This is a genomic window from Pseudoalteromonas sp. APC 3495 (assembly GCF_030407645.1).
Classification (GTDB): domain Bacteria; phylum Pseudomonadota; class Gammaproteobacteria; order Enterobacterales; family Alteromonadaceae; genus Pseudoalteromonas; species Pseudoalteromonas tetraodonis.
Map to the genome: position 1 here is coordinate 1 of NZ_JASDDA010000034.1, position 43,864 is coordinate 43,864.

Sequence of the window (43,864 nt, forward strand, 5' to 3'; positions counted from 1 at the left end):
CTTGCTAAATGTAAAATAAAGTAACTAGTTAACTTAAAAAATAAGCAATTCGTCTTTTTTAAACACTATAAATGTAAAACTATGTAATTATATTAAAAAATTATAATTATAAGAGCTTATTATTTATGTTGTTCTTGCACCATGTGATTAGGTGTTACTTGGTTGTTACATTGATATATATACTCAGTGCCTGCACCAGCAAACCTGCAAAATTAGATCCCCTCGTTGCTAATACTGGTCAACCATTATCTAGCGTGGCTCAATCAACCGATGTTATTTTCTATGATCTTAAGTTAGCCGTTTTTCCAGAAGAAAAGCAGATAGCCGGCACAGGGAAAACAGTATTTCGGGTCGTTAAAGAAACTCAGCAAATTGAACTAAAACTCGATAGTCGCTTTAGTATAAACACAGTAACAGTGGCTGATAAGAAAGCCGAATTTCTCCATTCTCATGGTGTGATCACGATTAACTTATATGAAAAAAAGTACCCTGGAGAAGTGGTTGAAGTTGCCATTAACTATTCAGGCAAGCCACATATTGCGCTTAACCCTCCATGGAGTGGTGGTTTTGTATTTAGTGAAACAAACGATGGTAAACCTTGGATAGCAACAGCGGTGCAAGGTGAGGGCTGTGATTTATTTTGGCCTTGTAAAGATCACTTTAGTGACAAAGCCGATAGTATGCGTATACGTGTAACGGTACCCACTGGATTGTATGTTGCCAGTAACGGGGTACTAAAAAATATAACTGTATTACAAAACAAGACTACCGAGTTTGATTGGTTTTTATCTGAGCCTGCGAGTGATTACAACATTGCGCTGAATATTGGCCCATTTGAGCGTGTTCAACAGCAATATACCAGTATAAATGGTACTGACATTCCTGTGGAATTTTGGGTGTTACCTGAAAATAGGCAAAAAGCCAGTAATTTGCTCACCAACGATGTTTATCAACAAATGGCATTTTTTGAATCTGTGTTAGGTCCATATCCATGGGGGCAACAAAAACTTGGCTTTGTAGAAACGCCTCATTTAGGCATGGAACATCAAACGATAAATGCTTATGGCAAAGGGTACACTCGCGACCCTAGTGGTTATGATTGGCTTATTCAGCATGAATTAGCGCATGAGTGGTTTGGTAATTTAATGACACACGAGCAATTGAATGATGCGTGGTTACATGAAGGTTTTGGCTTTTACATGCAACCGTCTTACAGTTTATATACCTTTGGTGAGGCCGCTTATAACCATGCAATGTATAAAGCCTATTTAGGGATAAAAAACTGCCAACCTATTGTTAAAGAGGGTGAGTTAAGCTCAAAAGAAGCTTTTAACTCAGATATTTATGGTAAAGGAGGCTGGACATTACACACTTTGCGTTGGTTAATTGGTGATGAGTTATTTTGGCAAGCAACACGCGAGTTAATCTACGGGAGTAGCGACACGCAAAGTCTCAGTTACCCAATTCAATCGCGATATCGCAACACGCAACAGTTTATTGATATTGTTAATCGCATTACAAAAAAAGACTATAACTGGCTATTTGATGTGTATTTAAAACAAGCTGCATTGCCAACACTAACCATGAAACGTCAAAATAACGTGGCCAATTTATATTGGAGCAAAAGTGAAAAAGATGCGACGCCTTTTAAAATGCCAGTACCCATTTCAATCAATGGCCAGCTTCAAGTCTATACACCAATTGAAGGAGTCATTACCATCAAAGCTAAACCTGTTGATCATATTATTGTTGATCCACAGATGAAGGTACTTCGGCAATTACCGATCACAAGCCAGTGCCAACAAGAAGAATAATTTAGATAAAGCGTTACTATGGGGATAAAATTTATCCCCATAGTGCTTTTAAACACTTATTTATCTAGCTCTGCTAGTCTAAAAATTAAACGCACTGTGGCAAAGTCATCCTTGAAAGAACTAGTTATTTATTATTATTTTTGTTCTTTAATTTCATTGAAATCATATTTGCTAAGACATTCAGTTAAAAATTTGTTAAAAAGACACTGATAATAATGATTAATACTTAAGGTACTTATGTTTAGCTCGCTTAAATTCACCTCCAAAATCACCATTGCTGCATCATTAGTGTTGGTTTTAGTGTTAGGTGTTTTCACCATAAATAATTATTTTTCAATGCGGCATCAAACTCAAGAGCAGTTATCGCTGGTACTAGAGCAAAACTCTGAGTCTGTCTCTAAAAATATTGCAAGCTGGCTAAATAATAAATTAGCGATTGTGATCTCTATCGCAAAAACATACCAAGATGACGATGCCAAGTCTTTAACGCTTTCGCAATTAAATACCGCTGAGCTTGCGGGGGATTTTAAAAATACCTACATAGGTAAATCATCGGGTACATTTATTTTAAATGATCAAAGTGTTGTACTCCCCAGCGATTTTGATGCGACAAGTCGCCCTTGGTATAAATTAGTAGAAAATAAAACAACAACGGCTTTTACAACGCCTTATATCGATGTAACGACCAACGAACTGACAATTTCAGCCGTTGCCCCTATTAATAGTAATGGTCAATTTAAAGGGGTAGCGGGGGCAGATATTGATATGCAAACCATCGCTGAAATTATTGGAGATATTGATTTTTTAGGACTCGGTTATGGTTTTTTGCTTGATAATAAAGGGCAAATATTGAGTCACCCTGATAGCAAATTAAATTCAAAAACAGTCGCTGACTTAATTGGTAAAAATGCACCGTTAGCAAGAGAATTCACCGAGTATCAAGTAGCAGGTGAAACCTCGCTGGTATCCTTTACTAAAATTCGTGGTATTGAAAACGTTGATTGGTATTTAGGTGTAGTAGTTAATAAAGATAAAGCGTATTCAAGTGTTTCTTCGTTTGGGCAAAAGGCAATTGTATTTTTAATTATTGGTATTTTAGTGATTGTTGCGTCACTGGAATTTTTACTGCGTTATTTGATGCGCCCTATGTATCGTCTCAATGATGCCATTAGAGATATAGCGCAGGGTGAGGGCGATTTAACCTGTCGGTTAAGCGTAGAAAACGATGACGAATTTGGTCAATTGAGCAATTCGTTTAATATTTTTATAGAAAAAATCCAAAATTCAATAATTCAGGTTAAATCTTCAACGCAGTTACTGGAAACGGCAGTTGCTAAATTGGTTACGCAGACAGACTCAACATTAACTATGTATGATGACCAAAGTGAGCGCACCAACAGTGTGGCGTCGGCAATTAATCAGTTTTCAGCTACCTCAACAGAAATTTCAACCAGCGCCAGTAATGCCTCGACGCTTGCCAAAGATGCAGATCAATACTGTGCTAAAAATCAACAGACCCTCACAAACAACGTTTCAAGTATTCATCAACTGTCACAAAATATAGAGCAAGCGCAAGAAACCATAAATAGTTTAGACTCGCATACCGCTAATATAGGAAATGTATTGGCAGTAATAAAAGGGGTGAGTGAGCAAACCAATTTGCTGGCTTTAAATGCGGCGATAGAAGCGGCTCGTGCTGGCGAAGCAGGAAGAGGATTTGCGGTTGTTGCCGATGAAGTAAGGCAACTAGCACAGCGTACTCAGCAATCAACCCAAGAAATAGAAAACACCGTCATTGAATTACAAAAAGGTTCAAGCTCTGCCGTTGAACTTATGAAAACCAGTTTAGAAGAAAGTGAAAAAAGTGTTCAGCAAGCGGATGCGGTTGGCGATGTAATGAAACAAATAATTAGTGCGATTAAGCAAATAACCGACGCCAATCATAGTGTCGCTAATGCTACGGATGAGCAAAACCAAGTGGTTAAGTCATTACATAGCGATATTCACGTTATCAGCGACTTATCGATTCAAGGCCAATCAAACCTAAATCTTACTTTGGAAGAGTGTACCAAACTTAAGCATCAATTTAGTGACTTAGAGCGCATGGTTAAAAAATTCAAAGTATGATCAGTAAAACAAAAATAAATAAGCCAAGCTGGCTCAATTTAATCAATATTGACAGCGTTTATAGCTTTGATAAACAACGCCAAGTATTTTCGTTATTTACCATGATAGCGATTGCCTTGGTGTTAATTACCTATTTAGTAATTGCCAATCATCACGTGTATGCACCAATCCTTACTATTGCGTTAATTGTGGTTAACGTAACGATTGTAGGGTGTATTATTTATTTTATGAAAACAAAGCAGATTGATGCAATCGCCCTCATCACTTTAGTGATTGTATTTGTGATGTGCTTAGCTTTGGTATACACCGGCGGTAAAGAAAACACTGCTTTATATTGGCTAATGTTTTATCCCGTTGCTGCATTTGCCATACTGGGTGTGAAGTTTGGCGCCTGGTTAAGCAGTGCCATGTTATTGAGCTGTATTGTTATGTTGTATGGCCCTGATATGGGGCAAGTTATTTATGGCGCGGTAGAAAAGACCCGTTTTGTTGCTGCATTTTCGCTGGTGTTAGTGTTTTCGTTTATAGGTGAATATTTTCGTCACCGCAGTCATTTAGCAATTGCTGATATCACCTTAGAGCAAAAACAGCATGCTCATACCGATCAGCTTACCGGGGCGCCTAATCGTCGCTTTATTACCTCACATTTTTTAAAGCTAGCAGCTTCAAGGCCAGAACATTATTTGCCGCTGTCTATTTTACTCATTGATTTAGATAAGTTTAAACAATTAAACGACAGCTACGGGCATGATTTTGGTGATACGGTTTTAATTGAATTTACTAAGTTATTAGAGTCTCAGTTTCCTGCAACAGCGCTTAAAGCACGTTATGGCGGCGAAGAGTTTGTGGTTATTTTACCGCAACAAACAACCCTTGAGGCCAGCATTTTGGCCAACCGTTTTAGAGAATGTGTGCAAAACCATGTGATGCTAACCGACAAACATCAGCGAGTATCATTAACGTGTAGTATGGGTATTGCTCAGGCTAACAGTGTAGATGATTATAATAATGCGTTAAAGCAAGCGGATCAGTATTTATACAGCGCTAAGGCGCAAGGTAGAAATAAGGTGGTATCTGTACATGATCAACACGCCTCAGAGTAAATTAATATATGTACACGACCCTATGTGTAGCTGGTGCTGGGGTTATGCACCGACTTGGCATGCGCTTGAGGCTGCCTTAGCAAACAAACTTCCCATTGAGTACAGAGTGGGTGGTTTAGCTGCAGATACTGACTTGCCAATGAGTCAGGATATGCAGTTGCAACTACAAGCCATATGGCAAAAAATTAGCAGCCAGTTAGGCACAGAGTTTAATTTTGATTTTTGGCGAGACTGCCAACCTCGCCGTTCTACCTATCCCTCTTGCAGGGCCGCTTTAATTGCTCGCAGCTTCAACAAAGAACCACAGATGATAGCGGCAATACAGCAGGCATATTATTTACAGGCACAAAACCCATCGGATGAAGCGGTTTTAATTAAACTAAGCGAAAAAATTGGTTTAGACGCCCGTTTATTTGCACAGTTACTTCACTCTAATGAGCTTAAGCGTCGCTTTGATGATGAGCTTAATTATGTTCGCAGTTTACCTATTCAAGGTTTTCCGTCGTTAGTATTAATACATAACAATCGCGCTTACCCTATTGCTATTAACTACACAGATTGGCGACAAACCCTGATTGAAATACAATCCTACCTGTAAACTTAATCCCACTATTTTCATCCCTGAATTGTAAAATAGGCCAATAAGGCTAATTTATTACCGTTGTCATAAAAGCGACTTTTTTACGCAACACGCTTGTCATTTTTAATCTATACACTTTCGCTCATTGAAACTATCTCGCTTTAAATTGTTTTTTATAAACGAGCTAAAGCGATTAATAAACACTAGCAAATCCGCTAATTAACGAGCAAAGGTGTATACGATGAAAGGCGTTAAACCATTAATTTTAGCTGGTATTGTAGCCGCAAGTGCAGCAGTCCACGCCAATGATTTAAACACGGTAATTGATAAAAGCAGCGAAATTAATAATTTAGCTGCGCAATCACAAACAAAAATAGACAAGATTGCAGATTCAATGCAAGGGCGTTTACAGCAATTTAAAACCCTAAATAAAGAAATAGATGGCCTAGCCGTTTATAACGCACAGCTTACCAAACAGTTAAATAATCAAATAGAAGAGATGGAGTCGATTAATTTATCGATGGATCAAGTATCGATAATTGAACGCCAAATAACCCCTTTAATGCTTCGTATGATCACCGGGCTTGAACAGTTTGTTGCCTTAGATGTGCCGTTTTTAAAGCAAGAGCGTAAGCAGCGCCTTGAATCATTAAATGCAATGATGGAACGCGCTGATATTTCATCAAGTGAAAAATTTCGTCGTGTTTTAGAGGCTTATCAAGTTGAGGTTGACTACGGACGCACTATTGAAGCGTATACCGCATTGCTTGATGTGGACAATAAAGAACGTGAAGTTGACTTTCTGCGCATTGGCCGTTTAGAACTCATTTACCTTACCCGCGATGGCAAACAAGCAGGTAGTTGGGATCAACAGTCACAGTCGTTTGTTGCACTGCCTGATTCAACCATTAGCCAAATTAATAAAGGGCTTCGCATTGCTCGCAAACAACTAGCCCCCGATATGTTAACACTGCCAATTCACGCTGCAGAATAAGAGGTTTACCATGAAATTATTAACGAAAATGACAAAAATGGCCGTGTTTGCAGCCAGTTTAAGCTTTGTGGGCACCAGCATTGCCGCTGAGCCGATGAATTTAGATGCCTTATTAAAAACCTTAGAGCAGGGTAAATCAGCGCAATCAGAGCAAAATAAACAACGTGAACAAGAATTTGCAGCACGCCAAAATGAACAAGTGCAAATGCTTAAAAACACCCAAGCTAAACGTAACCAAATGCTTAGCGAGTCAGAGCGTTTAGAGACGCAATTTGAAGAAAACGAAATTAAATTGGCTAATCTAACTGATACCTTATCAAAGCGTATGGGTTCATTAAAAGAGCTATTTGGTGTACTACAACAAGTTGCTGGCGATTCAAGTAACAAGTTTGCTACCTCTGTGGTATCGGCACAGTTACCTGGGCGTAGTACTTTTATGGACGAATTGGCGCAAAAAATGGGTTCAACTTCAAAGCTTGCGTCTATTGAAGATATAGAAAAGGTTTGGTTTGAGCTACAACGCGAAATGACCGAACAAGGAAAAGTAAGCCGCTTCAATACTGATGTAATTGTTGACGGTGGCAATAAAGTACAAAAAGAAGTGGTACGTGTGGGTGCATTTAACCTTATTAGTGACGGTCAGTACCTAGAGTATACACCGGCCACCAATACCATTAGCCAACTTACTCGCCAACCAAGCAGCCGCTTTACTGCGACCGCGGCTGATTTGCAGCAAGCAAACACGGGTGTTGTACCGTTTGCGCTTGACCCAACAGGCGGCTCAATTTTAGGTTTGTTAGTACAAGCCCCTGATACCAGCGAGCAAGTTCATCAAGGTGGTGCGGTCGGTTACGTTATTTTAGGCGTTGGTTTATTAGCGTTATTAATTGCGCTAGAGCGTTTTGTATCGCTCATGCTGATGGGTGGAAAAATCCGTCGTCAATTAAAAGACGATACAGCCCGTGATGACAACCCGTTAGGGCGCGTCATGAAAGTGAAAGATCAATACCCAAATGTGGCCTACGACACACTTGAACTTAAGTTAAGCGAAGCCATTTTACGCGAAATGCCAAAAATCACCCGTAATTTAACGCTTATTAAAATTATCTCTGTGGTAGCGCCATTACTTGGCTTGCTCGGTACGGTAACCGGGATGATTAATACCTTCCAAGCAATTACTTTATTTGGTACTGGCGACCCTAAACTAATGGCGGGCGGTATTTCGCAAGCCCTGGTTACTACGGTATTAGGCCTTGTGGTTGCCATTCCAACGGTGTTTTTATACACCTTATTGAATACTCGCTCAAAAGGTTTACTGCTTATTTTGCAAGAACAAAGTGCAGGTATTATTGCCGAGCGAAGCGAGAAAGGAGCCTAAACCATGGTGCTATTGATTGATTCAATCAATGCTATCCGTGATTTTCTCGACACGGGTGGCCAAGTGCTCTTGGTCATTGCCGTGTTAATTTTCGCGATGTGGTTATTGATACTCGAGCGATTTATGTACTTTTTTAATGGCTATCGGCACTACAAAAAAGACGTTAAAAACACCTGGAAAACGCGCAGTGAACGCAACAGCTGGAACGCAGAGCAAATACGTCAAGCCATGGTGTCACGCGCTAGTATGCGATTAAACGCAAACTTACCGCTGATTAATGTGATGGTAGCGCTGTGTCCACTATTAGGGTTGCTTGGCACAGTTACAGGGATGATAGAAGTCTTTGATGTAATGGCCATTACAGGTACAGGCAGTGCACGCTCTATGGCATCAGGTGTGTCAAAAGCAACCATACCGACAATGGCAGGAATGGTCGGTGCGTTATCTGGGGTGTTTGCCTCAACCTATTTACAACGAAAAGCAAAGCGTGAAGTTGAATTGTTGCAAGACACTATGGTGTTAGACCACTAAATAATTATTGAAAAGCGGTGAACATAATCACCGCTTATTCTAGGAGAAATAACATGAGAGCCCCATTAGGTAATTTATTCCAAGAAGACGAAGCAGAAGAAATAAACATGACCCCTATGCTGGATGTTGTATTTATTATGCTTATTTTCTTTATCGTGACAGCCTCGTTTGTTAAAGAAGCGGGTATTGATGTAAACCGTCCAGAAGCGGCAACCGCAGTAAAAAAAGAGCGGGCTAACATATTAGTGGCCATTTCAGATCAAGGCGAAATTTGGATCAATAAACGTCAAATTGATGTACGCGCTGTACAAGCCAACATTGAGCGCTTAAAAGCTGAAAATCCACAAGGCAGTGTAGTTATTCAAGCCGATAAAAAAGCCACCACAGAAACCTTGATAAAAGTCATGGATGCCTCGCGTGCAGCGGGTGTATTTGATGTTTCAATAGCGGCTCAAGAAGGGTAACGAGTGATGCGTTATGTACTTGCGTTAATTATAGCGGGTGTGGTGACCTTTATGCTGTTTTTAGGTATGCAGGCATTGATCACCGGTGGTGAAGGCGCCATGACGGAGCCTGCCAAAGGGAATGTGTTAGATTTTGTCCGTTTGAAAAAAGAAGAAACGGTACAAAAAAAGGAGCGAAAACCACAAAAGCCACCAACGCCTAAAGAGCCACCACCGCCAATGGAATCGCCACAAATGCAAAGTAGCGATAACAACGCAGCCAGCAACAACTTTGATTTTGCTGCCAATGTCGATGCGGATGTAAATCTAGCGGGTGGATTAGCGTTAGAAACCAGTGATGGTGAGTATTTACCCATAGTAAAAGTGGCACCAGTATACCCAAGGCGTGCGTTATCGCGTGGCATTGAAGGCTATGTCATTGTTGAATTTACAGTGACAAAGCAAGGCACGGTTAAAGAGCCGCAAGTTATTAAAGCCGAGCCAGAGTCATTGTTTGACAGAGCAGCGATGGATGCGGCCCTTAAATTTAAATATAAACCGCGCGTGGTTAATGGTGAAGCCGTTGAAGTAGCCGGTGTGCAAAATAAAATTTCTTTTCAAATTAATGGTTAATTCTGTTAAGTAAGCAAAGAGTGAACGTGAGGCAATTATGAAATTAAAACTAACAACCAAGCTATTAAAGCTGAGTATGTTGTGCACTGTTGCAATCAGTGCCAGCGTTGTTACACCAAGTGCATTAAGTGTACTTCCGGGTGTAAATTTGGCGACAGTACAGGCCGCTGAACAGCAAAAAACAACACGAGTGCCCGCACTGCGTGAAAAAGTATACAGCCAATTAGCTCGCGCCCAAAAACTTGCGGATGATGGCGACAGTAAAGCGGGCTTGGCTGCGCTTGACAGCATACAAGCGCGCTCATCAAGTATGAACTCTTATGAAATTGCGATGATGCATAACTTTTATGGGTTTATTTATTACAATGAAAACGACCTTGTAAAAGCGATTGCTTCATTTGAAAAAGTGATTGCCGAAGATGGCATTCCAGAAACACTACGCCTGAGCACAACATTCAGCCTTGCGCAGCTTGCTATGGCTAACAGTGACTATAAAAAGGTGATTGCATTTTTAGACAAATGGGATGCTATAAACACTAAGCCTAAAACCGACGCCTATTATTTATTAAGGGCGCAAACCTACTATCAATTAAAAGACTATGAGCAAGGCCTGAGTTACATTACGCAAGCCATTAACTTAAGTGATAGCGAAGGCAAAGTACCCAAAGAAAACTGGCTGGTACTGCAACGCGCTATGTATTACTCACTTAACCAAACCGATAAAGTAGTGAGCGTACTTGAGCGTATGGTAAAGCTTTACAATAAACCTGAGTATTGGGTCCAATTAGCCGGTATGTATGGTGAAACTGGGCAAGAAAAACAGCAGCTTAGTGTTTTAGAAGCGGCTTACCAGCAAGGATTTTTAACCTCTAAATCTGACTTAAGGCAGCTTGCGCAGGTATATTTATATAATCAGCTTGCTTATAAAGCAGCCAGTGTAATGAGTAAAGCGATTGAATCAGGCGTTGCTGAAAAGTCTGCGAAGAATTATGCATTTATCGCAGAAGCCATGGTGCAAGCTAAAGAAGATAATAAATCAGTTAGTTATTTTGCAAAAGCGGCAGAGCTTTCGGAACACGGTAAGTACGATCAACGTATGGCTGAAGTACTTGTTAACTTAGAGCAATTTGAAGATGCCGCTGATGCTGCTCGGTTAGCATTAGATAAAGGTTCACTTGATTTTGAATCCAACGCTTATGTTGCATTAGGTATGGCCCAATACAGCATGCAAAATTTTGATGCCTCTATTTTAGCGTTTGAGCAAGCCGAGAAACACAAAAAATCGCAGCGATTGGCTGAACAATGGATCAAATATGTCAAGCGTGAAAAGTTACACGCGGAAACATTACGCACCGCATTGTTATAATTTGCCAACGCTACTATTGTAATTTAAACGCTGCCAGTTTGATTACAAAACCTGTTTTATAATCGCAACACCAAAACCGCCTTAGGGCGGTTTTTTTCGTTTAAATTTATCATAACAGGTTGTTATTTAAATAAATTACATTGTCATTTTATGTTTATTAAAGTGTAACTGTATTGTCACATAGCTCCCGTAAGGTAGTGCTCGTTGAAAAACTCAAGTGATCTTAAAGCATGACTTTCGTGTTTTAACGTGACTTGGGTTTTTACTTAATGCGCTAATAAAATAATTAAATATCTTAACGGAGTGAACAATGAAATTATCTGGTTTATTTAAGATCAGCCTTTTGGCTTCTGCAATTACACTCGCTGGTTGTGGCGGTGGTGATATTAATATTAATGTTGAAGAAACAGTAGCACCACCTACACCACCTACACCACCAGTGCCAACTGATCTTCCAGGTGAATATAGTCAAAGTCTTTCTACTGAAGCTTCAGCTGCCTTGGGTCGTGAAGTAAAAGTGCAAGTGCTTTCAGGTGAAATCACTGAAGATACGACATTAACGACGGATGCATTTTGGGCATTAGATGGCGCTGTGTTTGTAGGTAAAGATAAAGCAGATAGCGCAACCCTTACCATTGAACCTGGAGCCGTTATTTTTGGTAACAATGGGTCTGATTACTTAGTCGTAAGCCGTGATTCTAAAATTGAAGCGACAGGGACCAAAAGCGACCCTATCATTTTCACATCAAAACAAGATGTAATGGGCGAAACAACAGCCTCTGGACAATGGGGCGGCATGGTTTTACTTGGGAATGGTATTTCAAATAAATGCCCTGCTGAAGGTGATTGTGCACTGCAAGTTGAAGGTGTGGAAGCAGGTGCGGTATTTGGCGGTACTGATAATGCGGATAGCTCTGGTACGTTAAAATATGTTGTTGTTAAAAACGCTGGTTACGAGCTTTCAACCGGTAATGAGCTAAACGGTATTACCTTTGGTGCCGTAGGTTCAGGTACTACCGTTGATTACTTGCAAGTACATAATAACTCTGATGACGGTGTTGAGTTTTTCGGTGGTGCAGTTAACTTAAAGCATGTTGTTTTAACGAGCATCGACGATGACAGTATTGATTGGGATAACGGTTATCAAGGTAAAATGCAGTTTGTGTATGTTGAGCAAGATAAAAATTCGACTGATGCTAACCGCGGTATTGAAGCCGATAACGATGGTAAAACGCCATCAAAAGAGCCTAAGTCTTTGCCTATTATTTCAAACTTAACCATTATTGGTAATAACTTTAAAGGTGAAGATGAAGCCGAAGGCATTTACCTGCGTGAAGGTACCGGCTTACATTTATATAATTCAGTGATCACAGGCTCTGATGAAATGGGCGAGTGCTTAGAATTAGAAGGTATTGCGCTGGATGATAACGGAGATGCATTATTCTCTGATAGTGAAACCGTTAATAATGCTAATGATGGCACTATTTTGATGCAAAACACCTTTATGTCATGTACCAATGGTGAGAATTTTAAAGATCCAAAAGGTGCTGACGGTTCTACGTTGCTTGCGCTTGAGTCTTGGTTTAGTCAACAAACAGGTAATGTGATCAACGACAAGCCTATGCTTGGTGTGAATGGTCAACCAATTGCTGGTTCGCCACTACTAGGTGCAGGACAAGATGTTGCTAATACGGTTGATGCCTTCTTTGATACGGTTGATTTTGTCGGTGCTCTAAATGATTCTGACGATTGGCGTGAAGGTTGGGCATTTGGTTATGGTGGTGGAGAAGTGACAGCACCTGCTGCAGTTGCTGGTTGTCCTGCAGGTACTACTTCAATTTCACCAGCGGATAACGTAACGACAACATGTGAAATATCTGGCCGTATAACGTCAGACTTAACATTAACAGCGGGTAACTTATACGCAGTTGATGGCGCTGTTTTTGTTGGTAATGATAATGCTGACTCTGCAACTCTAACTGTCGAGCCTGGCGTTACTGTTTATGGTCGTAACGGTAAAGATTATATTGTCATTAGCCGTGGCTCTAAAATTGAAGCCAACGGTACTAAAGATAAGCCTATTTCATTTACTTCAAGTCAAGATGTTGCTGGTCAAGCAACGGCAGCAGGTCAATGGGGCGGTTTAGTACTACTAGGTAATGCGCCATCTAATAAATGTCCAGAAACAGGCGAGTGTGCGCTACAAGTTGAAGGTGTTGAAGCCGGTGCTGTTTTTGGTGGTACTGACACTGCAGATAATTCTGGAACATTACGTTATGTTCGCGTTATGAATGGCGGCTACTTACTGTCACCTGGTAATGAAATTAACGGTATTACGTTTGGTGCTGTGGGTTCTGGTACTACTGTAGAGTATTTACAAGTTCATCAAAATGCTGATGACGGTGTTGAGTTCTTTGGTGGTAATGTGCAGGCTAAATACCTTGTGCTAACTAGTATTCAAGATGACAGCATCGATTGGGATAATGGTTTCCAAGGTAAGCTTCAGCACATCCTTGTTAAGCAAGCTGCAGATAACTCAGATGCTAACCGTGGTATAGAAGCCGATAATGACGGTAAAACACCATCTAAAATGCCTAAATCAAATCCAATGATTGCTAACTTAACCATTATTGGTAATACCTTTAAAGGTGAAGATGACGGTGAAGGCATGTACTTCCGTGAGGGAACGGGTGCGCAAATCTATAACACGATTGTAACAGGCCCAGTAGGCATGGGTGAGTGTCTAGAGGTTGAAGGTATTCCAGTAGATGAAAATGGTGCACCAATATTTACTGAAAGTGAAACAGTTAAAAATGCACAAGATGGCACCTTAACGATTAAGTCATCGGTTATCGCCTGTTCTGAGAACTTCAAAGACCCAAGTGGTGTTGATTTTAGCGTAGAAAACTGGTGGACAGCGACGTTAGGTAACTTAGTAGCATCAGGACAAACTGACGTAGTTAATGGTATCTATACTATTGATATAACAACTCCTACAGATGTAAACGCTGTAGATAGCTTCTTCGATACTACATCACATATTGGTGCTGTATCGAGTGATAATGACTGGACAGCTGGCTGGACAGTAGGTCTGGAATAACACAGTAAGAATGGGTGCTAGCACATAGTACTAGTACCTTTTTTAACACTTTCTGTAACTTATTTCAGATAGAGGTAAACATGAAACAGTTTTCTAAAAAGTTTTGCTTATCCACACTTTCCGCAGCAATTTTATGTAGTTTAAGCGTTTCAGCACATGCTGCTGAAGCCGAAGATGAGGCTGTACTTGAGGAGGTTGTGGTTAGCGCAAGTCGTTTAAAAGGCACTGCAACAGCCGTGCTTGAAGAGCGAAAACAACAAGCATTTGTTGCCGATATTATGGGTGCTGACCAAATATCCCGTAGTGGCGATAGTGATGCGGCATCTGCGTTACGCCGTGTAACGGGTTTAACTTTAGTCGATGGTAAATTTATTTATGTACGTGGTTTAGGTGAGCGCTATTCAAGTACTCAGTTAAATGGTGCAGCAGTGCCAAGTCCTGATCCGACCCGCTCAGTCATCCCGCTTGATTTATTTCCATCAGGAATTATTGAAAGTTTGTCTGTGCAAAAGTCTTATTCTCCTTCTATGCCAGCCTCTTTTGGTGGTGGTAATGTGGATATACGCTTAAAAAGCATTCCAGACCAATTTGTTTTTGATGTATCAGGTCAGCTTGGTTATAACACCAATAACTTTGATGATGGCATTGAGTACAATGGCGGCTCGAATGACTGGTATGGTGTTGATGATGGCACCCGTGAAATACCAGATTCAATCATGGATATTTATAACTCTGGGCAATCATTAGATGATCTCACACCAGAGCAAAGTCGTGCTTTAGCACTTGATTTAAACCGTGATTATGACCCGCAAGCAACAAGTGTAAACCCCAATACTAAGTTTACAGCAACACTGGGTAATAGTTTTGAGTCAGGTGATTGGCGTTACGGCTTTTTATCAGCGGTTAGCTATGATAACAAATATTTTGTTGGCGAAGAGTACCAAGGCGAAGACTTCCGTTTAGGTGAGAACAGTGCTGCTATGGTGCGTGGTTACGATAAAATCATTGCCACTGAGCATAATGTGAAAATGTCTGGAATGGTAAACTTTGGTATTGAGTATAATAATGCTCATCGCATTGACCTTAGTACGCTGATTTTACGCGACACCGAAGATAAAATTCGTGATCGTCTAGGTATTGATGAGAATAATAACCAGTCTGATAATAAGCGTATTCGTTCTTACGATGTAAGGTATGAAGAGAGAGAGTTAATAGTAAACCAAATCAAAGGCATGCATACATTCGATTTTCTTAACTATGCAGGTTTTGATTGGAAATACTCAAACGGCCGCTCAAACCGTTATGCACCAGGAAATATGCAGACGCGGTTCATTGTAAATGATGCAAACGAAGATGGTAATTATGATTTAGTTAATGAAATCGCATTAACCAATGCCACAACGGCTGCTCGTTATACATTCCAAGACCTTAATGATGAAGTAGAAAACTACGGGTTTAATTTTACTTTTCCAATCATGTTAGATGGTTTGGATATAGAATTAAAATCAGGTGCTGATTATGTCTCTAAAGAGCGCTCAGCTTCGAATCGTCGCTTTGACATAAACACTCGCGCATTTAAAGACCTTGATTTAAATGGCAATGAGCTGAATACGATTCTTTCTGATGATGCAATAGCTAACGCAGAACTAAATCTACCCATACTTAATGATACAACGTTTGCAGGTGATGATTACCGCTCAGCACAAAAAACAGATGCTTATTATTTTGAAGCTGATTTTTTCTTCAATAATAAATGGCGTTTGACAGGTGGCTTACGTTGGGAAGATTTCAGGCAAGTGTCAGTGCCACTTGACCCGTTTACTGGTGGCTTAGATCCTTCAATCGATTATGATGATTTAGGTAACTTAGCGTTTCAAGAAGATGATATTTATGGTGCGCTTGCATTCACTTATATTCAGGACGACCAAACACAATGGCGTTTAAGCTACGGTGAAACGGTTGTACGTCCTGATTTACGTGAGATATCTGAATCTACTTACATTGATCCGTTAACTGAATATCCTGTTGGCGGTACGCCTGGATTACGTACAACGCAAATCAAAAATTACGATTTCCGCTGGGAAAACTACTTTGATACTGGTGAAAACTTCTCTGTTGGTCTGTTTTATAAAGACATGATTGATCCAATTGAGTCGGTGCAATCTCCTTCTCAAGATGGACCGCCACTTGTACGTATTGCCAATGCTGAAGATGGCTATGTTGCCGGCGTTGAGTTTGATTATCTTAAAGATTTCACTTTCTTAGGTGGTTTTTGGCAAGATGTATTTATGAGTGGTAATGTTACACTCAGTGATTCTGAGATAAACCTAGACCGTCAAGCTATTGTTGATCAAACTGGTGTATCTGCGGCGATCACTAATACTAAACGTCGTTTAACGGGACATTCTAAATATGTTGTGAATATGCAGCTTGGCTATGATGCACCATCAGGTGAACATGCTGCAACATTGGTTTATAACGTATTTGGTGAGCGTATTATTATCCCTGGTATAGAAGGGCAAGATGATTGGATGGAACAGCCATTCCACTCAGTTGATTTGAATTATACTTACTACCCTGATTTTAACTCAAGTATTAAGTTTAAAGTGCTTAATATTTTGGGGCAAAAATCAGAAATTGAATCTGCTGGTACGCTAACTCGCTCAAAAGAAAAAGGGACTGAGTTCTCTGTTGAGTACAAATATCAGTTCTAATTCAAAATAGCCTAGGAAGGCGAATATAAAAACTTACAATAATTGCCCTACCTTGTGTAGGGCTTTTTTTGTGCCGTTATTAATTTCAGAATTAAAAAAAGCATATGAAATAATTTTAAGTTAGCTGTTATTGACTAGTTTTGCAGGGTATAGGGTGCTAGATTAACTGTTCTAAAAATTAAATCTCACGCAATGAATTTTAATTTTTAATGAATTAGGTATTTCTTATGACTCAAACAGTGGAACAAACAATGAAAAAAGTAGGATTAGTCGGATGGCGCGGCATGGTAGGCTCAGTGTTACTAGAGCGAATGGAACAACAACATGATTTTGCACATATCGACACCACCTTTTTCACCACCTCACAAGCAGGTCAGCTTGGCCCTGAGTTAGCGGGTGCAGCTAAACCGCTTTTAGATGCCAGCGATATTTCTGAGCTTGCAAAAATGGACATTATTGTTACCTGTCAGGGTGGCGATTATACCAATGCGGTGTATCCAAAATTACGTGAATCAGGTTGGGATGGCTATTGGATAGATGCAGCCTCTGCACTGCGTATGAGTGACGACAGTATTATCGTACTTGACCCTGTTAACAAAGATGTCATTGAACAAGGGCTAGAGCAAGGCGTTAAAACCTTTGTAGGTGGTAACTGCACGGTTTCACTTATGCTACTAGCGCTGGGTGGTTTATTTGAGCAAGACCTAATCGAATGGGTAAGCCCAATGACTTACCAAGCAGCATCGGGCGCGGGTGCACGCAATATGAAAGAACTCATAGCTCAAATGGGGGCTATTCATGCAAGTGTTGCACAGCAACTAGATAACCCAAGTTCAGCTATTTTAGAAATTGATAAAATAGTCAGCGAAAAAATGGCATCAAGGGATTTGCCACAAGACCAGTTTGGTGTGCCACTGGCGGGTAGCTTAATCCCATGGATTGATGTGCCTATGCCAAGCGGTCAATCAAAAGAAGAGTGGAAAGCGCAAGTTGAAGCCAACAAAATCTTAGGCTCATCTAAACAACCTGTGCCTATTGATGGTTTATGTGTACGCATTGGTGCAATGCGTTGTCATAGCCAAGCGATGACCATTAAATTACGTGAAGACATTAGCGTAGAAAAAATAGAAGAAATTTTAGCCTCGCACAATGAGTGGGTTAAAGTAATTCCTAATGAGCGTGACATTACCAGTACCGATTTAACCCCAGTTAAAGTAACCGGTACGTTAAGTATACCTGTTGGCCGTATTCGCAAACTCGCCATGGGGCCAAAATATATTAGCGCTTTTACCGTAGGCGATCAGCTTTTATGGGGCGCAGCAGAGCCACTGCGTCGTATGTTACGTATTATTGTTGATAATAAATAATATTTACTTTGAGGGTTAGCATTTGCTAGCCCTTTTTATTTAATAATTAAATCGCTAATATCTTCATGGCCTTTACCAACGTTTATATTATTGCTTCCGGTCATTTTTATTAATTCAAGTGATGAGTTCAGACTTATTGGAGAATATTATGCACAGTAAATTTCATGTTCACGCATTTCTTGATGACGATAGCGAAACCTTTAGTTATGTTGTTTCTGATAGTAACTCTCAGCAAGCAATCTTGATTGATCCCGTTTTAAATTTTGATTATAAATCAGGTCGCAGCTGTGAATCAGGCGCCAAAAAAATCGGCGAGTACCTTCAAAGCCATTCTCTTTCATTAGAGTGGGTTCTCGAAACACATGCACATGCCGATCATATCTCTGCAGCTCCTTATTTTAAAAAACACATTGGTGCTAAAATCGCCATAGGTGAACATATCAAAACGGTACAACAAAGCTTTAAGGCGCTATTTAATCTTGAAAAAGAATTTTTACCCAATGGGGCTGATTTTGACCGACTATTAAAAGATGGAGATAGTTTTAATGTTGGCCAGTTATCGATACGAGTAATGCACACACCGGGGCATACACCCGCCGACTTAGTTTACATTATAAATGAAGAGGCCATTTTTGTTGGTGATACGATTTTTATGCCTGACGTAGGCACTGCAAGGTGCGACTTTCCAGGTGGTAGCTCTGAAACATTATACGATTCAATCCAAAAACTACTCTCGATGCCCGATGAGGCAACAATCTATGTATGCCATGATTATCCGACTGAAAAACGAAATCACCGTTTTGCGGTCACAGTAAAAGAACAAAAAGAAACAAATATTCATGTAAAGACTAAAATAAGCAAAGAGCAGTTTGTTCAAATGCGCGATAGCCGTGACGAAGAATTACCTATGCCTCGCTTAATTTTACCTGCTATTCAAATGAATATTAGAGCTGGCAACCCACCTCCCGCTGAAGATAACGGCATAAGCTACCTTAAAATTCCCTTAAACCAATTATAGTTCAATATCATAATGATTATTCGGATAGAGTAATAAGCACAAATAAATTTATTGTAGCTAGATGATCGCTTTACCATCTCTCATACCTGAATATAGCAAGTTTTTTTTGTAAAATAGGCGTGATAATTTTACGTTGCAACATCGTATAACTACGGTTAAAGCGATTATTGATAACGGGCAATTAATTGGCGCCCAAGGAATGGATGTATCATTAGGCGGGCTTACCGATATTATTGCCGATATTAAATTAGGCGAAACCGGTTATTTAATGTTGATTGAAGATAGTGGCAGTGTGCTGGTGGATGTTAAACACCCAGATTACCGATTTAAAAACTTAGCAGATCTTGAGGGGGGGAAAATACGCCGACTTAGCTAAAAATACCCAAGGGCTGTTTGATGTAGAGATAGATGGTAAACAATATATGGCTAATATTCATACCTCTGCTACCTTAGGCTGGAAGTTTATTGGGGTAGTAGAGAAAGCCGAAGTGATGAGCACGGCGAATACCATGGCTTATACCATATTGGTTATTAGTGCGATATTAATTGCTGTATTTGTTGCTATAGCGAGTTATATTTCTAAATTAATATCAGCCCCTATTGTTGAAGTGAGTGATGGCTTAACTGAAATATCGCAAGGTGGCGGTGATTTAACCCAACGCTTAACAATAAAAACCAAAGATGAAACCGCTAAACTGGCTAATAGCTTTAATTTATTTTTAAACTTGATCAGCGAGCTGGTAACTCAAATTAATGAGTGCGCGCAAAATGTAAGTAAAACCTCATCACAAACCTCATCGCAAGCGGCACAATTAACAAGCTCCACCAGCCAACAGCAACAAGCTTTAGAGATGGCAGCTACGGCTATTAATGAAATGGCTGCCACCGCGAACGAAGTGTCTAGCAGTTGTGCAAATGCAGCGGATTTGGCTGTTCAAACACAGCAAGCATCAGACTTGGGGCAATCGGTTATTACACAAACTGTGGAAAGTGTGGTTCAGCTATGTGAGGTAATAAACAATGCCTCAGCAGATATTACTCAGCTAGATACTGAAAGCGAAAACATTATGTCGATACTCAGTGTTATTCGCGGTATTTCAGAACAAACTAACTTATTGGCCTTAAATGCTGCAATAGAAGCTGCACGTGCTGGTGAGCACGGACGCGGCTTTGCTGTGGTGGCCGACGAAGTACGCGCGTTATCGCAACGAACCGCTGAGTCAACCGAAGAAGTGGCTTCACAGCTTGATAAACTACGCACTATGTCATCTAAAGTTTCTAAAGGTATGCAACGCAGTATAGAAACCACTAATAAAACCGTAGAGCTTGCGCATTCGGCGCAGCAATAATTTAGTGAGATCACGGCATCTATCGTTCATATTAGCGATTTAAATACCCAAATAGCCACCGCTGCTGAAGAGCAACAACATGTAGCTGAAGATATAAACCGCAATGTTACTGAAATTAAAAATGCGGCTGATGAGGTGAGTGATATTGCCGTGACCACCAGTGAAAACGGCAACGAAATGAATCGTCTTTCGTCAATTTTAACGGGGTTGGTGGGTAAATTTAAAGTGTAAGGGCAAGCAAATGCATGCCCTTTTTATCCCTGCTACTTATTTTTAAGTAGTTCTTTTAATTCTGCTAGTTGTGCTTTTAATTCGTTTACTTGGCCTTGGGTGGCAGGGAGTGAGTCTATATCGGCTTGCTCTTCTCGTGCATTGCGATGCTCTTCACTCATCACTTCTAAAATAGCGCCAACCATCATATTTAAAAACACAAATGCAGTTAAAAAGATAAAGGTTAGGTAAAAAATCCAACTTAATTTGTATACCGCCATGGTTTCGTACATCACGTCGGTCCAATCTTCGAAGGTGGCGATTCTAAACAAAGTAAGCATAGAAATAGAGACATCGCCCCACAGTACTGGGTTTATTTCAGCAAACAACATGCTACCTGTGGCAGCATAAATATAAAAAATCACAAACATTAGCAGCGCGATATAGCCCATTTGCGGGATGGCTTTTATTAGTGAGTTCACTAATAAGCGCAGCTCTGGGATCATAGACACTAAACGTAGTACGCGGAAAATGCGTAGTAGTCGAGCAATAAAAATAGTAGAGCCTGCCGCGGGGTATAAACTTCCGATCACGATAATGAAGTCAAATATGTTCCAACCTTTGGAGAAAAAGTCCTTGATACCTTTGCTGGCAATATAGCGAATAATCAGTTCAATTAAGAAAAACACCGTTATGCCTATATCCATCCAATGTAGAACGAGTTCGGCGGTTGGGTGCAATGAATAAGTATGTGCGCCCACGGTCAATGCAGAAACAACAATAACTGCAATAACAAATGATTGAAATAGTTTACTTTTATCGATACGCTGGAACAGCTCTTGTAACTGCGACAACATCATAACGTGCCCTTAACGGTTATAAATACAAAACCAGTGCAATATACAGCAAAAATAACGAAAATCAGTAGTTTTCCCGTTAAAATAGTAGGAATTTTGAATGTTAAATAATAAGTTAAAATATCTATTTTCGTTATCCGCATTATTGGTGTTAGCGGGATGTAGCAGCGATAGCCGCTACCATGAAATTCAATCAGCGCGGTTGGGTGAATGCAGCTACATGGCAGATAAGGAATACCATGAGTGTGTTAAACAACAGCAAGACAGTTACAAAGAATTTAAAGAACAACAAGCTCGCGAGCAGCAATAAACGATGACCAAAACCCAAAAGCAGCTAGATAAACGTATTCGTCAGCAATTAACGCTCGCTTGTGAGCAAATAAAAGATACTGTGGAGGACTTTAGCTTTCTTACCCATTCAGCAGACTTAAACAATTTACCTTCTAAGTTTAAAGTAAGTTGTTATTTTATCGATGATATTGCACTAGAGCAGGCTAAACAAAAAAATCAGTTTTATTACATTGAGCAGCTTATTTGTAATGCGTTAGCCAGCTTGAACATACATATTAAAGCCAATGCCATTTCATTTTCTAAGCAGCCATAATGTGTACGATGGGTTTTGTTTATTCTTCACATTAGCTTGAATTATGCTTTATAGGGCCTTTAAAAGCTTTAATATGGAGTGATTTTATTAAGCAGGCTATAATCCCCAAAAATAGCAAAAGAGATTATATATGGCTGTTCCAACACGTTCACAAATAACACCCGGCACTGAGGTTAATATTGTGCTTAAACAAGATCAACGCAGTGGTACTTTAACCAATGGTATTGTGTCGCGTTTATTAACTAAGTCACCTAATCATCCGCACGGTATTAAAGTACAGTTAGAAGATGGTCAAGTAGGTCGGGTAAAAGAGATCATTGCATGAGCGATTTAACCTTAACTGATTTTTGGCGATTGGTAACTGTAAACGACAGAACCGCAGAGCCTGAGTCTGTATGCCAATCCCTTAAGGCTGCATTGAGTGATTTATCCGACGAGCAGCTTATTGAATTTGATAAACAGTTTAGTATTTGTATGCGCCAAAGTTATACTTGGGATTTATTTGGTGCGGCGTTTGTAATAGCTGGTTGTAATGATGAATATGGTTTTTCTGAATTTCGTTGTTGGCTAATTTCTCGGGGTGAAGCGGTATTTAAAGCAGCGTTAGAAAACCCCGATAGCCTTGCACAGTGCACACCACTTTATTTTTTAAACGAGCAACCTTACCCGTATTTAGATGAGTATGACCTAATTGCAGGTTTGTTATATGAAGAACGTAATGACGATGAGTTACCCTTTATCCCCTCAGGGCTTGAACAACCTAAAGGTAAGCGCTTTAAAGACAAACCTAAGTTTTTAAAACAAAATTACCCGCAATTATTTGCTAAGTATTGGCAGTAATCGCTCACTTTTGACTATTAATGCATTACTTAGGGTTTATGAGTAATGCATTTTATGTTGCTTAGGTTTTGATACAGCTTGCGCTATCCTTCACATCTTTTATAGTAAATCTCTGTTATAGTTAGAAATAGCTAAGCATAGTCACAGTGCTTGATCATATTTGATACACGAGGATAGAGCCTATAATGAAATTTTTCACACTGGTTTTACTTACCATAAGCCTTTTTAGCTGCTATGCAGTAGCAGGCCCAAGTAATAAAACTCGCTTTATTCCGCTGTTACAAACTAAGCTGGGTAATTACGAAGTGACCTCAAGTAACTCTGGGTTATGTACTAATAGCCGATTACAATTTAATAACCCTGAAGATCCTGAGCAAGGTTTTAGCTTAGGCAAAGAGATTTTGTTTAACTCCTTACACAATGGTACTCGTACCATTGAAAAACCAAATTATTGTTTTATTACCAGCTCGCTAAAATATAAAACAGATGGCCTAGAAAATAGCTTACGCATGAGCCGCTGTGATAATCCTATCCATGAAGGAACGATTAAACAAAGCATTACTTTTTTAACCAGCAATACGCTTAAATACACATTGGACAATCCGAGTGTAGAATGTGAATTTATTAAAGTTGCCGACTAACACTGTATTTTTGGAATATCACGCCAACGAGTCGTGTATTGCGGCGATAAAAAAGCCCTGTTCATATGCCAATGATCATTTAATTGGCTGCTCGCCACGCTAAGCATTCCTTTACCGTATCTATGATTAATAGCATCTAAACAGCTCATTAACTGCGGGTTATCGGTTTGCTTATCAAATAAATGATGTTGTTGAAACTGCTGCGGGCTGAGCTCTAATGCGCCCACACCACATTTATAAAATCGAATTCCCGGTTGATATATTTGCTCAAAACTCTTTGATACCGCATTGGCCATAACGCGAGTATCGTTAGTAGGCGGATCAAATTGATGCATAACTGACTTTTTATAAAAGGCGTGTTCATGTGATGAGCTGGCAGCAAAAATATAAATACGATGAGTGAGCGACTGTTGCGCTCTTAATTTTTGTGCAACTACACTAGCATGATTTATTAATGCGGTTCTCACTGCATCGGGGTCGCAAAGGCGCTGGCCAAAACTACGCGTTGAAAAAATAGCTTGTTTGTCTTGGCGCACATCATCCCAGTTTAAACAGGTAATGCCATTGAGCTCCTTAATTGTACGCTCAAGCACTACGCTAAATTGACGACGAATTGTTCTTGGACTTTGCTCAGCCAGCTGCCATGCGGTATTAATATTCATTAGCGCCAGCTTCTTAGCTATACGTTTGCCCACCCCCCAAACATCTTGGCAGTGCATTTGCTGTAAAATAGCTTGTCGGCTTGCTTCATCATCAATCACGGCAACCCCATTAAAGCCAGTTAGCTTTTTAGCAGCATGATTCGCGGCTTTGGCTAAGGTTGGTGTTGGCCCAAAACCAACCCCAACAGGGAGTTTGGTTTCGCGCCATACTGTACGTCTAATTAGCTGACCGTAGTGGTGCCAATCGGTGATTAATGGCTGATAGCCTTTAAAGTGCAAAAACGATTCGTCAATACTGTAAATATGCTGGGTATCACAAAAGCGAGCAATAACGTTCATCATTCTATCGCTTAAATTAGCGTATAGTTCGTAGTTAGATGAGCGCACTACGACCTGATGTTTTGCTAGTAATTGCTTTACTTTAAAGTAGGGGCCAAATTTAGGAATATTAAGCTTACGGGCAATAGGGCATACCGCACATACGCAGCCATCGTTATTGGTAAGCACCACTACTGGTTTTGAACGAATTGCGGGGTCAAATACCTTTTCAGCACTGGCATAAAAAGCAACCGCATCAACTAAGGCATACATGAAAGTATCTCAGGGCTTTGCCGATGTAATCTAATTGAGCGAGTTACCACGCCTTCAAGCTGAAATTCATCAGATTCGGTTAATTGCACGGGTTTATAAGCAGCAGAAGCCGAGAGCAGCCGCGCATTGGTTTTATCTAGCAACTTACATACAAATAAACCATTTAAGTTCGCCACAATAACATCGCCATCTTTAGGAATCTCTGCACGGTCAACTAACAGTAAGTCGCCCTCAAAAATACCAATTTCTTGCATAGAACACCCTGAGGCAACGCCAATAAATGTAGCATCTGGGTGTTTTATTAATAGCTCGTCAAGTGATATCCCTAACTCACTATACTGCGCTGCAGGCGATTCAAACCCGCAAACACCGGCCTCTATATAAATGGGAATAACAAACATAACACAACCTAAAATGCATATACTGTATAAGTGTACAGTATATGCGTTTTGTATCAGTTATGCCAAGTAATGAATGGTAGATCAATCCATGTTTTTGATCATTTGTTGGGCAGTATGTAAAAAGTCATTGATTTGCTGTGGGTTTAAGTTTTTACACATTTGCGCATTTACATGCTGCTCAGCGTTTAATAATTTGTCGTAAAGCGTGCACCCTTGTGCGGTAAACGACAGAATAAAACAACGCTTGTCATGCTCACTGGCATTTTTATGAATTAAGTTTAGCGCGAGCAGTTCTTTCACTAACCGTGCTATTTGGGCTTTGTCGCGTTGGGTTTGATTTACAATATCGTTAGCAGTGCACTGAGGTGTCGCTGCAATAATATGCAGGCAACGCACATGCATCGCGTTTAACCCAAGCTCACCTGCATTAATGGCTTCGCGTATGGTAACGCGATAATTTTGCATTAAAGCAAATAATGTATTAGCCACTGATGAGTTCATAATAACTCCATTATAGTTGACAAAGTCAATTAAATCGTTATAGTTGATTTTATCAACCAATGGGGCGTTGTGCAATTCATCTTTTTTAATGAGGTAAATTTATATGGGTAAAAAAGTACGCAAAGCAACCGTATTAAGCACAAAGCAAATAACCCCACATCTACAACGCATTATTGTTGGCTCAGATGAGTTTAACGACCTGAGTGCCCAATACATTGGTAACTACGTTAAGGTGCTTATTCCACAAAATGGCCTCGTTGACTTTAATATTAAAACTACGTGTATGCGTTCATACACTATAAGACATGTTGATGAGCACACTGGTGCACTTACCCTCGACTTTGTGATAAATATGCACCAAGGTCCAGCCACTAATTGGGCTAAAGAAACAAAAGTAGGCGATGAAGTGGGTATAGCAGGGCCAGGCCCTAAAAAGTTGGATAACTATGATCATTCATATTATCTATTACTTGGCGATTTAACTTCGGTTAATGCAATTAAAGGCTACGTGCAACAATTGCCTATAAACGCAAAAATTGACGCGATTATTCATGCACCAACAAAAGATGATGTGATTAGCTTAGACTCCTCGCGTGATGTAACTTGGTTAATAACAAATAACCCCGATACAGATATGATAAACGCATTAAAATCGCTACCACTTAGTGAGCAACAACCTATTGTATTTATGGCACTTGAAGCCGGATTAGTCCGTAAAGCAAAAACCATATTAACTGATGAATTAGCTATACCGCGCAGTCAAATTGTTGCATCGGGCTATTGGAAAAAAGGGCTTGATTCAGAAGCTTATAAACTAAAGCGCCAACACGCTGCTGCTAAAAATAGCTAACTTAATTTTTGTTCAATCACATCGCTATTTAGCTTTTAAAAGGCAAGGCGCCTTGAATTGACTGTCATACACACCCATCTCTTAGCATAGACTCATTATTTATGGCTAGCGCTATAAATCGCTATTTAATTTGGAGGTACTACTTTGTTATCAACTATTCCTTTTTCGTTATTAGAACTGGCGCCTATGCCTAAAGGCGCCACTGTGAGTGACACCTTAAATAAAAGTACAGCCTATGCACAAAAAGCTGAGGAACTCGGTTTTAATCGTTTTTGGTTAGCCGAGCATCATAATATGCCTGGGATTGTTTGTGCGGCTACTTCAATTTTGGTGGGGCACATAGCCGGTCACACTAAAAAAATACGCGTAGGGTCGGGTGGAATTATGTTACCTAATCATGCTCCTTTAGTTGTTGCTGAGCAATTTGGCACCTTAGAAAGTTTATACCCAGGTCGAATTGATTTAGGGTTAGGGCGCGCTCCAGGTAGCGATCCTGTGACAAGTCGTGCATTAAATAACGATATCAGTCGTGCTGAAAACTTTCCTAATGAAGTGAGCGAGTTACAAACATTATTGGGCCCTTATGAGGGAACTAAGCGCGTGCGAGCAATACCTGGTGAAAACACCAATGTTCCCATTTGGCTTTTAGGTTCAAGTTTATTTAGTGCGCAGTTAGCTGCACAAAAAGGATTACCCTATGTATTTGCGGGGCACTTTGCACCGCGTTTTGTGCATGATGCAATAGCCTTGTATAAACGAGAATTTAAACCATCAAATGTATTAGCTAAGCCTTATGTCATGTTGGCATTACCTTTAGTGGCTGCAGATACAGATGAAGAAGCACAGTATTTATCAACTACATCCAAACAGCGAGTGTTATCGTTAATTAGAGGCGACGAGCTGTGGTTAAAACCCCCAGTAGAAACAATGGAAGGTTTGTGGAGCGAACAAGAGCGCGCTCATGTTGAGAGCTTTTTAGGGTTAAGTGTTACCGGTGGGCCAGCCAGTATTAAACACAAGTTAGAAATGATTGTAAATCAATTAGGGGTTGATGAGCTTATATTCACCAACGACTTATTTAATAATGAAAAACGCCATAAAGCGCTTGAAATTTTAATGCAAATAAAAAACGGTTAAGCAAGCGTACACTCTACGCTTGTTATGCTATTAAACAGATTAAAGTTAATTGAGTCGTGGCCATTTTGTATTATTTTAAAAAGTGGCAATGAAAAAGCTTGTTCTATTTTTTCAATAGAACAGATTTAAACAATCAATTTTAATTATGAATATTGAACGATTATTATAAGGGTATGCAACACAATTCAGCTAAATAAATAGGAAGGTAAAGCGTGAAATTTCAAAATAGTACGACACCCCATTCATGCAACAACTCAGTGCCGCCAAAAGTAGCGCTGATAGCAGAAGGTGGCGGACAACGAGGGATATTTACCGCGGGTGTACTCGATGCTTGGTTAGAGCAAGAGTATGATCCGTTTGACTTATTTATTGGCACATCTGCAGGCTCTCAAAACTTAACAAGCTATTTGGCACGTCAAAAAGGCTATGCTAAACGCTTGATCAGAGGACTTTCGCGTCATAAACGTTTTTTTCAATTAGGTCGCGGCTTAATGGGTAAACATATTGTTGACCTAGATTGGTACTTTGATAAAACTACCGAAGTTAACAGAGCGCTTGATTTTAAAACTGCTAAAGCCAGTTTAGGCGACCGTGAGCTATTAATTACTGCAACCAATGCCCGTGATCGCAAACCTTATTTTTTATCCCCAACAGGGGAAGGCCAACAATGGCGAGAGCTATTAAAAGCGTCAAGTGCACTGCCATTTTTATATAAGCAAGGTGTAAAATTGACGCCGTGGTTAAATGCATTAGCCGCAAATGAATTAGGTAAGACCGAGATACAGTCAGAGTCTGATTTTTACTTAGACGGTGGCCTTGCCGCACCGCTTCCTGTACGCGAAGCCTATAATCGTGGCGCACGCAAAATTGTGGTTATACGCACCGTTGATGAAGCCTTTCAGGCTCAATCAGCATGGATAAGTAAATTAAAATCATTTGTTGAAGTATCTGGCTATTGCCCAAAAACAATAGACTACTTATTACAACATGAGCAAGCCTACGAAGATGAGTTAGCATTTATTGCTAACCCACCAAAAGATGTAGAAATAATCCAAATTTTTGCAAATCAAAAGCTTTATAGTAAGTTATTAGGCAGCTCAAATGATGACTTACGATTTGACTATAAACTTGGTTTAGCAGCAGGCCATAACTACTTAAAAAACCATCACCCAGATCAGGATGATTATAAACACAGCTACATAGCGTAGCTGTTTGTTTATTATCAGCAAGATAATAAATCAGCATTTACTGTGTTCTCATGGCAGTCATTTAGCCGTGAGAAATATTCGGTTTTTTACCTCGAAAATAATGCGCTAACAGTTATTAAAGCACGCGACAAATTCCTTTCTAAAACATTCTTTTTACATCAGCAATTACACTGTAATATAAGTTAGCTTGTTGAGTGAATTTATATTCACCAATAAAGAAAAACAATTCACATCTAATTGGCTTTATTATAAAGTGGCTAAGTCTCTACTAAACTTAAACACTCACGTCGCTAAATTAATACCGTGGCAAATAATAATAAAAAGGAAGCCTGATGTTCGACACGCTGATCAAAAGTGTAAATAGCCTTTTATGGGGCGAAGGCCAAGTACTCATTTACATTTTACTTTTTGCTGGCATATGGTTTTCTGTCCGCTTAAAAGCTATTCAACTCGTTAAATTTACACATATGTTTAGCTTGCTAAAAGGCAGCAGTAAGTGTGATAAAAATAACATTAGCTCCTTTCAGGCGTTATGTACGGGGCTTTGTGCGCGTGTAGGTACTGGTAATTTAGCGGGAGTGGCTGTTGCTATATCACTTGGTGGAAGTGGCGCCATATTTTGGATGTGGGTGATTGCCATACTGGGTATGGCGACCGGTTTTGCAGAAAGCATTCTTGGGCAAATTTATAAAATTCGTGATAGTAATGGCGATTTTAGAGGTGGCCCTGCGTATTATATTCAACAAGGCTTAGGCAGCCGTGCGTTTGCTATTGTGTTTGCCGCCTGTTTATTTTTAGGTTACGGCTTTACCTTTAGCACCATGCAAACCAACACCATTACCGATGCGCTTAATTATGCCTTTGAAATTCCCACACACTATTCCGGCATCGTGATCACTTTGTTAGCCGGTTCAATTATTTTAGGTGGATTTAAAGCTATTGCCCGTTTTGCTGAGCGAGTAGTCCCTGTTATGGGCATCGTGTTTGTGCTTGTTGCTGTGGTAATTACACTGATTAACTTTACCCAAGTACCCAGTATGCTAAAAGATATATTTTTATCCGCGTTTGGCTTACAAGAAGCGGGAGCAGGCGCAATGGGGGCGGCGATTAAAAATGGTATTCAACGGGGCTTATATTCAAACGAAGCAGGCGCAGGTAGTGTGCCGCATGCATCGGCAAGTGCCAGCCCCATACCTAACCACCCGGTTACCCAAGGTTACATACAAATGCTAGGCGTGTTCTTCGACACCATTGTACTTTGTAGCTGTACCGCGGTTATTATTTTATTGGCCGATGTGAACATAAGCGGCGAAATGGAAGGCATTCGTTTAACCCAAACCGCTATGACCTCACATTTAGCACAAGGTGGCGTGTATTTTGTAGCCGCTGCCATTACTTTATTTGCTTTTACCTCGGTGGTTGCTAACTACGCCTACGCTGAAAGTAACCTGCACCTATTTAAGCTTGATAACAAAGTAGGGCGCGGTATTTATACTTTGCTTTATTTATCAATGATGTTGTGGGGCGCATCAGCCACCTTAAAACAAGTATGGGATTTAGCCGATATTGCCCTAGGGTTAATGACAGTGGTGAACGTAATCGCTATTATACTGTTAACACCGACTATTTTGTCTGTTACTAACGACTACCACGCACAAAGAGACAAAGGCATAGAGCCTGAGTTTAAGGTAAAAAACGTAAAAGTGCAGGGCAAATGTGAAGACGGAATTTGGGATTAAGATTAAAGTTTAAAATTTTATATTGCATAAGTATTCATTTTTAAGTTTGGCTTTAACAACATTAAACTGCGACTCTACAGGTAGTATTTTTAGATGATCGACATTTTTGCAGGTAAAACTGCAGCAAAAATAATAAACGAACAAGGGTTTAAACCCGAGCTTTTTACCTCGTTTTTAGGGGCAAGTGGTGGCCCTAAATGGTTTACCTTATTTGGCTTAGACAAATATATATTTGGCGAATTTTTTAAACATCGCACCCAACCGCTTAATTTAATTGGCTCATCGGCAGGGGCTTTTCGTTCTGCGTGTTTTGCACAAAACGATCCAGTTAAAGCCATTGAACGTTTAGCAAAATCGTATTCGCAAACCCGATATTCTAGTAATAAACCCACCCCAACTGAAATTACCACTAAAGCCCGCGCATTACTTGAAGATGTGTTTGGTGATAACGGTGTCACTGAAATTATAAATAATCCGGTATTTAAAGCGCATTTTATTGTCGCAAAATCTAACGGCTTTATTGCCAGTGAGCATAAATTAATACAGCTTTTAGGTTTATCAAAAAGTTATATGCTTAACCGCATTAATCGAAAATTATTAGGCTCGCAATATGAGCGTTTTATTTTTGGCGCGCCCAATAGTAATTTAAGTATTACCGACAGTTACAATTTTAAAACGCAAAACATAGTCCTTAGCCAAACTAATTTAAAAGATGCCTTATTGGCATCGGGCTCTATACCACTAGTAATGCAAGGCATAAAAAATATTGCTGGTTCGCCACCAGGAATTTACCGCGATGGCGGCATTATTGATTACCACTTTGATTTAAAAATTAATAACCCAGGCTTAATTTTGTATCCGCATTTTAATTCAGATCCAAAAGCAGGGTGGTTTGATAAAAATTTAAAACGAAAAGTCGCACCACAAAATTATGATAACGTTGTGATGATCACCCCATCAAAAGAATTTGTCGCGGGTTTACCTTACGGAAAAATCCCAGACAGAAACGACTTTACTGATCTTGATGCAGACACGCGTATTAAATATTGGAACACCGTTTTTAGTGAAACTGAGAAACTGGCTGAGGCGTTTGATAAAAAATTAAATGCTGAGAATTTTGATTTGAAGTTATATAACTAATTTAACTTTAAAAATTAAAATAACCATCTCAAGCGATATAAATAAAAGAGTGTAAGCCTTTATATTAAAGTGTTTAAGTTTTAAATATATTTAATAGCTAGCTTTTTAGGTCGGATAAATAAATATTCTAAGTTTTTTTGTACTTTAAATATTTTATACATATTTTCTGATATTCATTACACAATGAAAAGAGAATAATAAGCATTGAATAATAGATTTTATAAGCGTTAAATTATTTTAGCTGATAGCTGATAGCTGATAGCTGATAGCTGATAGCTGATAGCTGAAAACCCATAAATTACGTTATGTTAAATTGCGTAATTTAAATTAAAGTGGGCGTAATAATACAAACTAGCCCACTTATGAGAGGGTTTTGAGGTCTTAATTTAGCTCAGAATCGACCCAAAATTTAGTACCTTTTAAAACAGCTTGCAGTGCAAGGCCACTTTCGGTTAAAGAGTAAACAGTAACTTGGTCAGCAATAGCTTCGGCAACTAAAGCACCACCTTTATCTTGGTATTTTGCAGCAGCATCGGCATTACCACCGAACGCCCAACCATGTTTAATAAATCTATTTAACGCTGCTTGATCGTGAAAAACCATCACAATATTGAAATCTTTAACACCTAAACCTAAGCCTAAACCAGCTTCACCCATATTCATATAGGTAGATTTTCCGGTTAGGTTATTTTTTACTACACCGTACCCACCACCAAAACTGGCTAAAATAACGTTTACATTTGCATTATCAAATACAGCATAACCGGCAGAGTTTGCAATTTGAGTTTTAACATCTGGTTTTTTTTCGTATAGAGCAGTTAATGTATTCGATTTCATACTTTGTACTAAAGCACGTTTTTCTCCAGGGGAAGCACTGCCTGTAGTAGCGCAACCTGTTAATAAAACGCTAATAACGAACATGCTCAACAGAAGTAATTTTTTCATGATTTTTCCTTTAATAAGGTATATGGTTAATAAATCTGCGTTTAGCATAAATATCAAAAATTCATTATGTCCAATACTAGACAGTATCGGACTTTAAGGTTAACCTATAAGTCTATTATTTTCTTATATATTTTACTATTATGCTTGTTGCTCTGGTCGATACATTAAAACAATTACGTTATCAAATAGCTCATCTTGAAGATAATACACTCTCATCAGAATATCCAGAACTAGCCTCTTTTATACAGCAAGTCAGCTTGACTGTAACTGAATCAAAGGCTGATCTTAATTTTTTATACCAGTTTTTATATGTTTATGGCCGAAAATCTGAGGCAACCTATAGTCGTTTTCGTAATGAGTTGGAACGTTTTTATTTATGGTCATGGCTTATAGCTGAAAAATCTGTATTTGAACTTAAGCGTGAAGATATTGAAGCCTATGTTGATTTTATGGTTGAACCGGATAAAAAATGGGCATCTACATCTGTTCAATGGCGTTATAAAGATGAGCAAGGAATTCGTCGGTTAAATCAAAATTGGCGCCCTTTCATGTTAAAAGAATCTATTGCGAGTCAGCAAACATTATCGGCCATGTTTACTGCCCTCAATGTATTTTATAAATTCGCTATTTTAGAAGAAAAAACCTTTGCTAACTTTGTACCTGTTGTTAAAAAAAATAGTCCCTACTTGGTTGTGCAATCGCAAATACAAATCCCCGATACATTAAGTGATATTCAATGGGAATATGTATTTGGCGTTACCCGAGATATATGCGAAAAAAAACCAGAGTATGAAAGAAACTTATTTACCCTCGCCTGTTTAAAAGGACTCTACCTTCGTATTTCAGAATTATCAGAGCGACCACAATGGTCACCTGTTATGTCTCATTTTTGGCAAGATAATGATGGTTTTTGGTTTTTACGAATAATGGGCAAAGGAAATAAATTACGCGATGTAACATTAAGTGATGATTTTCTTGAGTATTTAAAACGTTATCGCTTGTATCGAGGCTTGCCTGCTCTGCCCCGCGTTGATGAGTCAGACCCGCTAGTTCATAAAATTCGTGGTCAGGGTGGAATGACCGTAAGACAAATTCGCAGATTGGTACAACAAAGTTTCGATATTGCGCAACAATCTTTACTTGATGATGGATTTAAAGATGACGCGGAACAATTAGAAGCGGCCACTGCGCATTGGTTACGCCATACGGGGGCAACGCATGACGCACAAACTCGCCCTTTAAAACATTTATCTGAAGACTTAGGCCATGCAAAAATTGCTACAACCGATCAAATTTATATTCAAACAAATATAAAAGAGCGGGCTAAATCTGGAATTAAAAGGAAAATTTAATGGAATACTTAGTGATCTCATTTATTGGCGTTTTATTTTTAGTTTATTCCTTAACATTTCGCCAACTAGAAAAAACCGAAGTAACGGGGCCAATGTTTTTTGTAATTGGTGGGATATTGCTTGCCACACTTTTACCTAACGAAAGTAGCAGAATAAAAACCGGCATAGATTTTTTACTGCCCTTTATAGAATTGACACTCAGTATATTTTTATTTTCTGATGCGGCTAAGTCAAAATTAAGTGTTTTAAGACATAGCTTTCAGTATCCGAGTTTACTGTTATTTATCGCCCTCCCCTTAACGTTATTACTTGGGATTGCCGTTGGGTTATTTTTGTTTGCCGATTTATCTGTTATTCAAGCGGCGTTACTTGCAATAATATTAACGCCTACCGATGCGGCGTTGAGTAAAGGGTTATTGGCAAGTGCGCAGGTACCTGAAAAAATTCGTGAAGGAATAAATACCGAAAGTGGTTTGAATGATGGTTTATGTGTTCCTATTTTTTTAATATTTATATTACTGGCAAAAAATCCTGAATCTGCAATTACAGCAACGCAAACGTTAAGTGTGTTTGGCAGAGAACTTGGTTTAGCCTTATTAATAGCCTTTACAAGTACCGCTATTTTTATTCCGTGTTTAAATTTTGCAATGAAGCGCCATTACTTTGCCCAAAACACGAGTCCTTTTTTACTATTGGGTTTTGCTATGACTGTATTTTCACTTACGCAATATTTTCATGGCAGTGGATTTATTGCCGTATTTGTAGCGGGGCTTTTATTTGATAAATACGCGAGTACTAAAATAAACAAAGAGCTGATTGAAGACTCAGAGCATATAGCTGACTTTTCCTCTTTAATGATTTGGTGTTTATTCGGTTTTGTTTGTGCTTATTTAGTGATCCCGAAATTAAATACTGAAATAGTAATTTACGCTTTACTCAGTACAACACTGATCAGAATAATACCGGTTATGCTGTCATTGCAATTTACAGCACTAACAATTAAAGAGCGTTTTACATTTGCTTGGTTTGGGCCAAGAGGATTGGCCTCAATTGTTTTTACCTTAATGGTAATAGACACACAAATAGAAAACAAATTTCAAATTGCGACCATTGCCATGACAACAATTTTATTTAGTGTGTTTATTCACGGTATTAGTACAAAACCTATAGCAGATAGTTTTGCTAAAAAAACTAAATAAATATAAGCAAAATAAAAAGGCGTACTTAATAATAAGTTACGCCTTTTTATTTTCAGCTTAATTAATTAAATTATTAACTAAGTACATTTGCCAGTAACTCTATCGGATGCTTGGGTTTAAACTTTTCATAACGTTTAACTTGGCTGCGACATGAGAATCCCGTTGATAAAAGTTGCTCAGGTTTATTTTTATCAACAATAGGTTTCCAACTCATTTCGTAAAGCGATCGAGAGTTATCTTGGTTTTGTGCTTCGTGGCCATACGTACCTGCCATTCCACAACAACCCGTATTTGTAGTATTTAATGTCAAACCAAGTTCATCAAAAATAGTTTTCCAAACACTTGCCGCTTTTGGTAAAGCGGTTGTTTCAGTGCAGTGGCTCAATAACGTAAATTCAGTATTTAAATTTTGTTTAGCCGTTAACTGTTTAAACGATTGTGTTTCTAGCCATTCATGGGCAAGTAGCACATGAAAATCACCACGGTTATTTTCTAAAATTGTATTATATTCATCGCGATAACACATCACTAAAGACGCATCTAAACCTACTAATGGCGCATTGATCTCGTTAAGTTGATTTAGAAATTCTGCAGCATTTTTAGCTGTCACTTTAAACTCATGTAAAAAACCTTTCACATGTTGAGGCTTACCATTGGGTTTAAATGGTAACAACATGGGTTTTTTTCCAAGCTGTGTGATCAGTGTAATAAAGCTCTCAACCAATTCGGCTTCGTAAAAGCTGGTAAATGGGTCTTGAACAATAAGTACATACTCATTTTGCTCATCGGCGCTTAATTTTTTAAGTAAATTTAAATCAAATTTTTGCGCTTTGTTTATACGTTTACCGAGTGCTGGAATACTTAGCTGCGGGGTATCAACATAACCGACCGTTTTTTTAATGATGCTACTAACCAATGATGTTTTTACAATTGGGTTAATAATCCGAGCAAATTTTGACATTAACGGTGCGCTATTTTCGATATTACCCACTAAATAATCTTTAAGTGGGCGCGCATAATAACTATGGTAATAATTTAAAAAACGAGCTCGAAAAGTTGGTACATCTACCTTTATTGGGCAAGCGGTAGTACACGCTTTACATGCTAAACACTCGTCCATTGATGCTTTTACTTCGTGAGAAAAATCGTAAACGCCTTTATTTTTTTCACGGCTATGAACAAAACGCTCCCACCAAGTGATCACTTCACCTTTGTTTAGCTCTTTCTCTACTTCAAGCAAATTAACATCTTTTGACTCTTGAAGTCGTAACCATTCACGCATTAAACCCGCGCGACCTTTAGGTGAATTACGGCGATCGCCGGTCACTTTATAAGATGGGCACATTGGCGAGTTTTCATCATAATTAAAACACAAGCCGTTACCATTACAGGTCATTGCATTGTTAAAACTGGTTTTAACATCAATAGAAATTTGCTTATCGAAGTAAGAACGTTTCTGCCCATCAACACTAACTAGTGAGTCTTTACTTTCAATTGGCGTACATATTTTACCGGGGTTTATTTTATTATTAGGATCAAAAGCTGACTTTATTTTTCGTAATTGAGTAAATAAATGCTCACCAAAAAATTCAGGGCCGTATTCACTTCGGTATCCTTTGCCATGCTCGCCCCACATTAATCCACCGTATTTAGCGGTGAGTTTTACTACCTCATCTGAAATTGTACGGAGTAATTTTTCTTGTTCTGGGTCGCACATATCCAGTGCAGGTCTAACATGTAATACACCGGCATCAACATGGCCAAACATACCATATTGTAAATTATGACTATCAAGTAGCGCTCTAAATTCGACAATGTAATCGGCTAAATTTTCAGGCGGTACGGCAGTATCCTCTGCAAACGCGAGGGGCTTTTGGCTTCCTTTTACATTACCTAATAAACCCACTGATTTTTTACGCATTGCATAAATTTTTAGTATATCGCTTTTATCGCTTGTTAACTGATAGCCAATAACCCCATTAGTTTGGTTTTCAACACACTCATCTAATAATTTACATAAAGTGTCTACTTTGTCTTTTATATCTTGTGGTGATACAGCATTAAACTCAACCATGTTGAGTCCTTGCATATCTTTATTTGGTACATCGGTTATTAAGTCCGATACTGAATGCCAAATAATGTCTTCGCGCGCGAGATTTAATACTTTGCTGTCAACGGTTTCAACCGAGGTAGCACGGGCATCAACCAAAAATGGTGAATGGCGAAGTGCAGAATCAAAACTGTCATATTTTATATTTATGAGTGTTTTAAATTCAGCAATGGGTGTTAGATTTAATTTCGCCTCAGTAACTATACCTAATGAGCCTTCAGAGCCTGTAATTAGTCGACTCATATCAAAAGTTTGTAAGTCTTCACTTAGTACATGCTCTAGGTCATACCCAGTTAAGAAGCGATTTAATCGTGGGAATTTGGCTAATATAGCGTCGCGTTCACTAATTGAAATATCTAAAACTGTTTTGTATATTTGCCCAATTAATGTGTCTTGATCGGCAATTATTTTTGCTTTTTCTATGTCTATTGGGCTGGTAGACATTGCTGTGCCGTCGACTAAATACGTGGTTAGCCCTAAAACATGGTCGCTGGTTTTGCCATAAACTAATGAACCTTGGCCAGATGCATCTGTACTGATCATGCCGCCAATGGTGGCGCGGTTACTGGTAGATAAATCGGGTGAAAAGAAAAATCCATACGGTTTTAAAAAGTCGTTAAGTTGATCTTTTATCACGCCCGTTTGAACTCGTACCCAACCTTCTTCTACATTTATTTCGAGGATTTCACGCATGTAACGTGATAAATCAACCACAATACCTGGGGTTAAAGACTGTCCGTTAGTGCCTGTGCCGCCACCGCGAGGACCAAAAGTTAACGACAAAAACGGGTCATGAGATGCAGTTTGTAAGGCAATTTGAATGTCTTTTTCGTTTTTTGGAAAAATAACACCTTGTGGAAGCTGCTGGTAAATACTGTTATCGGTTGATGCAGTCAGCCTCGTTGCATAACTGGCGTCTGTATCTCCAGTAAATCCTTGATTTTGTATGGTATTTAAGTAATTTGCAACCAATTCGGTCGCGGCATCTTGTTGTGTAATCGTTGCTATCATGGCGGCGCTTTTTAATGCATTTGTGTAATTATATCATGGTGATGGCTAATAGAAATTGAAGATTTTACAGTTTGTAACACTCTTTTAATCGTAATATGAGCAGCTCTAATTATAATCAAATTAAACGCCTACTATGAGGTTTATATGAAAAAACTACTTATACAGATCAGCGGGACACTGTTTATTTTATTAGGACTACTATTTGCCGTAGTACCTGGGCCTTCGTTAATATTTTTTATTGCAGGTTTACTGTGCTTTTCTATGTATTACCCAAAAGCGAGAGGTTATTTAGCTTGGTGTCAAAAAGCGCTTACTCGTTTATGTGCCTATTTAGATAAAAAATTAGCAAAACACACATTTTAAGCCATAAAAAATGCCAGCAGATGCTGGCATTTTTTTAACAAGGTAATTTATTTAGCGAGTTTATCAGCTAAATATAACCATGTTTCTAGTACTGTATCTGGGTTAAGCGAGACAGAATCAATGCCTTGCTCTACTAACCATGCAGCAAAATCTTCATGATCTGAAGGACCTTGACCACAAATACCTACGTACTTACCTTTTTCTTTTGCTGTTTTAATAGCCATAGAAAGAAGCTTTTTGATTGCAGGGTCGCGCTCATCAAATAAGTGCGCAATTAAACCTGAATCACGGTCAAGACCAAGCGTTAACTGAGTTAAATCGTTAGAGCCGATAGAGAAACCATCGAAGTATTCTAAAAATTCTTCAGCCATTAATGCATTTGACGGAAGTTCACACATCATAATTACTTTAAGACCATTTTCGCCACGTTTAAGGCCATGCTCTTCAAGTAATTCAATAACGCGTTTACCTTCTTCAAGGGTACGTACGAATGGGATCATGATTTCAATGTTAGTCATATCCATAGTATTTCTAACGCGTTTTATTGCTTCACACTCAAGGGCAAAACAATCACGGAAATCTTCAGAAATATAACGCGCAGCACCACGGAAACCAATCATTGGGTTTTCTTCTTCTGGCTCGTATTGCTGGCCGCCCACTAAGTTTGCGTATTCGTTTGATTTAAAATCAGACATACGCACAATTACACGCTCTGGAGCAAACGCACAACCTAGGGTAGAAATACCTTCAACAAGTTTGCCAATATAGAATTCAACAGGTGATTCGTAACCGGCAATCATGTCAGTAATTTCTGCTTTTAATGCATCAGTTTGTGCATCAAAATTTAATAACGCTTTAGGATGAACACCAATCATACGGTTGATGATAAATTCAACGCGCGCAAGGCCAACACCTGAATGTGGTAAACGAGCAAAATCGAATGCGCGATCTGGGTTACCTACGTTCATCATTACTTTCATTGGCAGTTCAGGCATTTCGTCTACGCGTGAAGTTAACACTTCAAAGTCTAAAATACCTTCGTAGATGAAACCTGTATCGCCTTCGGCACATGATACAGTAACTTCTTGACCTGCTTTAATTAAGTCTGTTGCATTACCACAACCAACAACGGCTGGAATACCTAACTCACGTGCAATAATCGCAGCATGACAAGTACGGCCACCACGATTTGTAACAATCGCAGCCGCACGCTTCATGATAGGTTCCCAATCTGGGTCGGTCATATCGGTAACTAAAATGTCACCTACTTGTACTTGGTCCATCTCTTTGATTGAATCAAGTACACGCACAACACCACTACCAATTTTATGACCAATTGCACGGCCTTCAACAACAACATTGCTGCTGCCATTCAGTTGGAAGCGTTCCATTACGTTAGTGTCTTCGTTTGAACGAACTGTTTCTGGACGCGCCTGAACTATATATAGTTTGCCATCGTTACCATCTTTTGCCCATTCGATGTCCATTGGACGACCGTAATGTTTTTCAATGATTACAGCTTGTTTGGCAAGGTTTTGCACTTCTTCATCTGTAATCGAGAATTTGTTTGAAAGCGCTGGATCTACGTCAACAATTTCTACTTGTTTGCCGTGAGCTTTGTCTTGTGAGTAAATCATTTGAATGGCTTTAGAGCCAATATTACGACGAACTACTGATGGCTTGTTTTTAAGCAGCGTTGGTTTATGAACATAAAATTCATCAGGGTTTACAGCACCCTGTACAACCATTTCACCCAAACCATAGCTTGATGTAATAAATACAACATCTTCAAAACCAGATTCAGTATCAATACTAAACATAACGCCTGATGCTGATTTATCTGAGCGAACCATGCGTTGAATACCTGCTGATAAGGCAACACCACGGTGATCGTAGCCTTGGTGAACACGATAAGAAATTGCACGGTCGTTAAATAACGAAGCGAAAACGTGTTTGATGGCTGTCATTACAGAATCAATACCAACAACGTTTAAAAACGTTTCTTGTTGGCCTGCAAAAGAGGCATCTGGCATATCTTCAGCGGTTGCTGATGAACGAACAGCGAATGAAACATCTGCAGTTGTGTCGCCATGTAGCTGGCTGTATGCGTCGCGGATTGCTTTGTCTAGACTAGGTTGGAATGGGGTATCGATAATCCACTGGCGGATATCGGCGCCGACTTTGGCGAGTGTGTTTACATCATCAACATCGAGTGTATCTAAAATGTCATGAATTTTTGCGTTGAGTCCTGATTGTTCTAGAAACTCGTTAAAAGCGTCTGAGGTAGTAGCAAAACCACCTGGGACTTGCACACCTGCGTTAGCTAAGTTTGAAATCATTTCACCAAGTGAGGCATTTTTACCGCCAACTCGAGGAACATCTTGCATACCAAGCTCTTGATACCAGAGAACGTATTCTTGCACGGATCTTTCTCCAAAAAACAAATTGTAGTAGTAACTGTGAGAGTTAAGAAAGAAAACCTTTTATAAAGGTCGCCACCATTCTACACTGGCAAACGTCCCCACGTAAACCGTGATACACTGATTTTAAAATTAAATGTAATAAAAAAGAGGCTTTATGAGAACTGCGTTTTATATTTCAGATGGCACAGCAATCACATCTGAAGTGTTTGGTCATGCGACTTTATCTTTATTCCCTGTCGAATTTAATCATAAAACAATCCCTTTTGTAGAAACTGAAGAAAAAGCACATGAAATAAAAGCGCTTATTAACGCCACGTCATCTAAGCAAGGTGAAAAGCCTTTGGTGTTTTTTACTTTTGTGAATCATAAGCTGTCTGAGATTATTCGCTCAGCGGATGCAGTTTCATACGATTTTTTAAGTACCTATAGTGAAAAAATTGAAAAAGAATTAAATGTAGCGCCAGTACCAAAAGTACACAGAACACACTCTATTCATGAAAAAAGTTATGATTTTAGAATTGATGCCGTTAATTACGCGTTGATGAATGATGATGGTGGCAACATTAAAAACTTTGCGGAGGCTGATATTATTTTAGTTGGCGTTAGTCGAAGTGGTAAAACACCCACCAGTCTTTATTTAGCTTTGCAGTATGGCATTAAAGCAGCCAATTACCCGATCACCGAAGACGACTTAGAAAGCGAAGGTTTACCAAAATGCTTAGTGCCTTATAAGCATAAACTGTTTGGCTTAACTATTGATCCAGAGCGTTTGGCTGCAATAAGAGACAGGCGCATGGCAAATTCAAAATACGCATCAATCAGGCAGTGTCGTATTGAAGTGCGCGAAGTTGAAATGCTGTATAAAAAACATAAAATTGCACATTTAAATTCAACTCACCATTCAGTTGAAGAAATTTCAGCAAAAATCATTTCTGATACAGGCCTTGAGCGTCGTAAGTATTAACAAACTAATGTGTGATTTAAGCGCGTAATCACAGTTAATACACAAAAAAGCCGCTAAATAAAAGCGGCTTTTGGTATTTATGAGCGGGTATTATTTACGCGCATCTTTTAGTAAATCAGCTACTAAAAATCCAAGCTCTAATACTTGATCAGCATTTAAGCGTGGGTCACATTGTGTTTTGTAGCGCTGAGCAAGGTCATCGTCAGATAAACCGTATGCACCGCCAGTACACTCTGTTACATGTTGGCCGGTCATTTCTAAATGAACACCGCCTGCGTAAGAACCCTCTGCTTTATGAACAGCAAAGAATTGGCTAATTTCGCGCATGATATTATCAAAGCTACGCGTTTTGTAACCTGAGCTGGCTTTTTCAGTATTGCCATGCATTGGATCTGAGCTCCAAATTACTTTGCGACCTTCTTGCTGTACTTTACGCACCAGCGCAGGTAACTTCTCTGGTAATACATCCGCACCCATGCGCGTGATAAGTGTTAATCGGCCTGGGATATTATCCGGGTTAAGCGCATCGATTAAACGGATAAGCTCGTCTGGATCCATACCTGGTCCAATTTTAACGCCAATTGGGTTTTTAATACCTTTAAAAAATTCAATATGGGCATGGTCTAGCTGGCGAGTACGTTCACCAATCCAAACAAAGTGTGCTGAACAATCGTACCAGTCACCTGATAAATGGTCTCTACGTGTTAATGCTTCTTCGTAGCCTAGTAATAACGCTTCGTGTGACGTGTATAAATCAGTTTCTTTTAAGCTTGGCGCTATAGTTGAATTAATACCACACACTTCCATAAATTCTAACGCGTCTTGAATTTTGTCTGCAAGTTGTTGGTATTTTGCTTTTTGTGGATTAGCAGCAACAAAGCCCATGTTCCAACGGTTAACTTGATGTAAGTCGGCAAGTCCACCTTGTGCAAAAGCGCGTAGCAAATTTAGCGTTGCCGCACTGTGATGATATGCAGTCATTAAACGTTGAGGGTCTGGAATACGTGCTTCTTCAGTAAACTCAAAGTTATTTACTATATCACCACGGTAAGATGGCAACGAAACGCCGTCTATTGTTTCTAAGTCGGCTGAACGTGGCTTAGCGTATTGACCTGCCATACGTGCAATTTTAACAACCGGGCACTTTCCACCATAGGTTAATACTACAGCCATTTGTAAGATGGTTTTAAATGTATCGCGAATATTAGCGGCATTAAAGTCGCTAAACGATTCTGCACAATCTCCACCTTGAAGTAAAAAGGCACGGCCTTCGCATACGTCTTCAAGTTGTTTAAATAAACTTCTTGTTTCTTCGGCAAATACTAAAGGCGGTGCACTTTTCAACTGGCTTTCTACCGACTTTAATACGTCTTGATCTGGGTACTGTGGTTGCTGCAGTATTGGCAGTTCTCTCCAGCTATTTGGGTTCCACGATTGCATGTTCATTCCTCATTCCTATTACCTGATGTAATGAAATTAACGTATGCAGTGTGCTTTGTTCAAGGACTAAATACACTATTTACCAATTATTTAGTTATTAGTTAAATTTTAATAAGATTTAAGAGCCTATTTTGAGTTACTTTCGATGAGCAAGTTTAT

The 43,864-nt window shown here is 39.3% G+C and carries 38 protein-coding genes; 30 read left to right on the forward strand and 8 right to left on the reverse strand.

Annotation, left to right across the window (positions count from 1 at the left end):
- The first annotated feature begins 170 nt into the window (after nt 1-170).
- From QL984_RS13395 to QL984_RS13470, 16 genes are all read left to right on the forward strand, one after another.
- The gene (locus tag QL984_RS13395; RefSeq protein ID WP_235190262.1) at nt 171-1,814 is read left to right on the forward strand and encodes a M1 family metallopeptidase; all 1,644 of its coding nucleotides are present in this window, start codon (nt 171-173) and stop codon (nt 1,812-1,814) included.
- A 237-nt stretch (nt 1,815-2,051) separates the two neighbouring features.
- On the forward strand, nt 2,052-3,941 hold the full coding sequence (locus tag QL984_RS13400; RefSeq protein WP_016900175.1) for a methyl-accepting chemotaxis protein: 1,890 nt from the start codon (nt 2,052-2,054) through the stop codon (nt 3,939-3,941).
- Nucleotides 3,938-5,044: a diguanylate cyclase gene (locus QL984_RS13405; RefSeq protein ID WP_013463324.1), complete on the forward strand. Its 1,107-nt coding sequence runs from the start codon at nt 3,938-3,940 to the stop codon at nt 5,042-5,044. The genes QL984_RS13400 and QL984_RS13405 overlap by 4 nt, the downstream gene beginning before the upstream one ends.
- Nucleotides 5,022-5,642 carry a DsbA family protein gene (locus QL984_RS13410; protein WP_128583728.1) on the forward strand — a complete coding sequence of 207 codons (621 nt, stop codon included), beginning with the start codon at nt 5,022-5,024 and terminating at the stop codon, nt 5,640-5,642. Before QL984_RS13405 ends, QL984_RS13410 begins: the two co-directional genes overlap by 23 nt.
- Before the next feature lie 223 nt (nt 5,643-5,865).
- Nucleotides 5,866-6,618, forward strand: a complete 753-nt coding sequence (locus QL984_RS13415; RefSeq protein ID WP_013463326.1) for a DUF3450 domain-containing protein — start codon at nt 5,866-5,868, stop codon at nt 6,616-6,618.
- A gap of 10 nt (nt 6,619-6,628) precedes the next feature.
- Nucleotides 6,629-7,996: a MotA/TolQ/ExbB proton channel family protein gene (locus tag QL984_RS13420; protein ID WP_016900179.1), complete on the forward strand. Its 1,368-nt coding sequence runs from the start codon at nt 6,629-6,631 to the stop codon at nt 7,994-7,996.
- A 3-nt stretch (nt 7,997-7,999) separates the two neighbouring features.
- Nucleotides 8,000-8,527 carry a MotA/TolQ/ExbB proton channel family protein gene (locus tag QL984_RS13425; protein ID WP_008111501.1) on the forward strand — a complete coding sequence of 176 codons (528 nt, stop codon included), beginning with the start codon at nt 8,000-8,002 and terminating at the stop codon, nt 8,525-8,527.
- Nucleotides 8,528-8,580: 53 nt separating this feature from the next.
- Entirely contained in the window at nt 8,581-8,991 is a 411-nt protein-coding gene (locus tag QL984_RS13430) for a biopolymer transporter ExbD (protein ID WP_008111500.1), read from the forward strand.
- A gap of 6 nt (nt 8,992-8,997) precedes the next feature.
- Complete coding sequence (locus QL984_RS13435) at nt 8,998-9,603, forward strand: energy transducer TonB (protein WP_008111498.1); 606 nt, start codon at nt 8,998-9,000, stop codon at nt 9,601-9,603.
- A 37-nt stretch (nt 9,604-9,640) separates the two neighbouring features.
- Nucleotides 9,641-10,969, forward strand: coding sequence for a hypothetical protein (locus QL984_RS13440; protein ID WP_128583729.1), 1,329 nt, complete (start codon nt 9,641-9,643; stop codon nt 10,967-10,969).
- A 310-nt stretch (nt 10,970-11,279) separates the two neighbouring features.
- A complete protein-coding gene (locus QL984_RS13445; protein ID WP_013463330.1) occupies nt 11,280-14,069 on the forward strand; it encodes a hypothetical protein in 2,790 nt (929 codons plus the stop codon).
- An 80-nt stretch (nt 14,070-14,149) separates the two neighbouring features.
- A complete protein-coding gene (locus tag QL984_RS13450; RefSeq protein WP_016900182.1) occupies nt 14,150-16,783 on the forward strand; it encodes a TonB-dependent receptor in 2,634 nt (877 codons plus the stop codon).
- Nucleotides 16,784-17,010: 227 nt separating this feature from the next.
- Nucleotides 17,011-18,150: an aspartate-semialdehyde dehydrogenase gene (asd, locus tag QL984_RS13455; protein WP_041695995.1), complete on the forward strand. Its 1,140-nt coding sequence runs from the start codon at nt 17,011-17,013 to the stop codon at nt 18,148-18,150.
- 148 nt (nt 18,151-18,298) lie between these two features.
- Nucleotides 18,299-19,168 carry an MBL fold metallo-hydrolase gene (locus QL984_RS13460; protein ID WP_013463333.1) on the forward strand — a complete coding sequence of 290 codons (870 nt, stop codon included), beginning with the start codon at nt 18,299-18,301 and terminating at the stop codon, nt 19,166-19,168.
- A 133-nt stretch (nt 19,169-19,301) separates the two neighbouring features.
- Nucleotides 19,302-19,544 carry a hypothetical protein gene (locus QL984_RS13465; RefSeq protein ID WP_236613543.1) on the forward strand — a complete coding sequence of 81 codons (243 nt, stop codon included), beginning with the start codon at nt 19,302-19,304 and terminating at the stop codon, nt 19,542-19,544.
- Nucleotides 19,513-20,517 (forward strand): methyl-accepting chemotaxis protein, encoded by a 1,005-nt coding sequence (locus tag QL984_RS13470; RefSeq protein ID WP_244152589.1) that lies wholly within the window; start codon nt 19,513-19,515, stop codon nt 20,515-20,517. The genes QL984_RS13465 and QL984_RS13470 overlap by 32 nt, the downstream gene beginning before the upstream one ends.
- Before the next feature lie 263 nt (nt 20,518-20,780).
- Here the strand turns inward: QL984_RS13470 and QL984_RS13475 are convergent, their stop codons facing one another.
- The gene (locus QL984_RS13475; protein WP_171046529.1) at nt 20,781-21,584 is read right to left on the reverse strand and encodes an ion transporter; all 804 of its coding nucleotides are present in this window, start codon (nt 21,582-21,584) and stop codon (nt 20,781-20,783) included.
- Between the two features lie 100 nt (nt 21,585-21,684).
- Between QL984_RS13475 and QL984_RS13480 the strand changes: the two genes are divergently transcribed.
- From QL984_RS13480 to QL984_RS13500, 5 genes are all read left to right on the forward strand, one after another.
- Nucleotides 21,685-21,894 carry a hypothetical protein gene (locus QL984_RS13480; protein WP_013463335.1) on the forward strand — a complete coding sequence of 70 codons (210 nt, stop codon included), beginning with the start codon at nt 21,685-21,687 and terminating at the stop codon, nt 21,892-21,894.
- Between the two features lie 3 nt (nt 21,895-21,897).
- Entirely contained in the window at nt 21,898-22,188 is a 291-nt protein-coding gene (locus QL984_RS13485) for a hypothetical protein (RefSeq protein WP_033103166.1), read from the forward strand.
- 130 nt (nt 22,189-22,318) lie between these two features.
- The gene (locus QL984_RS13490; RefSeq protein ID WP_008468098.1) at nt 22,319-22,513 is read left to right on the forward strand and encodes a YwbE family protein; all 195 of its coding nucleotides are present in this window, start codon (nt 22,319-22,321) and stop codon (nt 22,511-22,513) included.
- Entirely contained in the window at nt 22,510-23,028 is a 519-nt protein-coding gene (locus QL984_RS13495) for a DUF4240 domain-containing protein (protein ID WP_013463337.1), read from the forward strand. Before QL984_RS13490 ends, QL984_RS13495 begins: the two co-directional genes overlap by 4 nt.
- A gap of 185 nt (nt 23,029-23,213) precedes the next feature.
- On the forward strand, nt 23,214-23,669 hold the full coding sequence (locus QL984_RS13500; RefSeq protein ID WP_008468096.1) for a hypothetical protein: 456 nt from the start codon (nt 23,214-23,216) through the stop codon (nt 23,667-23,669).
- Here the strand turns inward: QL984_RS13500 and QL984_RS13505 are convergent.
- From QL984_RS13505 to QL984_RS13515, 3 genes are all read right to left on the reverse strand, one after another.
- Nucleotides 23,666-24,922: a Y-family DNA polymerase gene (locus tag QL984_RS13505; RefSeq protein ID WP_128583731.1), complete on the reverse strand. Its 1,257-nt coding sequence runs from the start codon at nt 24,920-24,922 to the stop codon at nt 23,666-23,668. The two genes, QL984_RS13500 and QL984_RS13505, sit on opposite strands and share 4 nt — an antisense overlap.
- Nucleotides 24,910-25,323, reverse strand: coding sequence for a translesion error-prone DNA polymerase V autoproteolytic subunit (gene umuD, locus QL984_RS13510; protein ID WP_010388819.1), 414 nt, complete (start codon nt 25,321-25,323; stop codon nt 24,910-24,912). The genes QL984_RS13505 and umuD overlap by 13 nt, the downstream gene beginning before the upstream one ends.
- 81 nt (nt 25,324-25,404) lie before the next feature.
- Nucleotides 25,405-25,824, reverse strand: a complete 420-nt coding sequence (locus QL984_RS13515; protein WP_128583732.1) for a MarR family winged helix-turn-helix transcriptional regulator — start codon at nt 25,822-25,824, stop codon at nt 25,405-25,407.
- Nucleotides 25,825-25,927: 103 nt separating this feature from the next.
- On the opposite strand from QL984_RS13515, the gene QL984_RS13520 reads away from it, so the two are divergent.
- From QL984_RS13520 to QL984_RS13540, 5 genes are all read left to right on the forward strand, one after another.
- Nucleotides 25,928-26,674 (forward strand): siderophore-interacting protein, encoded by a 747-nt coding sequence (locus QL984_RS13520; protein ID WP_128583733.1) that lies wholly within the window; start codon nt 25,928-25,930, stop codon nt 26,672-26,674.
- 144 nt (nt 26,675-26,818) lie between these two features.
- Nucleotides 26,819-27,811: an LLM class flavin-dependent oxidoreductase gene (locus QL984_RS13525; protein WP_128583734.1), complete on the forward strand. Its 993-nt coding sequence runs from the start codon at nt 26,819-26,821 to the stop codon at nt 27,809-27,811.
- Between the two features lie 212 nt (nt 27,812-28,023).
- Nucleotides 28,024-29,019 (forward strand): patatin family protein, encoded by a 996-nt coding sequence (locus QL984_RS13530; RefSeq protein ID WP_128583735.1) that lies wholly within the window; start codon nt 28,024-28,026, stop codon nt 29,017-29,019.
- A gap of 332 nt (nt 29,020-29,351) precedes the next feature.
- Nucleotides 29,352-30,758: an alanine/glycine:cation symporter family protein gene (locus tag QL984_RS13535; RefSeq protein ID WP_128583736.1), complete on the forward strand. Its 1,407-nt coding sequence runs from the start codon at nt 29,352-29,354 to the stop codon at nt 30,756-30,758.
- 93 nt (nt 30,759-30,851) lie between these two features.
- Complete coding sequence (locus QL984_RS13540; protein ID WP_024601002.1) at nt 30,852-31,898, forward strand: patatin-like phospholipase family protein; 1,047 nt, start codon at nt 30,852-30,854, stop codon at nt 31,896-31,898.
- A 381-nt stretch (nt 31,899-32,279) separates the two neighbouring features.
- On the opposite strand, the gene QL984_RS13545 is transcribed toward QL984_RS13540, so the two are convergent.
- Entirely contained in the window at nt 32,280-32,843 is a 564-nt protein-coding gene (locus tag QL984_RS13545; RefSeq protein WP_024602477.1) for a YSC84-related protein, read from the reverse strand.
- A 140-nt stretch (nt 32,844-32,983) separates the two neighbouring features.
- Between QL984_RS13545 and QL984_RS13550 the strand changes: the two genes are divergently transcribed.
- On the forward strand, nt 32,984-34,195 hold the full coding sequence (locus QL984_RS13550; RefSeq protein ID WP_024602476.1) for a tyrosine-type recombinase/integrase: 1,212 nt from the start codon (nt 32,984-32,986) through the stop codon (nt 34,193-34,195).
- A complete protein-coding gene (locus tag QL984_RS13555) occupies nt 34,195-35,394 on the forward strand; it encodes a cation:proton antiporter (RefSeq protein ID WP_024602475.1) in 1,200 nt (399 codons plus the stop codon). The genes QL984_RS13550 and QL984_RS13555 overlap by 1 nt, the downstream gene beginning before the upstream one ends.
- Before the next feature lie 73 nt (nt 35,395-35,467).
- Here the strand turns inward: QL984_RS13555 and QL984_RS13560 are convergent, their stop codons facing one another.
- Entirely contained in the window at nt 35,468-38,515 is a 3,048-nt protein-coding gene (locus QL984_RS13560; RefSeq protein WP_128583463.1) for an FAD-binding and (Fe-S)-binding domain-containing protein, read from the reverse strand.
- A gap of 144 nt (nt 38,516-38,659) precedes the next feature.
- Here QL984_RS13560 and QL984_RS13565 point away from each other — a divergent pair, with 144 nt between their 5' ends.
- Nucleotides 38,660-38,878: a PGPGW domain-containing protein gene (locus tag QL984_RS13565; RefSeq protein ID WP_024602473.1), complete on the forward strand. Its 219-nt coding sequence runs from the start codon at nt 38,660-38,662 to the stop codon at nt 38,876-38,878.
- 47 nt (nt 38,879-38,925) lie between these two features.
- Here QL984_RS13565 and ppsA read toward each other — a convergent pair whose 3' ends face one another.
- Nucleotides 38,926-41,301, reverse strand: coding sequence for a phosphoenolpyruvate synthase (gene ppsA, locus QL984_RS13570; protein WP_016898933.1), 2,376 nt, complete (start codon nt 41,299-41,301; stop codon nt 38,926-38,928).
- A gap of 154 nt (nt 41,302-41,455) precedes the next feature.
- Here ppsA and QL984_RS13575 point away from each other — a divergent pair, with 154 nt between their 5' ends.
- Nucleotides 41,456-42,265: a pyruvate, water dikinase regulatory protein gene (locus QL984_RS13575; protein WP_008464475.1), complete on the forward strand. Its 810-nt coding sequence runs from the start codon at nt 41,456-41,458 to the stop codon at nt 42,263-42,265.
- Between the two features lie 90 nt (nt 42,266-42,355).
- On the opposite strand, the gene QL984_RS13580 is transcribed toward QL984_RS13575, so the two are convergent.
- Entirely contained in the window at nt 42,356-43,705 is a 1,350-nt protein-coding gene (locus QL984_RS13580) for a class II 3-deoxy-7-phosphoheptulonate synthase (RefSeq protein ID WP_171046547.1), read from the reverse strand.
- Nucleotides 43,706-43,864: the final 159 nt, after the last annotated feature.

Coding starts and splice junctions, on each gene's coding strand:
- QL984_RS13515 (WP_128583732.1), bottom strand. CDS start 25,824: ATGAACTCATCAGTGGCTAATACATTATTTGCTTTAATGCAAAATTAT.
- QL984_RS13500 (WP_008468096.1), top strand. CDS start 23,214: ATGAAATTTTTCACACTGGTTTTACTTACCATAAGCCTTTTTAGCTGC.
- QL984_RS13450 (WP_016900182.1), top strand. CDS start 14,150: ATGAAACAGTTTTCTAAAAAGTTTTGCTTATCCACACTTTCCGCAGCA.
- QL984_RS13435 (WP_008111498.1), top strand. CDS start 8,998: ATGCGTTATGTACTTGCGTTAATTATAGCGGGTGTGGTGACCTTTATG.
- QL984_RS13535 (WP_128583736.1), top strand. CDS start 29,352: ATGTTCGACACGCTGATCAAAAGTGTAAATAGCCTTTTATGGGGCGAA.
- QL984_RS13480 (WP_013463335.1), top strand. CDS start 21,685: ATGTTAAATAATAAGTTAAAATATCTATTTTCGTTATCCGCATTATTG.
- QL984_RS13495 (WP_013463337.1), top strand. CDS start 22,510: ATGAGCGATTTAACCTTAACTGATTTTTGGCGATTGGTAACTGTAAAC.
- QL984_RS13540 (WP_024601002.1), top strand. CDS start 30,852: ATGATCGACATTTTTGCAGGTAAAACTGCAGCAAAAATAATAAACGAA.
- QL984_RS13575 (WP_008464475.1), top strand. CDS start 41,456: ATGAGAACTGCGTTTTATATTTCAGATGGCACAGCAATCACATCTGAA.
- QL984_RS13565 (WP_024602473.1), top strand. CDS start 38,660: ATGAAAAAACTACTTATACAGATCAGCGGGACACTGTTTATTTTATTA.
- umuD (WP_010388819.1), bottom strand. CDS start 25,323: ATGTTTGTTATTCCCATTTATATAGAGGCCGGTGTTTGCGGGTTTGAA.
- QL984_RS13550 (WP_024602476.1), top strand. CDS start 32,984: ATGCTTGTTGCTCTGGTCGATACATTAAAACAATTACGTTATCAAATA.
- QL984_RS13505 (WP_128583731.1), bottom strand. CDS start 24,922: ATGTATGCCTTAGTTGATGCGGTTGCTTTTTATGCCAGTGCTGAAAAG.
- QL984_RS13580 (WP_171046547.1), bottom strand. CDS start 43,705: ATGCAATCGTGGAACCCAAATAGCTGGAGAGAACTGCCAATACTGCAG.
- QL984_RS13545 (WP_024602477.1), bottom strand. CDS start 32,843: ATGAAAAAATTACTTCTGTTGAGCATGTTCGTTATTAGCGTTTTATTA.
- QL984_RS13400 (WP_016900175.1), top strand. CDS start 2,052: ATGTTTAGCTCGCTTAAATTCACCTCCAAAATCACCATTGCTGCATCA.
- QL984_RS13445 (WP_013463330.1), top strand. CDS start 11,280: ATGAAATTATCTGGTTTATTTAAGATCAGCCTTTTGGCTTCTGCAATT.
- QL984_RS13485 (WP_033103166.1), top strand. CDS start 21,898: ATGACCAAAACCCAAAAGCAGCTAGATAAACGTATTCGTCAGCAATTA.
- QL984_RS13440 (WP_128583729.1), top strand. CDS start 9,641: ATGAAATTAAAACTAACAACCAAGCTATTAAAGCTGAGTATGTTGTGC.
- QL984_RS13490 (WP_008468098.1), top strand. CDS start 22,319: ATGGCTGTTCCAACACGTTCACAAATAACACCCGGCACTGAGGTTAAT.
- QL984_RS13410 (WP_128583728.1), top strand. CDS start 5,022: ATGATCAACACGCCTCAGAGTAAATTAATATATGTACACGACCCTATG.
- QL984_RS13555 (WP_024602475.1), top strand. CDS start 34,195: ATGGAATACTTAGTGATCTCATTTATTGGCGTTTTATTTTTAGTTTAT.
- QL984_RS13405 (WP_013463324.1), top strand. CDS start 3,938: ATGATCAGTAAAACAAAAATAAATAAGCCAAGCTGGCTCAATTTAATC.
- QL984_RS13425 (WP_008111501.1), top strand. CDS start 8,000: ATGGTGCTATTGATTGATTCAATCAATGCTATCCGTGATTTTCTCGAC.
- QL984_RS13430 (WP_008111500.1), top strand. CDS start 8,581: ATGAGAGCCCCATTAGGTAATTTATTCCAAGAAGACGAAGCAGAAGAA.
- asd (WP_041695995.1), top strand. CDS start 17,011: ATGACTCAAACAGTGGAACAAACAATGAAAAAAGTAGGATTAGTCGGA.
- QL984_RS13415 (WP_013463326.1), top strand. CDS start 5,866: ATGAAAGGCGTTAAACCATTAATTTTAGCTGGTATTGTAGCCGCAAGT.
- QL984_RS13520 (WP_128583733.1), top strand. CDS start 25,928: ATGGGTAAAAAAGTACGCAAAGCAACCGTATTAAGCACAAAGCAAATA.
- QL984_RS13560 (WP_128583463.1), bottom strand. CDS start 38,515: ATGATAGCAACGATTACACAACAAGATGCCGCGACCGAATTGGTTGCA.
- QL984_RS13420 (WP_016900179.1), top strand. CDS start 6,629: ATGAAATTATTAACGAAAATGACAAAAATGGCCGTGTTTGCAGCCAGT.
- QL984_RS13460 (WP_013463333.1), top strand. CDS start 18,299: ATGCACAGTAAATTTCATGTTCACGCATTTCTTGATGACGATAGCGAA.
- QL984_RS13475 (WP_171046529.1), bottom strand. CDS start 21,584: ATGTTGTCGCAGTTACAAGAGCTGTTCCAGCGTATCGATAAAAGTAAA.